48 protein-coding genes and 1 tRNA gene (1 of these 49 running past the window's edge) are annotated in these 57,671 nt (G+C 65.9%); 25 read left to right on the top strand and 24 right to left on the bottom strand.

Annotation, left to right across the window (positions count from 1 at the left end; genetic code table 11):
* From CKO40_RS19210 to CKO40_RS19145, 14 genes are all read left to right on the top strand, one after another.
* A protein-coding gene (locus CKO40_RS19210) for an ABC transporter ATP-binding protein (protein WP_200348061.1) crosses the window boundary here: on the top strand, positions 1-717 show its 3' portion. It extends 168 nt beyond the left edge of the window; the window shows 717 of its 885 coding nt (coding positions 169-885); its start codon lies beyond the left edge, outside the window; its stop codon occupies positions 715-717.
* A gap of 15 nt (positions 718-732) precedes the next feature.
* The gene (locus CKO40_RS19205; RefSeq protein WP_200348060.1) at positions 733-1,398 is read left to right on the top strand and encodes a hypothetical protein; all 666 of its coding nucleotides are present in this window, start codon (positions 733-735) and stop codon (positions 1,396-1,398) included.
* Between the two features lie 6 nt (positions 1,399-1,404).
* Positions 1,405-2,730: a DUF4857 domain-containing protein gene (locus CKO40_RS19200; RefSeq protein ID WP_200348059.1), complete on the top strand. Its 1,326-nt coding sequence runs from the start codon at positions 1,405-1,407 to the stop codon at positions 2,728-2,730.
* Positions 2,731-2,753: 23 nt separating this feature from the next.
* Positions 2,754-3,434, top strand: a complete 681-nt coding sequence (locus tag CKO40_RS19195) for a hypothetical protein (protein ID WP_200348058.1) — start codon at positions 2,754-2,756, stop codon at positions 3,432-3,434.
* 566 nt (positions 3,435-4,000) lie between these two features.
* Positions 4,001-4,327, top strand: coding sequence for an ATP dependent RNA helicase (locus CKO40_RS19190; RefSeq protein WP_200348057.1), 327 nt, complete (start codon positions 4,001-4,003; stop codon positions 4,325-4,327).
* The gene (locus CKO40_RS19185; protein WP_200348056.1) at positions 4,327-5,406 is read left to right on the top strand and encodes a hypothetical protein; all 1,080 of its coding nucleotides are present in this window, start codon (positions 4,327-4,329) and stop codon (positions 5,404-5,406) included. The genes CKO40_RS19190 and CKO40_RS19185 overlap by 1 nt, the downstream gene beginning before the upstream one ends.
* A gap of 11 nt (positions 5,407-5,417) precedes the next feature.
* Positions 5,418-6,845 (top strand): DUF2325 domain-containing protein, encoded by a 1,428-nt coding sequence (locus tag CKO40_RS19180; protein ID WP_200348055.1) that lies wholly within the window; start codon positions 5,418-5,420, stop codon positions 6,843-6,845.
* 63 nt (positions 6,846-6,908) lie between these two features.
* Positions 6,909-7,160, top strand: coding sequence for a hypothetical protein (locus CKO40_RS19175; RefSeq protein ID WP_200348053.1), 252 nt, complete (start codon positions 6,909-6,911; stop codon positions 7,158-7,160).
* A gap of 97 nt (positions 7,161-7,257) precedes the next feature.
* Complete coding sequence (locus CKO40_RS19170; protein WP_200348051.1) at positions 7,258-8,439, top strand: hypothetical protein; 1,182 nt, start codon at positions 7,258-7,260, stop codon at positions 8,437-8,439.
* Between the two features lie 11 nt (positions 8,440-8,450).
* Positions 8,451-8,933, top strand: a complete 483-nt coding sequence (locus tag CKO40_RS19165; RefSeq protein WP_242477181.1) for a magnetosome protein MamC family protein — start codon at positions 8,451-8,453, stop codon at positions 8,931-8,933.
* Positions 8,930-9,163: a hypothetical protein gene (locus CKO40_RS19160; protein WP_200348050.1), complete on the top strand. Its 234-nt coding sequence runs from the start codon at positions 8,930-8,932 to the stop codon at positions 9,161-9,163. The genes CKO40_RS19165 and CKO40_RS19160 overlap by 4 nt, the downstream gene beginning before the upstream one ends.
* 47 nt (positions 9,164-9,210) lie before the next feature.
* The gene (locus CKO40_RS19155) at positions 9,211-9,624 is read left to right on the top strand and encodes a magnetosome protein MamC family protein (RefSeq protein WP_200348049.1); all 414 of its coding nucleotides are present in this window, start codon (positions 9,211-9,213) and stop codon (positions 9,622-9,624) included.
* Complete coding sequence (locus tag CKO40_RS24560; RefSeq protein WP_242477180.1) at positions 9,617-10,132, top strand: YtxH domain-containing protein; 516 nt, start codon at positions 9,617-9,619, stop codon at positions 10,130-10,132. Before CKO40_RS19155 ends, CKO40_RS24560 begins: the two co-directional genes overlap by 8 nt.
* A gap of 9 nt (positions 10,133-10,141) precedes the next feature.
* The gene (locus CKO40_RS19145; protein ID WP_338074223.1) at positions 10,142-12,298 is read left to right on the top strand and encodes a heavy metal translocating P-type ATPase; all 2,157 of its coding nucleotides are present in this window, start codon (positions 10,142-10,144) and stop codon (positions 12,296-12,298) included.
* Positions 12,299-12,316: 18 nt separating this feature from the next.
* Here CKO40_RS19145 and CKO40_RS19140 read toward each other — a convergent pair whose 3' ends face one another.
* Positions 12,317-12,670: a cupin domain-containing protein gene (locus tag CKO40_RS19140; protein WP_200348048.1), complete on the bottom strand. Its 354-nt coding sequence runs from the start codon at positions 12,668-12,670 to the stop codon at positions 12,317-12,319.
* 171 nt (positions 12,671-12,841) lie between these two features.
* On the opposite strand from CKO40_RS19140, the gene CKO40_RS19135 reads away from it, so the two are divergent.
* From CKO40_RS19135 to CKO40_RS19125, 3 genes are all read left to right on the top strand, one after another.
* On the top strand, positions 12,842-13,195 hold the full coding sequence (locus CKO40_RS19135; RefSeq protein WP_200348047.1) for an HMA2 domain-containing protein: 354 nt from the start codon (positions 12,842-12,844) through the stop codon (positions 13,193-13,195).
* A 301-nt stretch (positions 13,196-13,496) separates the two neighbouring features.
* Positions 13,497-14,240, top strand: coding sequence for an MBL fold metallo-hydrolase (locus CKO40_RS19130; protein WP_200348046.1), 744 nt, complete (start codon positions 13,497-13,499; stop codon positions 14,238-14,240).
* Positions 14,241-14,327: 87 nt separating this feature from the next.
* Positions 14,328-14,753, top strand: a complete 426-nt coding sequence (locus tag CKO40_RS19125; protein WP_200348045.1) for an OsmC family protein — start codon at positions 14,328-14,330, stop codon at positions 14,751-14,753.
* 94 nt (positions 14,754-14,847) lie between these two features.
* Here CKO40_RS19125 and CKO40_RS19120 read toward each other — a convergent pair whose 3' ends face one another.
* The 6 genes from CKO40_RS19120 to CKO40_RS19095 all read right to left on the bottom strand — a co-directional run bounded on the left by CKO40_RS19120 (position 14,848) and on the right by CKO40_RS19095 (position 21,375).
* Positions 14,848-16,353 (bottom strand): protein adenylyltransferase SelO, encoded by a 1,506-nt coding sequence (locus CKO40_RS19120; RefSeq protein WP_200348044.1) that lies wholly within the window; start codon positions 16,351-16,353, stop codon positions 14,848-14,850.
* 303 nt (positions 16,354-16,656) lie between these two features.
* Complete coding sequence (locus CKO40_RS19115) at positions 16,657-17,340, bottom strand: DUF2076 domain-containing protein (RefSeq protein ID WP_200348043.1); 684 nt, start codon at positions 17,338-17,340, stop codon at positions 16,657-16,659.
* 281 nt (positions 17,341-17,621) lie between these two features.
* Complete coding sequence (locus CKO40_RS19110; protein ID WP_200348042.1) at positions 17,622-18,497, bottom strand: TauD/TfdA family dioxygenase; 876 nt, start codon at positions 18,495-18,497, stop codon at positions 17,622-17,624.
* 78 nt (positions 18,498-18,575) lie between these two features.
* Positions 18,576-19,133: a gamma-glutamylcyclotransferase gene (locus tag CKO40_RS19105; protein ID WP_200348041.1), complete on the bottom strand. Its 558-nt coding sequence runs from the start codon at positions 19,131-19,133 to the stop codon at positions 18,576-18,578.
* Positions 19,130-20,374, bottom strand: coding sequence for an META domain-containing protein (locus CKO40_RS19100; protein ID WP_200348040.1), 1,245 nt, complete (start codon positions 20,372-20,374; stop codon positions 19,130-19,132). Before CKO40_RS19100 ends, CKO40_RS19105 begins: the two co-directional genes overlap by 4 nt.
* A 38-nt stretch (positions 20,375-20,412) precedes the next feature.
* Positions 20,413-21,375 carry a YihY/virulence factor BrkB family protein gene (locus tag CKO40_RS19095; RefSeq protein WP_200348039.1) on the bottom strand — a complete coding sequence of 321 codons (963 nt, stop codon included), beginning with the start codon at positions 21,373-21,375 and terminating at the stop codon, positions 20,413-20,415.
* A 284-nt stretch (positions 21,376-21,659) separates the two neighbouring features.
* Here CKO40_RS19095 and CKO40_RS19090 point away from each other — a divergent pair, with 284 nt between their 5' ends.
* Positions 21,660-22,574 (top strand): aldo/keto reductase, encoded by a 915-nt coding sequence (locus CKO40_RS19090; protein WP_200348038.1) that lies wholly within the window; start codon positions 21,660-21,662, stop codon positions 22,572-22,574.
* 48 nt (positions 22,575-22,622) lie between these two features.
* Positions 22,623-23,318, top strand: a complete 696-nt coding sequence (locus tag CKO40_RS19085; protein ID WP_200348037.1) for a DUF6064 family protein — start codon at positions 22,623-22,625, stop codon at positions 23,316-23,318.
* Positions 23,319-23,411: 93 nt separating this feature from the next.
* Here CKO40_RS19085 and CKO40_RS19080 read toward each other — a convergent pair whose 3' ends face one another.
* From CKO40_RS19080 to CKO40_RS19060, 5 genes are read right to left on the bottom strand one after another with little or no spacing between them, the layout of a single operon-like run.
* Positions 23,412-24,497, bottom strand: coding sequence for an energy transducer TonB (locus tag CKO40_RS19080; protein ID WP_200348036.1), 1,086 nt, complete (start codon positions 24,495-24,497; stop codon positions 23,412-23,414).
* 13 nt (positions 24,498-24,510) lie between these two features.
* Positions 24,511-24,984, bottom strand: a complete 474-nt coding sequence (locus CKO40_RS19075) for an ExbD/TolR family protein (protein ID WP_200348035.1) — start codon at positions 24,982-24,984, stop codon at positions 24,511-24,513.
* Positions 24,985-25,018: 34 nt separating this feature from the next.
* Entirely contained in the window at positions 25,019-25,405 is a 387-nt protein-coding gene (locus CKO40_RS19070; protein ID WP_200348034.1) for an ExbD/TolR family protein, read from the bottom strand.
* Positions 25,395-26,405 carry a MotA/TolQ/ExbB proton channel family protein gene (locus tag CKO40_RS19065; RefSeq protein WP_200348033.1) on the bottom strand — a complete coding sequence of 337 codons (1,011 nt, stop codon included), beginning with the start codon at positions 26,403-26,405 and terminating at the stop codon, positions 25,395-25,397. Before CKO40_RS19065 ends, CKO40_RS19070 begins: the two co-directional genes overlap by 11 nt.
* Positions 26,402-27,034, bottom strand: a complete 633-nt coding sequence (locus CKO40_RS19060; protein WP_200348032.1) for a hypothetical protein — start codon at positions 27,032-27,034, stop codon at positions 26,402-26,404. Before CKO40_RS19060 ends, CKO40_RS19065 begins: the two co-directional genes overlap by 4 nt.
* A 164-nt stretch (positions 27,035-27,198) precedes the next feature.
* On the opposite strand from CKO40_RS19060, the gene CKO40_RS25465 reads away from it, so the two are divergent.
* Both CKO40_RS25465 and CKO40_RS19040 read left to right on the top strand, forming a co-directional pair.
* Complete coding sequence (locus CKO40_RS25465) at positions 27,199-33,525, top strand: Lhr family helicase (RefSeq protein ID WP_420827398.1); 6,327 nt, start codon at positions 27,199-27,201, stop codon at positions 33,523-33,525.
* A 301-nt stretch (positions 33,526-33,826) separates the two neighbouring features.
* Positions 33,827-34,477, top strand: a complete 651-nt coding sequence (locus CKO40_RS19040) for a response regulator (protein WP_242477179.1) — start codon at positions 33,827-33,829, stop codon at positions 34,475-34,477.
* A 127-nt stretch (positions 34,478-34,604) separates the two neighbouring features.
* Here the strand turns inward: CKO40_RS19040 and CKO40_RS19035 are convergent, their stop codons facing one another.
* Positions 34,605-37,583: an ATP-binding protein gene (locus tag CKO40_RS19035; RefSeq protein WP_200348030.1), complete on the bottom strand. Its 2,979-nt coding sequence runs from the start codon at positions 37,581-37,583 to the stop codon at positions 34,605-34,607.
* Between the two features lie 714 nt (positions 37,584-38,297).
* On the opposite strand from CKO40_RS19035, the gene CKO40_RS19030 reads away from it, so the two are divergent.
* The gene (locus CKO40_RS19030) at positions 38,298-40,472 is read left to right on the top strand and encodes a PhoX family protein (protein WP_200348070.1); all 2,175 of its coding nucleotides are present in this window, start codon (positions 38,298-38,300) and stop codon (positions 40,470-40,472) included.
* Positions 40,473-40,693: 221 nt separating this feature from the next.
* Here the strand turns inward: CKO40_RS19030 and tnpC are convergent, their stop codons facing one another.
* On the bottom strand, positions 40,694-42,103 hold the full coding sequence (gene tnpC, locus CKO40_RS19025; RefSeq protein ID WP_200348029.1) for an IS66 family transposase: 1,410 nt from the start codon (positions 42,101-42,103) through the stop codon (positions 40,694-40,696).
* A gap of 686 nt (positions 42,104-42,789) precedes the next feature.
* Between tnpC and CKO40_RS25220 the strand changes: the two genes are divergently transcribed.
* Positions 42,790-43,557, top strand: coding sequence for a PEP-CTERM sorting domain-containing protein (locus tag CKO40_RS25220; protein ID WP_200348028.1), 768 nt, complete (start codon positions 42,790-42,792; stop codon positions 43,555-43,557).
* 682 nt (positions 43,558-44,239) lie between these two features.
* Here CKO40_RS25220 and CKO40_RS19015 read toward each other — a convergent pair.
* From CKO40_RS19015 to CKO40_RS18975, 9 genes are all read right to left on the bottom strand, one after another.
* Positions 44,240-45,538: a serine hydrolase domain-containing protein gene (locus tag CKO40_RS19015; protein WP_200348027.1), complete on the bottom strand. Its 1,299-nt coding sequence runs from the start codon at positions 45,536-45,538 to the stop codon at positions 44,240-44,242.
* Positions 45,539-45,753: 215 nt separating this feature from the next.
* Positions 45,754-45,844, bottom strand: a tRNA-Ser gene (locus CKO40_RS19010).
* A gap of 307 nt (positions 45,845-46,151) precedes the next feature.
* Complete coding sequence (csrA, locus tag CKO40_RS19005) at positions 46,152-46,385, bottom strand: carbon storage regulator CsrA (protein ID WP_200348026.1); 234 nt, start codon at positions 46,383-46,385, stop codon at positions 46,152-46,154.
* Positions 46,386-46,574: 189 nt separating this feature from the next.
* Positions 46,575-47,810 carry an aspartate kinase gene (locus CKO40_RS19000; protein WP_200348025.1) on the bottom strand — a complete coding sequence of 412 codons (1,236 nt, stop codon included), beginning with the start codon at positions 47,808-47,810 and terminating at the stop codon, positions 46,575-46,577.
* A gap of 7 nt (positions 47,811-47,817) precedes the next feature.
* Positions 47,818-50,424, bottom strand: coding sequence for an alanine--tRNA ligase (gene alaS / locus CKO40_RS18995; protein WP_200348069.1), 2,607 nt, complete (start codon positions 50,422-50,424; stop codon positions 47,818-47,820).
* A 105-nt stretch (positions 50,425-50,529) separates the two neighbouring features.
* Positions 50,530-51,099 (bottom strand): regulatory protein RecX, encoded by a 570-nt coding sequence (locus CKO40_RS18990; protein ID WP_200348024.1) that lies wholly within the window; start codon positions 51,097-51,099, stop codon positions 50,530-50,532.
* Positions 51,092-52,150, bottom strand: a complete 1,059-nt coding sequence (recA, locus tag CKO40_RS18985; protein WP_200348023.1) for a recombinase RecA — start codon at positions 52,148-52,150, stop codon at positions 51,092-51,094. Before recA ends, CKO40_RS18990 begins: the two co-directional genes overlap by 8 nt.
* Before the next feature lie 270 nt (positions 52,151-52,420).
* Positions 52,421-53,077, bottom strand: a complete 657-nt coding sequence (gene thpR, locus CKO40_RS18980; RefSeq protein ID WP_200348022.1) for an RNA 2',3'-cyclic phosphodiesterase — start codon at positions 53,075-53,077, stop codon at positions 52,421-52,423.
* A 342-nt stretch (positions 53,078-53,419) separates the two neighbouring features.
* Positions 53,420-53,932: a CinA family protein gene (locus CKO40_RS18975; RefSeq protein ID WP_200348021.1), complete on the bottom strand. Its 513-nt coding sequence runs from the start codon at positions 53,930-53,932 to the stop codon at positions 53,420-53,422.
* A 484-nt stretch (positions 53,933-54,416) separates the two neighbouring features.
* Here CKO40_RS18975 and CKO40_RS18970 point away from each other — a divergent pair, with 484 nt between their 5' ends.
* Positions 54,417-54,698: a cupin domain-containing protein gene (locus CKO40_RS18970; RefSeq protein WP_200348020.1), complete on the top strand. Its 282-nt coding sequence runs from the start codon at positions 54,417-54,419 to the stop codon at positions 54,696-54,698.
* A 570-nt stretch (positions 54,699-55,268) separates the two neighbouring features.
* Here CKO40_RS18970 and larE read toward each other — a convergent pair.
* On the bottom strand, positions 55,269-56,051 hold the full coding sequence (gene larE / locus CKO40_RS18965; protein WP_200348019.1) for an ATP-dependent sacrificial sulfur transferase LarE: 783 nt from the start codon (positions 56,049-56,051) through the stop codon (positions 55,269-55,271).
* Between the two features lie 498 nt (positions 56,052-56,549).
* On the opposite strand from larE, the gene CKO40_RS18960 reads away from it, so the two are divergent.
* Complete coding sequence (locus CKO40_RS18960; protein WP_200348018.1) at positions 56,550-57,047, top strand: DUF302 domain-containing protein; 498 nt, start codon at positions 56,550-56,552, stop codon at positions 57,045-57,047.
* The last annotated feature ends 624 nt before the right edge of the window (positions 57,048-57,671 follow it).

The raw sequence follows: 57,671 nt of genomic DNA, 5'->3' as shown, positions 1-57,671 counted from the left end.
AGCGCCGGGCAGTGTCAGGTTCTCGGTGAGCCGTCGCATGCGCTCTCACCGAGGACGCGGGCGCGCATCGGGCTGCTGTTCGAGGGCCATCTGGCCTACGATTTCATGACCATCGCGCAGATCGAGCGGTTCTATCGGCCGTTCTATCGGCGCTGGCGGCGCGAGCTGTATTACGACCTGGTCGATCGTCTCGGGCTCTCCCCTGATCACAAGATCGGCGACATGTCCTGCGGACAGCGCTCGCAGGTGGTGCTCGGGCTGATCTTCGCCCAGGACCCGGACCTGATGATCCTCGACGACTATTCGATGGGGCTGGATGCGGGCTATCGGCGGCTGTTCCTGGATTATCTGCGGCGCTTCCTGGACGAAGGCGGCAAGACCGTGTTCGTCACCTCGCATGTCGTCCAGGACATGGAGTCGCTGGTCGATGAGGTGATCTTCCTGCAGCGGGGCGGGGCGGTGAAGCAATTGCCGCTGGCCGACTTCCGCCGTCAGTTCCGTTGCTTCGGTTTCCAGGTCGAGGGTGACGCACCGCCGCAGGCGGACGGTCTGATCGAGAACGTCGACCTGCACGGCCGCGAGCCCGTCCTCTACAGCTTCGCCGCTCCCGAGCGGCTCGCGGCCCATCTCGCGACCCATTGGCCACAGGTGCGCCTCGGCGACGAGCAAGCGCTGACGCTGGAGGATGCGTTCATCGGCCTGACCGGGAAATACTGAGAGGAGGTAGCGGTCATGCTGGCGGCGGTCTGTCTGAAGGAGTGGCTCAAGGTCCGTTGGGTCTGGCTCGGTCTGCTTGCGCTGCATCTCGGCATGCTGTTGTACCTGTTCATCGCCATCCGGCACCAGTTTCGGGTCGAGCACTCCGAGATGATCTGGTACTGGGCGTTCGAGCTGCGCCGGTTGTTGTATGAGCCGATCCAATACCTGCCGCTGGTCACCGGCGTGCTGATCGCCGCCGCGCAGTTCGGCCCGGAGATGCTCGGCGGGCGCTTCCGCTTGTCCCTGCACCTGCCCCTGCGCGGTGATCTGCTGGTCTGGAGCTGGGTCGCGTTCGGCGCCCTGATGGGCGCGGTGCTGGCGCTGCTGGACGCGCTGGCGCTGTATTGGATCATCGGCCGCTGGTTCCCGCATGAGGCCGCCGTCAGCGCCGTGCGCACGGCCTTGCCCTGGCTGCTGGGCGGTTGGGTCGGCTACTTCGGCGCAACCCTGGCGCTGCTGGAGCCGGCGGCGCCGCGCCGATTGGTCTATCTTGGCCTCAGCGCGGCCTTGCTCGCGTTGCTGTTCCAGCACCGCGGTTATCAGGAGTACGACCAGGTGCTGCCCGTCCTGGTGGGCATCGCGCTGCTGTTCATCCCGGCGGTGATCCTGCCGGCGCACCGCTATCGCCACCGGAGCTGAATCGCCGTGACCGCTCGTCTCGCCCGCTGGTCGCTGTTGCTGCTGACCGTCTTCCTGCTCGCCGTCTGGTGGCCGCTGCTCAAGGACCTGCTGTTCGAGTACCGCTACGGCAAGACCGATCTGTTCTACAGCCCGGTGCTCGAGCGCTTCGTCTACAAGGAGTTGCTCGGCGAGGGGCATCAGTTCATCTATCGTGATCAGGATGGCACCGATTACGACCGCGAGACCTTCGAGACCCTGATCCCGTTCATCTACTACAAGAACATGGAGCTGTGGGGACGATTGCCGCTCAGCCTCGCGGGCCGCAGCTTCGACAAGGCGCAGATCCAGGCCGAGCGTCAGGTGCTGGAGCTCGATCCGGTCGAGCTGCCAGGTCATGCCCCGCGCATCCCGTTGTTCCCGTTGTTCGAGGCCAACCCCGGCCGCGCCCGGCTGCGCTTCCCGGAGGACATCATGCGTCCCGGCGAGCGGCTCGCCTTCATCAACAGCGACGCAAACCGCCTCGACCCCGAGCTGACAAGGCGCTTCACCGCGGCGCTGACCGAGGCCGGGTTCGCTTGGCCGGTGCAGGACACCTTCGGTCGGGTCTCGATCCTCAAGGCGTTCGATGCCGGGTATTTCCTCCTTGATCACGCCGGCGACCTGTTCCAGCTGCGCCGCGTCGATGGGGTGCCGGAGGTTACGCCGGTGCCGCTGCCCGAGGGGCTCGCGGTGCGCCATGTGAAGGTGGCCGAGAACAAGCGCGGCGAATATCTCGGCCTGGTGCTGAGCCGGGATGATCGGCTGTTCCTGCTCGCACAGGATGAGGCGCGGCGGAGCGCAGCCGGGCTGATTCCGCTCGCCCTGCCTGGCTATGAGCCGGATAGGATGGCGCTGAAGATCCTGTTCAATCCGCTCTATCGCACCGCGATCTACTCCGACCAGCGCGAGATCAAGGCCGTTGCGATGGACAAAGGATTCGAGCCCATCGCCAGCTATGACCGCACCATGGCCATGGCCGAGCCGCGCCTCGTCGATCGGGTCTGGGAGGCGCTGGTGCCGTTCAGCCTCGATCTGCGCGACCCGAACGGGCGCTATCTCCGGCTCAGTCTGGATGTCCACGGCCCCTTGGCATTGCCAGGCATCGGGCTCGCGCTGGTCCTTGCTTGGTTGTTGCTGCGCCAGCGTGGCCTGCACCTACCGAGCATGCTGCCGACCTTGCTGCTGGTCGGGCTCACCGGCCTCTATGGGCTGATCGCTGTCGCGTTGATTCCGCCCGAAGCGCCGCACGGCGCGGCCGGCGCTGATCGGCGTCTTGGACGGGCGCCGGTGCCGGGTGCGGCCAACGCCTGATCCAGCGCTCCCGAGGGTTGCTCATGGCCGCGCTGTTCCGTCGCCCCCGCCTGTTCGGGCAGCCCGAGGCGCGGGATGCGCAGGGGCGGCCACCGGTCTTGCTCGTGATCGGCGCGCACCGGGAAGAGTTGGCGTTCGGTGAGGCCGTCGCCGAACAGCTCGATCGCCGGCGCATCGATCTGCTGCGCATCCCGGCCGGGATCTCGGGCCAGCGTCCCGGCCCGGACCAGCTCGCCAGCTATCGCCGGCGCCATGCCGAGCTCTATCGTCAGATCCTTGAGCACCTGCAGCCCGAGCAGCGGGTCCTGATCGATCTGCACACCGGCTTCGATGAGCGCCTGTGCTCGGCCGATGTCCTCTGTGCTGAGCCAATGCTGCTGCAGTGCGTCGAGCAGGCCGGGGCCCGGCTCGACACGCCCGTTCCGGGGCAGGTGCGAGGCGTCCGCTTGGTCGGGGGCCAGGACGAGGAAGGGTTAGTGGGCCTGGAGGGTGCCACCTGGCCCGCGGTGCGACCCGAGCTGCCGGAGGCGGTCTGGTGCGGGACCAGTCCGCTCTATGTCGGTGTCGAGGTCTATCTGCGTCAGCTTCATGCCGGCTCCCCGGCCGAGGTCCGTTTTGCCGCGGCCGTGATCGAGGCGATTAGCGCCTGTGCGTTGGCGATCATCGAGACCGCACGCTCGTCGAGTCCGCGCCGGTGCGATTGAACCTCTCTATCGCCTTCCGTGCGCATGGCATCGTCAGGACGGATGAGCTCGATCCGCTGCGCGCGGTCTAGCTCAATCCTGCTCGAGCTCTCGTCTCAGCTCGCGTAGCAGCGCCCAGCGCTGGCCTCGCCGTGATGGTGCGCCGCCGAGCACTTCGCGGCAGAGCCAGCGGCTGAACCGCGCACGCCGAGAGGGCTGTCGAGATGGATCGCCGGCCCCTGCATCGGCCATTCCTGCATCGGCCCTAGCTGGGCCTGCCTCGTTGTTACCGATTTGTTGCTGGAGGTCGTTTCGGTTTGGCATCGGGTCGTTCTCGGGCAAATCGGGGTAGCCCGGACGCTAGCATAGTTGAGGACAAATGCAAATTACTCGCAGAGCGCTTACGACCCAAAGTACGACGCACGATCGCGATCGGGGGTTGACGGACTGCAGAAGCCTGTTAATCTAATTGAGAATGGTTCTCAATTTAGAGCCAACCGCCAGCCAGCCCTTCGGTCGAGACCGATGGCCAGCCGGATGTTTCCAACCCAAGCCGGGCCCCGTGCCCCAACCTCGGAGACACAGGCATGTCCACTCCCTGCGTGAACGCGACGACCGACCCGAGCCCTGCTCTCGAGATCCTGCCCCTCGACCTGCCGCCCGACCTGCCGCCCGATCTGCTTAGGGCGCGGTTGGCGGACCTGATCCGCGCTGCGGTCAACCAAGGGACTGCGGCAGTGGCCGAGACCATCGTGCGCTATTTCCAGGCGCTCTCGCTGCATCCAGAGCTTGCGGCCAACCTCGATGAGCGTGCGGCCTATTGCCGGGGTGCGCACCATTGGCGCGGACTCGCTGCACTCGCTAGCGGCCGTCTCGACGACAACGCTGGGCAGGTTCCAGCCGGAGTCCTCTGATGGCGAACCCCTATCTGAACGACTTCAGCGCAGGCATGGCGAACGGCCGCCCATCCGTCTCCCCGGCTCAGCCCTCACCGAGGCCGATGTCGGCGCATTCGGCGCACGGGGATGCCGGACAGGTGCGCTACCTCGGTCACTGGCCTGAGCTGTTGGGCGACCTTGGGCTCTTGGGCAGCGTCTGGATCGAGACCGAGTCGCCTGGTCTACGGGTCGTCCAGCGCCAGCGGCTCACCGGCCTGCGTGTGCGGGGGCTCGTCGGTTATCTGGATACCCCCGAGTATCAGGTGCGGCTCCTGCTCGATGCCTGCCATGCGCTGCGGGCCCTCGACGACGCGCAGGGATTGCTGGTCGAAGAGCTCGGTGGCCAGCCGCTCGTGAGCCTGCGCTTGGATGCCCGCAGTCATCCGCTGCCATTGCGCGTGCTCCTGTCCAGTCTCGGCGCCCAGGACCGATCGGTGGTGCCGGCCCCGCATCCCCGCCAGGAGGCGCCGATCGCTGCGCTGGAGCAGCATGCCGTCGGCCGTTTGCAGCGCGATTGCCAGACGCTCGGGCCGGATTTGGGATTCCGCGAGGTCGCCGAGCTGAGCGGGCGCCTGAGCCTGCAGCCCGAGCAGCTGCGCCAGATGACAGCGGAGGCGGGTGCCGAGGCGGTCGCGGTCGATCCATCCCTGGTGCCCTGCGCGCTCGAGACGCTGGCCGATCAGGTGTATCCGCTGGCGCTGAGCAGCGGGAGCCGGGGCTGGGTCAGCCGTGCGGTCCAATCGGTCTATGGTCACGCCTATGTCGACGGCCAGCTCGCCTTACGCGGCGATGCCGCGCGGCTCGAGCTCGATGTGCGCGCGATCGATAGCGCCTGGGTCGTCGGTCGGCGCTCTGGCGAGCGCGATGAGCGCTCGCTGCGGCTCTACGACGCCGATGGCCGGGCCATCGCGGTGATCGCCTCCGGCGCTGATCCATGGAGCTGCGGTCGGCGGGATGACGGTGGCGCGAGGGTTTCGGCTGGTCGGCCGCACGGCCAGTGGCGTCCCGATGCCGTTCGGCTCTGGACAACGCTGATGAACGCCTTGACCAGCTGAGGGCCGCCGCGATGTGTCAATCATTCAATCGAGTATCGAATACAGGGCTGCGCGAGTCGGTGCCAACGCCTGCACTCCCAGTCGGCGAGGCTGGGCCGGCTGCCGAGCGCGCAAGCCCGACCGATAGGGAGGCGACCGGTGCGCAGCACGGCGTCAACCGCCGGCGCCGGTTGTGGGAGCTCTGGCACAAGTATCACTGCCCCATCATCGGGACCTGCCTCGAGGTCGACGATCTGCGCCGCTTGGCGCGCAAGATCGGCAGCCCGGCCCTCAGGGATGCGAAGAGCGACTTCGAGGTTCATGTCAGCTTCGTGGCCGCGGCCGATGAGAAGAACCTGCTCTCGATCGCGGTGCAGAAGGAGCTCGAGCGGCGCTATGCACGCACCGTGAAGCGCTTCGCGAGCGCGAAGTCGCCTGATGCGCTCCGGACGCTCTGGCAACGCGCGCTGGCCGATGGTGAGGTGCAAGGGGCGTTCTGGGCGCTGATGACGCATGCGTGCGCGGACGTCGAGCTGCGCTCTCAGGCGTTCGAGGATGTGCACATGCTTTCGCACCAGATCGGCGCCGGACTGCGTGCAGACCTGGCCGCCTTGGCCGAGGCGCGCAAAGCGCTCGCGCACCTGCGCAAGGAGGCCGAGTCCGAGCGCAAACGCCAGGCCAGCCGTCTCCAGAAGAAGCACACTGAGGTCGAGCAGCTGCGCGAGCGGGTCATGGGCCTGGAAGGCATCGAGCAGGCCTATGAGGCGACGCGCGAGCGGCTGCGCGCGCTCGAGGACGGCCGCGAGCTGCGGACATTGCGTGCCCGGGTCGCGCAGCTCGAGCAGGAGAACGATCGCCAGGGCCGGCGCCTGGCCGATGCCGAGCTGCGCGCTGAGGCCTTGGAGCAAGGGCTGGAGGCCGCCGAAGCCGAGGTGATGGGTCTGGCCGCCCGGCTCCAGGAGCAGACCAATGCCTGCGAGGCGCTCGAGCGACTGATCGGGATGGGCGATGCCACTGATGCCTGCGCCGGCGATGACTGCGACGGCTGCAGCGGGCATCACGACCGCGCCTTCGACCTGGATCTCGCTGGGCAGCGCATCCTCTGTGTCGGTGGGCGCAGTGACCTCGCGCCGCGCTATCGCGATCTGGTGCAGCGCTGCAACGGTGAGCTGATTCGTCACGATGGCGGGCTCGAGGACAGCCGCCAGCGGCTCGAGGCGGTGCTGGCGAGCGCCGATGCGGTGATCTGTCCGGCCGATGCGGTCAGCCATAACGCCTATGCGCTGACCAAGCGCTTCTGTAAGCGGATGGCAAAACCCTGTGTGCTGGTCTCGCGCTCGAGCGTCGGCGCCTTCGCGGAAGCGCTGTCGGCATTGGCCGATGCGCCGGACTCACAGGCCGCCCCCGGGCCGATCAGCCTGGGCATCGAACGCGCGCCGCGAGCGACCCGGGCTGCCTGAGGTGACATTGCAGGGCGTGGTGGATCGCACTTGAAAACCTTGATGAGACGGTGGAGACTCGCGATGCGATATGTGAAGAAAGGTCCGCAATCCGAATCGTCTGGCAGGAACCGGCACCGCCGGCGGCTTGCCAGGGTGCTGCTGCGCGGGACGGCTCTGCGCGCCGGTTCGGTCGGGTTGATGCCGGCGGTGCTCATCGTCGCATTGGCACTGGCGACGATGCTCTGGGTTGTACCGCCACAGGATGCGGGCGCCCAGTCGGCTTTGCAGGCGGTTGAACCGCCATCGTGGCTGACCTCGGTGATGGATCGCTGAGCGAGTCGAGCGCGCGGCCTGGTTGGCGTGAGCGAATGGGAGCAGTTATCATAACGATTCAAGTCAGTCAGGCCGTGAGCCGATCAGGAGAAGCGAGATGAGCGAAGCCGAGCGTGACCCGAAAGGGTCGGGTGAAGCGCCGCAGGCGGGTGGTGGACCAGCGTCCGGCGGCGTCAGGGCGCAGCAAGCAGGGTACGGACCGGCCGACCAGGCGTCGGCACGCTCGAACGTGCAACATGATCCTTCGCATGGGTCCTCGCCCGGGGGAGCGAGCGCTCAGTCAGCTTGGGCGGAGCAGGCGCACGCGGCCCAGTCTCAGCAGGCCCAGTCGCAGCAGCCGACGCACGGGACGGCATCGCCGCACCCTTCGCAGCGCGGCGATGATCACGCGCATCCCGCCTTTGGGCCCTCTCCCTATGGCGCGCCCTCGAGCATGGGCGGTGCGCCGCCGGCTGGCGTCGCGGCCCCTGGCGGGGTGCCCGGTCAGTACCAAGGGCAGCCGCCGGTCTATCCGCCGCCGCCCCCGGCCGGTTATCCGCTGCATGCTCAGCCTCCGTTTCAGCAGCCGTATCAGCCCCATTACCAGCAGCCCGACTACCCGCCGCATTATCCATCACCGCACCCGGGGGCGGGCGCTGGCGGCTACGGCCAGCCGACCGCGCCGGCATACCCAGGCGCGGCTGGTTTCGAGGCCGGCTACGGGGGCTATCCGGGCGGGCATCCCGGTGCCTATGCTGGTCCTTATCCGGGCGCCTATGCCGGCGCTGCCGGCCAGCCGCCGCACGCGTTCCAAGCGCAGCCGCCTGGGATGATGGCGAATGGCGCGGCTATCCCTGGTCATGGCGGCGGACCTGTCGGCGGCCATGCCGCGGCGGGCCTCGGGGCGGCGCCGGGCGCTCCGGGCGCAGGTGCCGCGGCCGGAGCGGGAGCTGGTGCCGCTGCGATGGGTGCCGCTGCGATGGGCGCTGGTGCCGGGGCTGGCGCTGGTGCCGGGGCTGGCCCCGGACCTGGGCCCCAGGCGGGGATGCAGCAGCTGTTCGAGGAGATCGCCGAGGGCGGTAATGGGCTCAGTGCCTTGTCACAGATGCTCAGTCTCGACGATACCGAGTTCTGGAAAGGCGCCCTCGTCGGTGCGGCCGCCGTGCTGTTGCTGACCAACGATCAGGTCCAGGATGCGCTGTTCAAGTCCGGCGCCAAGGCCAAGGGCGCAGTCAAGAGCGGCGCCGACAAGCTCAAGGAGCGCGTCTCGGGCACCGCGGATAGCGAGAACGGCTCCTGAGGGGCGCGATGATGTCGATGCTGCCCCCTTATGATCCAGCGGCCCCTTATCATCCGGCTGTCCCTGATGATTCGGCCCTTGCGGCTTGGCCAGGCGCCCCCTATGAGCCGGTCCTTGTTGGCTCGCCCGTTGCGGCGTATGCGCCGGCCTTTCCCTATCCGCCGCCTCCGCCGCCGGCGACCCAACCCGCGCCCCAGGCTGCGGATGGCTGCGCGTCCCTTGCGCAGCTCGCGCTCCTCGGGGCCGTGATCGGTGGCTCGGCCGCCGCTGGCGCCAATCTCCGCCGGCTGCAGCGCCAGGAGGTCGAGACCCTTGGTGCCTTTGCCGACACCGGCCGGGCGGCGCTGGCGACCGCGACCGCGACCGCGGTGGCCGGCGCGGCCGCAAGCGCCGTCAGCGGGCAGGGGCTGGTGCGGCTCGGCGTGCTCTTCGCGAGCGGGACCGCGGTGATGTACGGGATTCAGCGTTACCTCGAGCGAGGTCTTGAGCCATGAGCCGCACCGAGCACGGGATGCAGCGCCAGCGCCACGGTGTTGCCAAGAACCTGGCCGAGGGGGTCGGCGGCGTGATCGTCGGCGCGGCCCTGGTGGTCGTCGTCGGCCAATGGCTCAAACGCCGTCAGCAGCGGACCTTGGCGACCGATCGTTCGCAGGCCGAGGCCTTGCTCCTTGATCGGTCCACGTCCGCATCCGAGTCCGCACCCTCCAGTCCGTCGGGACGCTGATCCCTCCGAATCCAATACCCGGAAGCCCATCCCTGGAAGCCAATCCCATGAGCCAATACGAGCATCCATACTGGTATCCGCCTGCCGCCAACGCTGATCTCTCCCCCAGTGGCAGCCCCAGTGGCAGCCCCGCTGTCCGCACGGTCGCGCCCAGTCATCCCAACGCCTTGTTCGAGATGGCCAAGCTCGGCACCGTCATCGGCCTCACCGGCGCCGGCGCCGCCAATCTGCATCGGCTGCAGCAGGGTGAGGTCGAGGCCGGCGATGCCGCGCTCAGCACGGTGCGCACCGGGGTCGCCTCCGGGCTCGCGACCGCTGCCGCGACGCTGGTCGCGAGTCAGTTCCGCAGCCCGACCCTGGCGTTGGCCGCGACCCTGGTCACAGGCACTGCGGCGATGTATGCATTGAATCCGGCCGCCAAGTCCAAGCAATCTATCCTCCGAGCACGCGATCATGAGTGATGACATCTATCCCCGTGCGGCCATGCAGCCTGGCCAGCCCTATGCGTCCCCTGGCTATCCCGCTCATCCCTATGCGCCGGAGCCATACCAGACCGCATCCCCGCTGCAGGGCGGTGCTCAGATGGCGCACCCACAGGCGGGGATGATGCAGGCGGCCGGTTATCAGCCTGGCTATCAGGCCGGTTACAATCCGGCCGGTTACCATCCGGCCTATCCGCAGGCGCCGATGGCCGCGCCAGCGCCTGCTGCGGCGATGCAAGGCGGCGGCTATCCGACGCCGGCCGCGCAATCGTCGTTCTTCAATCTCGGCAATGATCGCTTCCTCAAGGGGCTCCTGATCGGCGCCGCGGCCGCCTATCTGCTCACCAACGAGAGCGTGCAGCGGACCGCGATCAAGGGCGCGGTCAAGCTCTGGGGCGGCCTTCAGGGCGGTGTCGAGGAGATCAAGGAGCGCTTTCACGACGCGGAGGCCGAGCTGCAAGCCTCAGAGTCGCACAAGGACGCGTGACCGCTTGCCGTGGCGCTGAGCAACTATCGCATCGTCCATGAGGTGCCGGGGCGCCTGCGCCTGCGGATTCCGGCCCTCGGTGAGCCGGGCTGCGAGGCCGGGGCGCTCGAGGATTGGATGGATGCGGCAGCGCCGGTGCAGGAGGTGCGCGCCAATCGCTCGGCGCGGACCCTGATCATCCGCTATCGCGGCGGCGACGACGCCCGCGCGGCGCTGCTGCGGCGGCTCGAGCGCTTCTCGAGCGAGCCGATCCCCGGCTACAGCGAGGACGGGGTGCGCGAGGCCGAGGTGGCGCCGATGATCACCACCCTGTTCACGCTCGCGATGCTGCCGTTGTTAACCCCGCCGCTGCGGGTGGTGCTGACCTTCGCCAACGTCGGCTCGACCTTGGCCAAGGGTGCCGATACCCTGGTCCACGAAGGGATCAAGGTCGAGGTGCTGGATGCGCTCGCGGTCGGTCTCGCGGCGGCGAATGGCAAGCTGTTCACGGCCAATGTGACCGATCTGCTGCTCGACTTCGGTGAGTTCCTGGAGCGGCGCACCCAGCGCCAGTCGGACCGGTTGCTGCGCCGGCTGCTGCGGCCCGATCCGGCGATGGCCTGGGTCGAGCGCGACGGCGAGCTGGTGCAGATCTCCGGCGATGAGGTGCGCCTCGGCGAGACCGTGGTGGTCGGTGTCGGCGAGACCGTGCCGGTCGATGGCCATGTGCTCGACGGCCTGGCGCTGGTCAATCAGGCGAGCGTCACCGGCGAGGATGTGCCGGTGCGCAAGGAGGCGCCGGCGCGGGTGATCGCCGGCTCGGTGCTGGTCGAGGGGCGGCTGCGGCTGGAGGCGACGCGCGTCGGTGAGGACACCACCACGGCGCGGGTCTCGCGCTTCATCCAGGCCTCGCTGGCCGAGCAGGCGGCGACCCAGCGCGTCGCCGATGAGCTCGCCGACAAGCGCGTCTACCTCACGCTCGGCACCGGCGCCGTGGTCTATGCGCTCACGCGCGATCTGGCGCGGCTGCAGTCGGTGTTCCTGGTCGATTACTCCTGCGCGCTGAAGCTGGGCACACCGGTGGCGTTCAAGTCGGGGATGGCGCGCGCGGCCGAGCACGGCGTGCTGATGAAGGGCGGGGAGGCGATCGAGGCGCTGGCCGAGGTCGATACCCTGGTGTTCGACAAGACCGGCACGCTGACGCACAGCGATCTGCTGGTCACCGATGTGGTCGTGCTGCCGGCCGGCTGTGAGTGCTCCGAGACCGAATTACTGGCGATGGTGGCCTCGGTCGAGGAGCATGCCAGCCATCCGGTCGCCCAGGCCGTGGTCGAGGCCGCCCGCGAGCGCGATCTGGCGCATATCTCTCACGGTGAGGTGGACTACATGGTCGCGCACGGCCTGCAGGCCGAGGTCGATGGCGGGCGCATCGTGGTCGGCAGCCGGCACTACCTCGAAGAGCACATGGCGATCGGCTTCGAGGCGCATCAGGCGCGCATCGATGCGCTCGAGGCCGAGGGCAAGACGCTGCTGTTCGTCGGTAACGCCGAGGGCGCGGTCGGGCTAATCGCGTTGCGCGACACCCTGCGTGAGGAGGCGCCGGCAGCGCTGGCGCGCTTGCGCGCGCTCGGCATCGAGCGGCTGATCATGATCACTGGCGACCGACGCGAGAAGGCCGAGGCCCTCGCCGCCGAGCTCGGGCTCGATGCGGTCCATGCCGAGATGGCCCCGGAGGACAAGGCCGGCGTGATCGAGTCGTTGCAGCAGGCCGGTCGCAAGGTCGCGTTCGTCGGCGATGGCGTCAATGATGGGCCGGCGTTGAGCGTCGCCAATCTCGGCATCGCGATGCCGCGGGGTGCCGATATCGCCCGTGCGACGGCCGATGTGGTGCTGATGGATGATCGGCTGCTCGCGGTCGCCGACGCCCGCGAGCTCGCCGCCAAGACCATGCGCCTGATCCAGCACAATTTCCATGCCGCGGTCGGGGTCAACACCGGCGTGCTCGCCGGCGCCGTGCTCGGCTGGCTATCGCCGGTGGCCAGCGCGGTGCTGCACAACGGCTCGACCATCGGCATCCTGGTCAACGCGCTCAAGGGCGTGTCACTGGATGCCGAACCCGATGCGCCGGTGCGCGCCCAGATGCGCGCCCAGGTGCGCGCGCTCGAGCAGGTGATCGAGGCCGATTGAGACCGGCCCAGCGCCCGCTCAATCGCCGAGCCCGGCGAGCTGACGGACTGGGGTGCCGAAGAACGCGAGCACGGTCAGGTCTTCCTCGATATCGAAGAAGGCGTGATCGCAGGCGGTATGAACGTACATCATCGTGCCTTTCTCGACCCGATGGTCCTCCTCCTCGACGCGCAGCCGGGCGCGGCCTTCGAGCACCAGATAGAGCTCGTCCTCCTCGTGCGCGCTCTGCATCTCCTTCGAGCCGGCCGGGATGTGATAGATCGAGCAGCTCAACGAGGGCGTGCGCAGGATCTCCTGGAACCGGGTGGCACCGGGGTCGAGCTTGGCCATGATCTCGGGGAGCTGGAAGACCAGCCAGTTGGGTTCGCTCATCGGGGGGTCCTCGGGTCGGGTGGCTAGAACCAGGATGACTCAATACTGCTACAGTTTATAGGGGCAAAATGCGATGCGAATGATTTGCATCAGCTAGATTTGCCTGTATAATGCAAACCGTTCACATTGACAATCTTCATTGCTGTCCTGCTGTTCGGAGCTTCCACCAAGATGAGCCAGTACATTCATCACATCCCGGGTCGAATCCGCGTGCGGTCGAAGGCATTCCGTTGTCATGGCGAGCGTGCGCTCAACGCGCAAGCCCAGCTGATGGCGATGGACGGTGTTCGTGACGTACAGGTCAACCCGCGTGCCTCGAGTATCGTGGTCCAGTACGACCCAGAGCGCCTGTCTCGGGTGGAACTGTTCGCAACCCTTGAAGAATTGGGCTGCATGGCCCCGGTGCGCCGCGATTCCGAGCATGCGAGCCGTCTCGGCGAGACCTTCGGCAAGGCGCTCGTGGGTGCGGCGGTGCAGAAGGCGGTCGAGCAGTCGGCGCGCACCCTGGTCGGCGCCTTGGTCTAATCTGGACGGTCGATCGCCATTCGCCCTAACCGCGGGACAGGGCGAGCACGCAAGCTCTGAAAGTCTTGGCGCGTCTTGCCTGGCAACCGGTTGCCTGGCCACCGGCTTGACCGGCTTGACCGGCTCACCGTTCGAGCCGGCTACTGTCTTCAAGGCCCTCTGCACTTGAGGGTTGATGGTCGTTAAGGCCCCGCTATGCCTTGCTCGGAGATGATGCGTCGATTCGGCGGCGTGCCGGTTCGCCCGAAAGGGCCCTGCGCGTCTTGCTCTAATCTGCGTTCAACGAGCGAGAACGGCATTGATGAAGGCCCCGCGACTGACCATCTGCTTCGATAACGTCCCTGGTCCAAGCGTTGTTCAGGGTTCCGATCTTGCTGGACTCACGACCCTCTGGGGCTTCTCGGCCGTCATCGAGCTCGCCGGCGAGGTTCTGCTCTTCGACACCGGCAGCAATGGCCGGGTTCTGCTGCGCAACCTGAAAGCGCTCGGTTGGCATCCCGGTCGGCTCGACCGGGTCTTCCTCTCGCATCCGCACTGGGACCATATTGGCGGTCTGGACTCGATCCTGGAGCTGAATCCCCGGCTCGAGGTGGTACTCCATGCCGGGTTCTCCAAGCATCTGATCGCCGACCTCGAGCGGTTGTGCGCCAAGGTGACCATCGTCGAGTCGGCACCGACGGCCATCGGGCAGGGGCTCTGGTCGACCGGCCAGCTCGACAGCGAGCCGCCCGAGCACGCGTTACTGATCGACCAGGGCGCGGTGACCGCGGCGGTGAGCGGCTGCGACCATCCGGGCATGGAGCAGATCGTCGCGCGCGGGACGGAGATCCTCGGCAAGCGTATCGATTGGGCCGTCGGCGGCTTCCATCTGATGTATGCGGACCAGCCCGCGATCGAGCGCGCGATCGTTGCGTTGCACGCGCTCGAGGTCCGGAAGGTCGTACCGACCCATTGCACTGGTGAGCAGGCGCGCACGGCGTTCGCCAAGGCCTGGGGCGAGCACTGCGTCGACGGTGGTGTTGGGCGCGTCATCGAGCTTGTGTAGCGGCATTGGCGGCGGCCTTGGCTGATCGTTAAACTGCGGTTTCGCCCGATGCCTCCCGATCCCAATGAATCCGATGAGGAGATGCCGATGAGCGCGATCCCACTGCAGTACAAGACCGCCTACCGTTGGACCGGTGAGGGCGAGGCCGGTGAGACGACCATCGAGGGTGCGCCGTTGCTTGCGGTGGGGTCGCCGCACAGCACCGAGCGCTATAGCCCGGAGCATCTATTGGTGGTCGCGGCCGAGACCTGTCTTGCGAACTATGTGCTGGTGATCGCACAGATGTCGCAGCTCGAGCTCAAGGGCTACCGCTCGAGCGCCGAGGGCGAGCTGGTGCAAGAGGGCGAGGTCGAATACCGCTTCGAACGGGTGATGATTCGGCCCGAGGTCAGGGTCGAGGCCGGCAAGGAGGAGCAGGCGCGGCGCATCCTGGAGAAGGCGCATCAGCTCTGTCTGGTCGCACGCTCGCTGAGCTGCCCGGTCGAGATGGAGCCGACCGTGTTGGCCGGGTAACCCCGGCGAAAAGCGGCGTCGACGGCCCGCTCGCGGAGAAGCCGAACAGATGCGGGCTCCGTAGAGAGGCGCCCCGCCTGTGGTCCTGAGCGCTTCAGGTTCCGCAGAAGGTGCGCTCGACGACCTCGTGCGGCTGCGGCGGGCGGCGGTACTCGAGGTGGTCAGGGTGCTCGTCGAACGGTGTCGAGACCACCTCTAGCAGCCGGTCGAGCGCGGCCAGATCGCCTTGCTCGGCCGCCGCATCGATCGCCTCCTGTACCCGATGGTTGCGCGGGATGTAGGCTGGGTTGACCGCCCGCATTGCCGCCTGGCGCTCGGCTTCGGGTTGGGTCTGCGCCGCGAGCCGCTCGCGCCACTGCTGGGCCCAGTCGTCGAATGCGCTCGGATTGTCGAACAGCTCGCGCACTGGCTGGTCGGCCGATGGATCATCAGCGCTGAGCGCGCAGAGCCCGCGGAAGGTGTTGGTGAAGTCGGCCTGCTGCTGCGCCATGCGCCCGAGCAGGTCGAGCGCGAGGTCGTCGTCGCCGGCGCGGGCATCGGCGAGCCCGATCTTCGCCCGCAGGCCGCCGTAGTAGGCCTGCTCGAAGGCGCCACCATAGGTATCGAGCGCGGCGCGGGCTGATTTCTGGGCCGCTTCTTCGGTGTCGCCGAGCAGTGGCAGCAGGCAGTTGGCGAGCTGTGTTAGGTTCCAGAGCCCGATGTTGGGCTGCTGATCCCAGGCATAGCGGCCGAAGCGATCGATCGAGCTGTAGACCGCCTTCGGATCGAAGGCATCGATGAAGGCGCAGGGGCCATAGTCGATGGTCTCGCCGGAGATGGCCGTGTTGTCGGTGTTCATCACCCCATGGATGAAGCCGACCAGCATCCAACGCGCGATCAGGTCGGCCTGGCGTTGGACGACCTGCTCGAGCAGTGCACGATAGGGCCGATCGGCGTCACGGCAGGCCGGATAGTGGCGGTCGATCACGTAATCGGCGAGGTGGCGGACCGCCTCGCGATCGCCACGGCGCGCGAAGTACTCGAAGGTGCCGACCCGCGTATGGCCGGCCGCGACGCGCACCAGGATCGCGCCGGGCTCGATGCGCTCGCGATAGACCTCCTCGCCGGTCGCAACCATCGCCAAGGCCCGAGTGGTCGGGATGCCGAGTCCCTGCATCGCCTCGCCGAGCACGTATTCGCGCAGCACCGGCCCGAGCACCGCGCGGCCGTCGCCCATCCGCGAGAACGGCGTTCGCCCGGACCCCTTGAGGTGGAGATCGCGACGGACGCCGTCGCGGTCGATCAGCTCGCCGAGCAGGATGGCGCGGCCATCGCCGAGACTCGGCACGAATTGGCCGTACTGATGGCCGGCATAGGCCATCGCCAGCGGCTCGGCGCCGGGGGGGATCAGGTTGCCGGCTAGGATCTGGGCGCCGGTCTCGGTCGCGAGCAGCTCGACATCGAGGCCGAGCTGCGAGGCGAGCGAGTGATTCAGCCGCAGTAGAGTCGGCTGCGCGACGGGCGTTGGCTCCACACGCGCATAGAAGACCTCGGGGAGCCGAGCGTAGCTGTTATCGAATGCGAAGCGAGGCGTGACGGGCTGGGAGAGGGCTTGATTCATCGCGTGATGCTGTCCTGAGGCTGCCGGGCCGTCGCTACGATCGGGCCTACGCCGCAGCGCAGAATCCCGAGTGCAGGACTAGGTTATTACGCGGAGCATGCGGGCGGCGCCAACCGGTCTCAACACCGACCTCGGTGCAAGCACCCTTCAAGTGCATTGGAACTTGGCTGGGTCAAGCGCGAGCACAGGTGCGTGCCCGCGCTCCCGTTCCACGCAGGCGCGTTCCTGTCGGGAACTGCGGACCGACAGGCCCCAAAGCAGGAACGTCGGAAAGCAGGAACGCCGGATGAGTCCAGGTTGCGTCTAGAACTCTTCGTCGCCCCCGAAGAAGTCGCCGAAGAAACCGCTGTCTTCCTCCGGCGGTGCCTCCATCGGCTCATCAACCATCGGTTCATCGGCGGGCGGCTCCAGGCCCTCGTCGGCGGGCGCTGCGGTCTCGGCGGCCTCGCTGTCGTCGGCGAACATCCCGGTGACGGCATTGGCGAGCAGCACACCACCGGCGACCCCCATCGCGGTCTGCATCGCGCCAGCCATGAAGCCGCCGCCGCGGCCAGCCGATGCGGCCTGGCCAGATGTCCCTGGTGCCATCCCTGAGCGGGCGACGGCCGGATCGGTGGGGTTGGTCCAGCCTGAGCGCTTGGATTGGGCTGCGGCCGTCGCGGATGGTTTCGCACCGGGCGGAGGCGGGGGCGCCGTCGGCTTCGCCTGCGGGGCACCGCCGAACAGCCCGCCGAGGAAACCGCCCGCTGAGGTCTGTGGCCGCTCGGCCCGCTCCTTCTCGAGCTGCTCGACCCGGTCTTGCAGGTTGCGCAGGCCTTGCTCCTGTACCAGCACGACCTGGGCGAGCAGATAGGAGGCCGAAGGTTGCTTGGCGATGTGCTCCTGGATCAATGCCTCGGCCTCCGGATCGCGCGCTTCGCCTTGCTGCTCGGCTTGGCGCAAGCGGTCGAACAGGCCATCGATCATCTCACGTTCTTGTTGGTTCAACGCTTCGTTACCTCAGTCTGGTGACAACGCTGTTTTGCTCTGCCCCGAAAGCGTTAGGGCACTGGCGCTCGCATGCAAGTGGCGCCAGGTGCCTGCTCGCTGTTTCCGGCTTCGGGTGCGATAGCTTGTCTTGCGCGCCGGCGGTGCCGGGCTCGACCTCGAGACCGCGGTGGATCAGAGCGGATCGATCAGCAGTCGCTCGCAAGCGCGTCTGTTGGCCGCGGGTGATCGGCTCTCGGGGTTCGGGGTTCTGGGTTCGGGGTTCTGGGTTCGGTGCAGGTTCAGCCGAGTGCCATCTCGTCGTAATAGCGCGCGCGGTAGAGTAGCCTCGGCGTGGCGCCATCGGTGAAGCCACTTCGGGTATGCAGGACGTTGGTGGAGATCAGACCCCAGCCGGATTCCAGCCGACCGCTCAGGTGCCAGGGCGTGTCGCGATGGAGCACATCCTTGAGATAGGCCACGGCCTCGGTGGTGAGTGGATCGTTGCGCCAGACGACGTTGCGCGGGCGATTGGTGTAGCGCATGTGCAACCTTCCGCTCGGGCTGACCGAGAAGACCGGGCCGGTCCGATCCGGGCGTACTTGCTCACCGTCGCGGTAGCTGGCTGGAATGGTCATGCAGTCGGGGTGCATCAGCGCACGGATGTAATCTGGGGACTGATCTCGGACCAGGATGTAGGCGATCTCGTGGTCCAGCAGATCGTTGGCGCCGCCGTCCGCGGCTGGGTGCACGCAGTGCAATAACAGACCGCGGATCTGCTGCTCCGGCGCATTGTAGTAGCCATCGGTATGCCAGGCGATGGGCCGGTTGGAGTAGGGGATGAAGTCGCGGTGATCGGTATCGGTCTGTACCGTCAACGAGGTAATCGCATCCTCGTCGGCGCCGCGATTATGGTCGAGCCGATGCAGGCCGAAGGCCGAGCCGAGGGCGGTCGGGATCGCCTTGTCGGGATCATCGCCGGTCTTGCCGACGTAGATGGCCATGTTTGCGCGTTGGCAACGCTCCAGGATTGCATCGTGCTGGGCAGGTGTGAGTCGGCGCGGATCTTCGACCTCGACGACGAGCGCGCTCAGCTCAGTGGGTGCTGCGGCCAGCTTGGCATCGCGCCAGCGCCGGTAGGCGGTATCGGCCGCCAGATCGAACGGGGAATCGGACACGGAATGCGCTCGTCAAAGACTGCTTTCGGTGAAAACGAGGCGCGATTCTCGCACAATCGTTACGGCTTTTCCCGTTCATCAGCGCGTCTGAAGCCCCGCAGCGAGCCCGGGGTTGCGCGCGATGAAGGTGCGTAGCGCGGCCAGAGCCCGCCGGCGTGACGGACGCATGCGTAGCGGATCGCTTGCGCAGGGCTGGCAGCGGACATGCTCGAGGTAGGCGGCATCTGCGCCATGCTCGAGCAGGCCGGCTAAGATCAGTTCGTGGTACCAGTCGTAGGGCTTGAGCATCGCGTCGATCGCGTCTTCGATGGCGCGATAGGTCAGGCACCGGGTCGCTGTGCCGTCGAGGTCGACCTCGATCTCGGTGCGGCGATAGCCCGGGCCTTCGAACCGGTCCAGGGTCGGCAATTGTGCCTCGGCGAGGCGATAGACGACGCCGAACACCCGATCGGATGCCGTCGCCGGTACGATATCGCCCTTGCCGGATGCGTCCGCGCCGCGCTTATGGAACGCGAGTCGCCAGCCCCGCAGCTCCGTCGTGCCGAGCACCTGCGCCGAATCGGTGCGCGCCTGCAGGCGGGTGCTCAACATATTGGAGCCGAAGGCGAGGTAATGAACTGTCGCTTCTCGGTTCAACGCTCGGCGGTAATCTGCTGGCCGGTGTTGGCTTCAAGGGCGAGCCGCCCACCCGCATCGATCCCACCCGCATCGATCTCGAAGCGGGCGACCTGCTGCAGCAGCTCGAGGAACTGCTGCTCGACCTCCATCTGCGGCTCCGGGCAGGCCATCATGGTGCCGGCGAGGGTGCCGAAGGCTATCCCTTCACCGGTCAGCTCATAGCCTCCCATGAAGCGATTACAGCCGCTGCTGCCGGCCACGCGGTCGTTCTCGAGGAACTGCAGCGTTACAGTGACCTCATCTGGAACCGCTTCGCCACCGATGGTCTTCACCGTCCATTCGGCCCCTTCGATTAGGTCGCGAGGGTCTCCTCCGCACCCCTGCAGGCGTCGCTCATCGGTCTCGACGACGACGCTGGCCGGATGCGGCATGCCGGTCATATCGTCGCGACAGAGCTGTTCGCGCACCGTGACGGTTATGCCTGCGTCAGGCAAGACATAGCGGGTCGCGCCGTTGTCCTGCTGCGGGGGCGGCAGTGCGGTCTCGATCTCGCGCGTCCCATAGTCGAGGCTGAGCCGGATCTGTCCGCCGTTGAGCTGCAGCGTCCAGCCGGGCTCGTTGCCGCTGGCCGAGAAGGGGTCAGGCTCCGCGGGTACTGCCGGGACGCATTCGGGCAGCAGCTCGCCTTGCAGGCCGACCAGGGCCGTATTGCCCTTCGACCAGAAGAAGGTACCCGGGTCACCCTTCGCTTCAAAGCGGGCGCCGGAGGCCGCTACCGCCGGGTGCAGATCGATGGTCTCACCGTCGACGCGCAGGCGCGCGTGGTCGTCGATGAATCCGATCTCGACCTCGGTCTCGCCGCAGACCATGCGGGAGCCAAAGCCAATGGGCTTGAACTGATGCAAGCGCATCTCGCCGACATCCCTCGGCTCGGTGCCGGCAGCGACGGCCAGCGGATCGCTCAGCCAGGTTGGGCGGCCATGGCTCCAGATTGCGCCGCGTAGCTGACCGCTGGTATCGATTGGCACCCGCAGAGCGAAGGGCAGTGGGATCTGGCGCCCCTCGGTCGGGAAGCGGGAATCGGCGCGGACGCGGCCCTGCTCGTCGCGAAATTCCACCACGGCGACACTGTCTGGCGTCAGTGCGATCCGCTGCAGATAGAAGAGCTCACCGGTCAGGGTCCGCATCCCATCATCGCCTTGAGCCATGCCACTGGCGGCGAGCAGGATGAGGCTGAGCAGGAAGACAGGCAGGTACATCAGGGTCGGCTCCGAGGTTTGGCTAGCTCGAGCCGATGCTAATCGCTCGCATCACGGCTGAACAGTGCCGGCGTGCAGTCAGAACTGAGCTTTGGCTCTGCGTCCGAGTCCGGGTCTTGATGCCAGTGCAGGCCCGCCTCGGCACTGCGCTCGAGCTCGGCGATCACCTGCGCGCCGAGTAGCAAGATGGCCGCGGCGGCCTCTAGATAGAGCAGCAGGATGACCACGGTGCCGAGCGAGCCGTAGACGAGGTTGACCATCGAGACCTTGGCGAACCACCAGACCAACGCAAGCCGGATGAGCTCCGAGAGCGCTGCCGCGACCAATCCGCCGACCAAGGCGCGACCGGTATGGATCGGCACCACCGGCAGGATCTTGTAGACCGAGGCGCAGAGCACCGCGACGCCCAAGAAGCTCGACGCCCAGAGCCCGAATACGGCCGCGGCCGAGAGCGGCAAATGCACGCCCAGCAGACTGAGATCGAGCCTGTCCATCGCATTGAAGAGTGCGACCAAGCCGGTCAGCCCGAACAGCGCGACGCCGAGCGCGGCAACGTAGAGGTAGGGCAGGAGCACAGCGACCCAGAAACGCCGCGACCTGGAGCGCCGATGGCGATGGAAGATGATCGCGAAGGCATCATCGAGCATCCGGAATGCAAGGGAGCTGAAGAACAGCATGACGCCGAAGCCGACCCAGCCGATCATCTGGCGTTGGGCGAGGAGCGAGCGCAGGGATTCCATGAGCAGCTCTGAGCGCCCCGGCGTCAACAAGCGCGCCTGCAGGGCGATCACCTCGAGCAGCCGCTCTTCGCTGACCACGTGCGAGAGGGTGACCGCCAGCACTGCGAACAGCGGGATGATCGACAACAGGATGTTGTAGCCGACACCGCCCGCGAGCAGCAGGCCCCGATTACGGCTGAAGTGCTGCAGGACACGCCGGACGAAGCACAGCAGGCAATTGATCAGCGCGATGGTCGAGCGTGCATCAGTCTGCGGCATCATGAGGTTCGCTTTCCCATCGCTGGTCGGCTGCGGGCGCCGCTGCCATCTGAACCGGCTTGGAGCTTTGCATCGGTGTGTCGTCCTCTCCGCAGTGGGGGTCCGGGCTTGTGCGAGTGTGCAACGGCTTGTGTTGGCAAAGGAAGCATGATGATCGGATCGCTGGGCGGGAGGGCCCACAGCCAACGGCTTTCGACGCGAATGGCGAACAGTATTCGCAACTCGGGCGCGTCTGGCCTGTCGGATGCCTGAACGACGGCAACTGTGAGGGTCGATCATTGGCGAAGATGAAGCTCACCCGCCGACGCTTTCTGCAACTTGCCACCGCCGCGTTGGCGGCGAACGGCTATCCAGTCTCGGCCTCGTCCGCTGCACTTGCGCTGACCAAGCCGATCCCGAGCAGCGGCGAGCGGGTGCCGGTCGTCGGCATGGGCACCTGGATCACCTTCAATGTCGGCGATGATCCGGATGCCTTGGCAGTCCGAACCGAGATCCTCCGCGCCTTCTTCGCAGCCGGCGGCGGCATGATCGATTCCTCGCCGATGTACGGCTCGGCGGAGGCGGTGCTCGGCCATGTGCTGCCGCGGCTCGACCAGACCCAGGGCCTGTTCTCGGCGACCAAGGTGTGGACCAGTTCCGGTCGGGCCGGACCGAGCGAGATCGCCGAATCACAAGACCTCTGGGGCGTGGATCGGTTTGATCTGCTCCAGGTCCATAATCTGCTCGCTTGGTCCGCGCATCTGGAGACGCTGAAGCAGATGAAGGCCGAGGGACGGGTACGCTACATCGGGGTGACGACCTCGCACGGGCGGCGGCATGCCGAGCTCGAGCAGGTGATGCGCGATGAGCCAGTCGATTTCGTTCAGCTGACCTACAATATCGTCGACCGTGAGGCCGAGCAAAGGTTGCTTCCGCTGGCCCAGGAGCGCGGGATTGCCGTCATCGCCAACCGGCCGTTCCGGCGCAAGGCGCTCATCCATCGAGCCGAAGGCCATCCTCTACCGAGCTGGGCCGCCGCGATCGGCTGCAAGACCTGGGCACAGGCCCTGCTGAAGTTCATCGTTTCTCATCCGGCCGTGACCTGCGCGATCCCGGCGACCAGCCAGGTCGCGCACATGCGGGAGAATATGGCCGCTGCCACGGAGCCTCTGCCCGATGCGGCGCTGCGCCGCCGGATGGCCGCCGACTTCGCAGCGCTCTGAAAGACGGCCGAAATCTGGCTTGCCGAGTCACCAAGCGGGCGTTGAGCAATGGCTGACTGGCTGAGCTACTCGATCACCGACTTTCTGCCGTTCACGCAGGAGACCTTCCTGCGCCTGGCCGAGCGCTACAACCTGCGCTTTGGTCTCGCCGTGATCGTTGGCGGTTTCAGTGGCATCCTGTCGCTGTGGCTGCTGTGGCAGCCTAGACGCTGGCGCCAGCGGGTCGTGCTCGCCGCCTTCGGAGCGAGCTGGCTCTGGATCAGTTGGGCCTACCAGATCGAGATGCTGGCGCCACTGCTCTGGGCGGCCGAGCTCTTCGCGCTCGCCTTCGCGTTACAGAGCGGGTTGCTGCTGGCCGCTGCAGCCTTGATGTATCCGGAGCCAGCGCCGCGCTTGGTGACGGATCGGCTCGGTCCGGGCCGATGGCTTGGCTACGGCATGCTGACATTCGCGGTGCTGGTGCTGCCGCTCGTCGAACTGGCAGCTGGCCGAGCGTGGTCCATGGTTGCGCTGTTTGGCACCGCCCCGGATACGACGGCGATCGGGACGCTCGGCCTCGCCGCGCTGATGGCCCCAAGGCTGCGGCTGCTGTTGATGCCGGTGCCGATCCTCTGGTGCCTGATATCGGCCGTCTTGCGGCTGGGACTGATTGATCCGCTGTGGTTGGTGCCAGGGCTGGCCGCGGTGGTCGGCATCATCGTGATTGGTCTTGACGCTTGGACCAGACGAACTCATCGGCAATGACAGCGTTGGCTGAGCCTGTCCAGCTTGCGGCGGGATGGGCGCGCGAGCGACAGACTGCCGTTCATGCCATTCAGTGGGGATCCTTCGAGATCCTCACCGCAGCGCGAATGCCACCGGCAAGCTGATGGTCAGGCTGTCACGGCCTAGGCTCGCCGGAATCCTCGGCAGCGGGGAAGCGCGATCCAACATCGCTTGGGCTTCAGAATCCAGCAACGGATGACCAGAGCTCTGAGTGATGTGCTTGGCCAGCACCCGCCCGCTGCGTGAGACGGTGAAGGTCACCTTAACAGTCCCTTCCTGGCCGAGACGGCGTGCCTGCAACGGGTAGCGTTTGTGCCGTGCGAGCCAGGTCGCGAGCCGACCGTAGTAGTTGCGGGCGTCGGCTTTGCTGCTGCCGCCTCCGCTGGGACGGTTTCCACTTCCACCTTTGCCTCGGCCGCCGTCGCTGCCATCCGCTCGGCCGCGGCTCCCTTCATGCTGACCGTCTGCGCCGCCGTGCCCGGCTTCTGGCAGGGTCGAAGCAGGGGTGGAGCTGGTGGTCCTGCCTGACTGCGGCGCAGTGTTGGCTGACGTGCTGCGCAAGGTGCTCCGGCGACCGGCGACCTCGGTGCGGGCCGTCGCTATGGCCTCCTCGCGATGGTCATCGCTTGTCGTGCTGCGCCGCAGCGGCTCGGTACTCAGCTCGCGTTGGTGCGGCCTCTGCTGATGTGCAGATGCCGCTGGCGGTTCGCCCACCTGTCGGGTCGGCGCTGGCTTCTCAGATAGCTCGGGTCTTGGCGCTCGCATCGGCTTGGATGCTGGCCTGGGAACAGGCCTGTTGGGGGCCGCCTTAGCAACGAGCTGCTCGTTCGGGGGTCGGGTCTCGACTCGGTCCTCAGTAAGGCGCTCAACGGGGTGGTCCGAATCCAGCTCGGCGCTCAGCGCCTCAGCGCCCAGCGGCTCAAGGGCCTGAGTAATCTCGTTGCCGTGCTCGGCCGGCACCGGCCGCAGCGCACCGCCGCCCTGCTCAGCATCCGACCCGCGCGGCGCTGGGTGGTCGCCCGTACCGAGCTCGAGCCGGATGCCGTTCGGCGCCGCAGCGATCGGCATCGTTGCCTGCACCAGCGCATAGGCGAGCGCTGCATGCGCAAGGCCAGCAATCAATAGAGCGACCAGCCATTGTCGGGGGGTGATCTCCATGCTGATACCCCGTTCAGCGCGCAGCGGGCTGTGACAGCAGCTGCACCTGCTCGACCCCGGCCGCGCGCAGCTGATCGAGCAGCTGGCGCAGCTGCCGATGGCGTACCTGGGCATCCGCTTTCAGGGTGACGGTTGGCGCGGTGGAAGCCGCGTCAGTGGAGACTGTTTCCGGCGCGCTGGAGCCGCCTGCCTGTTGCTGGGTTGCGCGCCAGGCGGCGAGGCGCTGACTGATCCGTTCAGCGAGCACCTCATCGGCGAGCACCTCGCCGTCTAAAGCCACTCGGCCGGACGCGTCGAGCAGGACCAGGATTGCGCCGGTACTGTCCGACTGGCCTTGGTCCGAGCGGGGTGGCTCGATACGGAGGGCGTCCGGCGCGCGCACCTGTCCGGCAAGCATGAAGAAGATCAGCATCAGGAACACGACATTGATCAACGGGATCAAGGTGTCTTCGAGGTCGCGTGGCTGATGAGGTTCGTTGAATCGCATAACGCTGGTATCAATCGACGATTGAGTGTAGCGGCTACTGCAGCCGCAGGATCGTCACGCCGGCGGCAGCGACCCTGTCGAACACACCTAGGGTCGTCTGCAATGGCACCTGATCGGCTGGTTGCAACAGCACGCGCAATGTTGGTGCGCGCTCCAGCCAGCCGCTGAGCGCTGGCTCGAGCTCGCCTGCGGGGATCGGCTCGCCGTTCAGATCGAGCTGCCCATCGGCATGGATGCGCAGGAGCAACGCTGGGGTCGGGGTCGCCGCCTGGGCACGCGCGGGCGCATCGACCGGAATGGCGTCGAGCTGAGTCAGGCGTGAGGCGAGCATGAAGAACAGCAGTAGGATGAAGACCACGTCGATCAGTGGGGTGAGGGTGATCAGGCGCCGGCGCGGTGGCCGCGGCAGTTCAAAGTGCATGACGGATGCCGGCGGTGGTGGGCTCCTTCGGGATGGCCTCTTTCGGGGCGAGGCCTGGGCTCCTGATGGAGTTGGCAGAATCCGGCCTGCGAGGCTCGACAATGCCGCGGGTAAAGACCCGCGTCAGCGCATCCTCCATCTGATGACCGCAGCGCTCGACCCGCCGTTCGAGCCAGCTATGCAGCAGGACGACCGGGATCGCGACGCCGAGACCGGCCGCGGTCGTTAGCAGGGCCTGCCAGATCCCCCCCGACAAAAGGGCAGGATTCACCTGGCTGCCGGCCAGCTCCAACTGGCGGAACGCCTCGATCATCCCGAGCACGGTGCCGAGCAGCCCGAGCAGCGGACTCAGGGCCGCAATCACCTCGAGCGCCCTGAGCCAGGCACGCAATTGCTCGAGCTGAGCGGTGGCGAAGCGGGTCAGCTCCTCGCGCAGCAATTGGATATCGACGCTGGGCAAGGCCAGTCCGCGGAAGGCCTGTTCCAGTAACCGTGCGGTCGGCTGCGTGCTGCCCTCGACTGCGGCGAGCGCCTTGCTCGGGGCGTACTGGTACCAAAACCGCAGCGCGCGATCGGCTGGCTCGCTGGCATTCAGGCGCAGGCGCGCGAACTGCCACAGCTTGACCAGCAGGATCGACAGGGCGGCGACCGACAGCAACGCGAGCACGAGCAGCACGGGCCCGCCATTCCCCAAGGTTTCACCGAGCATGCCTGCTTCCGGTGAGCCTGTAGAGGCTCCGATTCCGTCGGCGAGCTCGGTGGCGACGGTTCCGGACCCGGCCGGCGAAGGCGACGCCTCGGGGGAGGAGGCCGGGATGCTTGCACCACTATCGATCGCCTGTGCAGAAGGATTCAGCGCATCTGCTGGCGCCGAATCTGCTGCGCGCTGGGCGGTGGGTATCGCCGGATCGGTGTTGATCTCGGGCTCCGTTCCGGGTGGGGCCGGACTGCTCGTTGCCGTCGCCTGGCTCGCTGATGGTGTCCCAGCGCTGTCTGTCATTTGAACAGCTCGACCTCGAGCTTCGTCGATAGCTCGAGCTGAGAGACCTCATTGGGTAATTCACCCTCGGGGCCGGCGAGCTCGAGCAGGTCATTGACGAGGATGCGACCCATCTCGTCGCACTGGGTGTCAGCCAGATCGAACAGCTTGACGCTGGTCTTGTCGGCGGCGATTGGCGCCGCATCCAGCGTCAACCGGCGTTGGATAAAGCCCTGGTCATCGAATAGCACCAGCTCGAGCTGCAACGCCTCCAGGGGGGTGCCGAGACCGTTCTGAAAGACCAGGTAGACGCGGCAGGAGCCGTCGAGTTGTTCGAGCCGATTCAGCTCGACGCCGAGGCGGCCGGGCTCGTCAGACGCGCTCGCCTCCTGGGCTGGGCCGGCTTCGTCCGGCTCAGCCGACTGTTCGGGTGCGGCGTCTTGCTTGGACGTGGCGCTCTCTTCTGATGGGCTGCTCTGTTCGGCCCCGCCGCCATTGTCGTTGGGGGCATCTTCAGCGAGGCTGACGAGCGGGAACATGAGGATCAGACCGGCGATCAGACCGGCGATGAGACCGGCCGGGCCGCTAAAGGGACTGCGGTGATGTTCGGCCGGACGCGGATTCGGTTCTAGAGGATTCGGAGTCGACATGATTGGATTCCGTCATCTTGAGGTTGAGGTCAAACCGAGCCGGAGCGGCCCGGCCCGGGCGGGTTCAATGGCCGTCCTATCGCTGCCATTATCGCGCGGGCGTTCGTTTGCGGTACAACCGGTGCGGGGATTTGAGCGCGCGCCCCCACACAAGGGGCATGAAGATGTTTAGCACCGCGACGCGGCTCTGGTTCCAACGCCACTTCGACGCCCCGACCGAGGCGCAGTCGCTCGGCTGGCCGATCATCGCCGCCGGGCAGCATGTCCTGATCACGGCGCCGACCGGCAGCGGCAAGACACTGGCGGCCTTCCTGTGGGCCATCGACCGGCTGATGGCGGCGCCAGACCGCAGCGCTGAGGGATCAGGCCGTGCTGCCACGGCCTCGTGCGGCAATGCCCCCGACGCTCCGGACCGGTCCCGCTGTGATCCGGCCGACGCCACCTCGCAAGACGGCGCCCCTGGTACCCGCGTGCTCTACCTGTCGCCGCTGAAGGCGCTGGTCGTCGATATCGAGCGCAACCTGCGCGCACCGCTGGCCGGGATCGCGCGGACCGCAGCGGCGGAAGGGCTCGCGGCGCCCGAGCACTCAGCCGGCCCCTCGGTCGCGATCCGCACCGGGGATACGCCTGCGCTAGAGCGACAACGCCAGCTGCGCGAGCCGGCCGAGATCCTGGTCACGACGCCTGAGAGCCTGTATCTGCTGCTCGGCTCGCGGGCCGCCGAGACCCTGAAGACGGTCGAGACCGTCATCGTCGACGAGGTCCACGCGCTGGCGGCGACCAAGCGCGGCGCCCATCTGGCCTTGTCGCTGGAGCGGCTCAGCGCGCTGGTGGCCGCCTCTGGCCGCCGCGATCCGCAGCGGATCGGGCTGTCGGCGACGGTGCAGCCGCTGGCCGAGGCGGCACGCTGGCTTGGCGGCGATCGACCGGTCGCGATCGTCGATGCTGCGAGCACACCCAGGCTCGACCTACGCGTTAGCGTACCGGTGCCGGACATGGAGCGTCCAGTCCCGTTAGCCCCAGTTCAACTCGCCTCCGAGTCCTTCGAGGAGCCTTCGCGCGAGCTTCAGCTGGAGCCCGACCCCGATCCCGAGGGCGGGCCGATCCTCGGCGAGCTCTACCGGCGAGAGCAGCAGCACCCGAGTGAGAACCGGCTCGCCGAGAAGGGGCTCTGGTCGGCGCTCTATCCGGCATTGCTTGCCGAGATCCTGGCGCATCGCTCGACGATCATCTTCGTCAACAGTCGCGGGCTCTGCGAGCGTCTGGCGCAGCGTCTTAACGAGCTGGCGGCCGAGATGGACGCGCTCGGCGACCGCCCCCCTGGGCTCGAGGATGCGGCAGCGCTGCGCGACCCGACCGAGCGAGCGGCCAATGATCAGGGCGGCGCCCCACCCCGGAGAATCCCACCCGCGCAGCCGGTGCTTCAAGGTAACAGCGCGGCGGATGAGCGCCCTGTCCCGGAGCTGGTGCGTGCCCATCACGGCAGCGTCAGCCATCAGCAACGTGCTGAGATCGAGGATGCACTGAAGCAAGGGCGTCTGCGGGCGATCGTCGCGACCAGCTCGCTCGAGATGGGTATCGACATGGGCGCCGTCGATCAGGTGCTGCTGGTCGAGTCGCCGGGCTCGGTTGCGCGCGGATTGCAGCGGGTTGGGCGCGCCGGCCATGGCGTCGGCGAGGTCAGCACTGGGCGCCTCTTTCCGAAGTATCGCGGCGATCTGCTTGAGTGCGCGGTGATCGCCGGCCGGATGCGCGAGGGCGTGCTCGAGCCGCTGCAGATTCCGTGCAATGCGCTCGATGTCCTGGCGCAGCAGCTCGTCGCCCATTGCGTCAGTGCCCCACGGCAGGTCGACGAGCTGCAGGGCCTGGTCAATCGCGCCGGTCCCTATCGGGCGCTGAGCAGGGAGGCGTTGGTGGCGGTGCTCGAGATGCTCGCCGGCAGCTATCCGGCGAGCGACTTCGCCGATCTGCGTCCGTTGCTGAGCTGGGATCGCGCTGCCGATGTCCTCAGCCCCCGCAAAGGGGCGCCGATGGTCTCGCGGCTGAACGCCGGCACCATCCCGGATCGCGGTCTCTACGGGGTGCATCTGGGGCTGGAAGGGCCGCGCATCGGCGAGCTCGACGAGGAGATGGTGTTCGAGACCCGCGCCGGCGAGTGCATCCTGCTCGGCGCGAGCAGCTGGCGAGTCGAGGAGATCAGCCGCGATCGGGTCATCGTCTCGCCGGCCCCGGGCGAGCCGGGCAAGTTACCATTCTGGCGCGGCGACGGACCCGGCCGACCGGTCGCGCTCGGGCGGGCGGTTGGGGCCTTCTGCCGCGAGCTCAGCGCGTTGGCGAGCAGCGCCGGAGCGACAGCGCAGAGGACAGCTCAGGCGACGGCGCAGGCGACAGGTTACGCAACGGCCCAAACGACAACTCAGACGGCGGTGCAGGCGACAGGTCGGGCAACGGCCCAAACGACGGCGCAGACGCCAGTTCAGACGCAGGCAGCAGAATGGATTCGCCAACGGACGCCGCTGGACCCGATGGCCGCCGATAATCTGGCCGCCTACATCCAAGACCAGCGCGAGGCGACCGGCGAGGTGCCGAGCGATCGCACCATCGTGGTCGAGCGTTTCCGCGACGAGCTCGGCGATTGGCGCGTCTGCATCCTGACGCCGTTCGGTGCGCCGGTGCATGGCCCCTGGGCGATGGCATTGCAGTGGCAGCTCGAGCGCCGGGAGGGCTTCGAGGTCCAGGTCATGTACACCGATGATGGGATCGTGCTGCGTCTGGCCGATGGCGATGCGCTGCCAGAGCTCGCCGAGCTGCTGCCGGACCCGGATGAGATCGAGGATCGGGTCACCGAGCAGCTCGCCGACACCGCGCTGTTCGCGAGCCTGTTCCGGGAGAACGCCGGCCGCGCCTTGCTCCTGCCGCGGCGCTCGGCCAAGGGTCGGCAGCCGCTTTGGGCGCAGCGACTCAAGGCGCAGAACCTGCTCGCGGTGGTGCGGCGCTATCCGGCGTTTCCGATCCTGCTCGAGACCTACCGCCAGGCCCTGAGCGACCGGTTCGATCTGCCCGGCCTGAGGGAGGTCCTGAGCGCTGTGCGCTCGCGCACGATCCGTGTGCACGAGGTCGAGACCCGCAATGCCTCGCCGTTCGCGCGCTCGTTGGTCTTCGCCTATGTCGCCGCCTACATCTATGAGCAGGATGCGCCGCTGGCCGAGCGCCGTGCGCAGGCGTTGACGCTCGATCGCGGCCTGCTCGCCGAGCTGCTCGGCGAGGCCGAGCTGCGCGCGCTGATCGATCCGGAGGTGTTGGAGGCGCTCGAGCGCGAACTGCAGCACTTAGGGCCTCTAGAGCCTGATACTGAGGCGTGGACCGATCGAACCAGTGGCAAGGCCGGGGAGGGGGCTTGCGGGCAGGAACCGGATGCGGCTGACGAGGCAGCAGCGGACAGCGAATCAACGATTGCGGCTCGGCCGGATTGGCCCGCGAGCACGGCGGGCACGCGCCGCAAGCGAGCGGCCGGCCGGATCGAGGTGCCGGATCGCCGCGCGCGCGATGCAGATGAACTGCACGATCTACTGCGGCGACTCGGCGATCTCACCGCAATGGAAGTGATTGACCGGTGCAACTCTGGACGCTTGGCTGGGCGACGGAGCGGTCGGCTTGCTGATGGTCCCGGCCGAGCCGAATCGTATCCGGATGAGGCGCGCCGTCCAGGGCAGAGCGCGGTCCTCGCGTCGCTCGCAATAGAGGACAACGGCTGCTGCGCAGCGAAGATTGCAGGGACGGTGGACGATGCTTCGGTTGCCAATGCCAATGCCAATGCCAATGCCAATGCCAGTGCTGATGTACTTCCAAGTGCCGATGTAGCTGCCGAGGCTTTGGCTTGGCTCGAGTCGTTGCAACGGCAGCGCCGCTCGGTTCAGGTGCGCATCGCCGGCGAGGCGCGCTGGATCGCGGCCGAGGATGCCGGACTCTACCGCGATGCGCTCGGCTGCGTGCCGCCGCCGGGTCTCCCGGATGCGTTCATCATGCCGGCCGAGGCGCCGCTCGAGCAGCTCCTACGCCGATACGCGCGCACCCGCGGTCCGTTCACCAGTGCCGAGGCCGCGCGTCGCTTCGGGCTGAGGCCCGCTCAGCTCGAGCCGGTGCTGCGGCTGCTGGAAGGGCAGGGCACGCTGGCGCAGGGCGAGATCCGGCCGAGCGGCTCGGGTCCGGAATGGTGCGACGCCGAGGTCCTGCGTCAGCTGCGCCGCCGCACCTTGGCCCGTGCGCGCGACCAGGTGGCGCCGGTCGACGGCGCGACGCTGGGGCGCTTCCTGCCCGCCTGGCAAGGGATCGGAGACCAGCGGCGCGGGCCGGATCGACTGCTCGAGGCGTTGATCCAGCTCGAAGGGCTGACGGTGACCTGGAGCCAGCTCGACCGGGTCCTGCTGCCGGCACGGGTGCCCGGTTATCGCAGTGAAGACCTCGATCTGCTCGCCGCGAGCGGGCAGATCCTCTGGGTCGGGCGCGGCGCGGCCGGCCCAAAGGACGGCCGGATCGCGCTCTACCGGCCGGAGACCGCGGCGGTGATGCTCGGTGGACCGGGGGTCGAGGCAGCGATCCCCGGCCCCACGGACGCAGACGCCCCAGAAGCAGGCGTCTCGGAAGCAGGCGTCTCGGAAGCAGGCGTCTCGGAAGCAGGCCAGCAGGCAGCAGGTATCCGGTCATCGGACGCTGACCGAGGCACGAGCGCAATAGGGGCTGATGTTGCGTCGAGCGGTTCGGCGTCCGACCCAAACCACGAATCCGAGCACGCGGGGGCGATGAGCGCGCGGATCGTCGCGCATCTGCGCCGGCGCGGGGCCTGCTTCCTGTTCGAGCTGCAGCAGGTCGTCGAACGCAGCCTGGGCCTCTCGGGCCAGGGCCGGGAGCGCGCGACCTTCGAAGAGGCGCTCTGGGACCTGGTCTGGGCCGGGCGCATCACGAATGATACCTTCGCGCCGCTGCGCAGCCTGGGCGCTGGTGCTCGGGGACAGCGCGCGCCAGGTCGCACCAGTCGGCGGCGTCCAAGCTTCGGCTCGGGCAGGCGCGGCGCTGGTGGCAGCGCTGGTGGCAGTGCTGGTGGCAGTACTGGGGGCAGCGCTTGGGGCAGCGGCCGGGCGGGAACCGGCGCGGGCGTGGGCGCGGCCGGTCTGGCCGGCGGGCGTTGGTCGCTGGTCGCCGACTTGGCCGGCATTGGCATCGCACCGTTGCCAGGTTTCGAGCCCGAGGCTGAGGTGCCCGATGTGGACTCGGGCGTCCAATTCGGGCTCGGCGCTAGCGCCGGAGCCGACGCCGAGATCATGGGGCCGGGCACCAGCCGGGGCCGGATGGCGCCCGGCGGGGGCGTCGATCGCCAGGACGGCGATCGCCGAGCCTACAAGGACCGTATTCACGGCGTCCCCCGCCGGGCGCCATCCGGCCCCGGCTCGACTTCCAGAGCAGAGGCCTCAACCGAAACCGACAATCGAGGCTTCGGCGCCTCAGTGGTCTCGACCGGTTCGAGCCTCGGCTTAGGGGTGGACGACGGCACCGATGCCGATCCTGACGCCAGCCCAAGGGCGTTGGCTGAAGGCGCAGTGCGATCGCGGGCGAGCACGGAGCGCGAGCAGGCCGAGACGCGCGCGCTGACCACCGAGCGGTTGCTGCTGCAGGTGCAGATGCTGCTCGAGCGCTACGGCCTGGTCAGTCGCGAGGTGGTCGCCGCCGAAGGGCTCAGCGGCGGCTTTGGCCCTTACTACAAGGTATTGAAGCAACTCGAAGAGGCGGGCCGGGTCCGGCGCGGCTATTTCGTCGAAGGGCTCGCCGGGGCGCAATTCGCGCTCCCCGCCGCGGTCGAGCGCTTGCGCGCAGCGCGGCTCGATGAGACGCCCGTCGAGGGCTTCGGCGATGCCGATGTGCTTATCCTGAGTGCGGTCGATCCGGCCAACCCTTACGGGACACTGCTGAGCTGGCCAGAGTCGGGCGGTCGGATGCCGGAGCCGTCGGCCAGACGCAGCCGAGATGGCGGAGCTCGGCAGCTTGGCGCTGCAACCCAGCAGCGCACCGCTGGACTCGATCGGCCGCGGAGCACCGAAAAGGAGGACACCGGCGCTGATGCGGGGACGGTGGCAACCGGCGTGGCGATGGGCACGGTGCCCAAGCGGATCGCGGGCGCCTGGGTGATCCTGGTCGCCGGCAAGCCGGTGCTCTATCTGACCGCTAGCGGCAGGCAGCTGCTGACCTTTCCAGACAGCATCACCGATGGCGGCCACGAGCTGGTTCCGGCCCTCGCGGCGCTGCCGCGCGTCCCCTCGTCGGGGCGCAAGCGGCGCCTGATTCAGCATATCGACGGCATCCCGGCGCTGGAATCGCCGCTGCGTGAGGCGTTGCTCGCAGCGGGATTCGAGGTCGATCACGATGCGCTGGTGCCGGCCCATTTTGCGCCCGATGCAGCGAGCGCACGACGCACCCAAGGCCGCGATAGGCGGCATTGAGAAGGCATAAGCGACGTCCTGTACCAGAGCGGGTACCCAGTTTGTGATCAACCGCGCGTCAGCGCAGCCGCGCGACGATCATACTAGCGCCAGATGCCAATCACTATGCCCGACATCTCGGTGGCCGATACCCGGTACCCTGCCCGGTCCTCGTTGCATTTCAGGGAAAACCTGATGGCCTCATCAGGGCCATCACAAGCATCTTCCTCGCGCGGGCTTGTAGCTGATACTCAGCCGCGCTTGCCAGCGCGCAGTATCGGCCAGGAGTCGTGACGGTGGGTGACGATTGATGAAGTCAGCGATGGATCAGCCAGTTAGAATTTTGGTTGTCGACGACCATCCGGTCGTGCGGGAAGGGCTCAAGGTTCTGATCAACGGTGAGCCCGAACTCATGGTCTGCTGCGAAACGGGGAGTTTTCGCGAGGCCCAACTGCTGGCGCGTGAACATCAACCGGATGTGGTCATCGTCGACCTGTATCTGGACGACGGCAATGGACTGGATCTGATCCGACGGCTCAAGCACCAGTACCCGGCGATGCAGTTCCTGGTCTGCTCGGTTGGCGAAGAATCGCTGTTCGCCGAGCGCGCGATCAAGACCGGCGCCAAGGGTTTCATCAACAAGAAGGAGATCAGCGAGCACATCGTCCAGGCGATTCGGCAGGTTCTCGACGGCAAGATCTATGTCAGCTCGACGATGGTGCAGTCTCTGCTGAGCGACTCTGCCGAGCGCGCTTCATCGGATGGCGTTGCAATCGAAGACCTGACCCCGCGCGAATTGGATGTCTTCTTGCTGATCGGCAAAGGGGCCTCCACGGCACAAATTGCGAACCAACTGAGCGTCAGCGTCAAGACGGTCGAAACGCACCGAGAGAAGATCAAGCGCAAGCTCGGCCTGACCTCCGGGAGCGAGCTGGTGCGCTGCGCTCTGTTGTGGAACCTCGAGCAGCACTGACCAGACGTTCCGGATGACGGGGCTCGCCAGTCACCGCCGGACGCCCGACAGTCTGCTAAGAGGCCCTATCAAAACGGATGCCTGACTCGCGCAAGCCCCTGATTTGAGCGCCACAGGGGCCACTCTGCTAGGGCTTTTGAGCACCCAGATCCGCGAGGGCCTTGCCGAGCCTGGCGATCCCCTCGGCGAGGTCGGTCTCACCGAGCGCGATCGCGGTCTCCAGGTTCCCGCTCAGCTCGATCAGCTCCTGCGCACCGATCATGCACGCTGCGCCTCTGAGCTTATGCAAGCGCTGGACGGCCCCCTTCCGATCGCCGGCAGCGAGCTCCTGTCGCAAGGATTCCTGCACCCCTTCGCTTTCGGCGCGAAACAGCTTCAGCAGTCGTTCGCGCATCGCCTGCCGATTCGACGTCTCCTCGCTCGGGTGGTGGACCGAGCCGCCTCCCGTTGGTCCTTGTTCGCCGGTCGGATCGGCCTCCTCGTCGCCGGCTTCCGACCTCGGGTGCCGCACCTGCGCGATCGCCGGACCCACGCGGTCAGTGTCCACTTGCCGATCGCCGTTTGGGACCTTTTTGGTCCGGGTATAGCGCAGGATAGTGACGACGAGCTCATCGAAGAGAACGGGCTTGGCGAGCACCGCATTCATACCTGCAGACAACGCAGCCTCTTCTTCATCCGCGAGAGCGCCCGCACTGATGCCGATCACTGGGAGCTGATGCCGGCCGAAGGTCCTCCGTATCTCGCGTGTCGCCGACAAGCCGTCCAACCCCGGCATCCGCACATCCATCAGCACCGCCTGAAACGCGTCGGGTGATTGCTGGAGTGCGTGGAGCGCCTGATGGCCATCGCCGACCAACGTCGCGCGCGCGCCGTATTGCTGCAACCCCTGCATCATCACCTGCCGGCTGAGTGCGCTGTCGTCCACCACGAGCAGGTGCCAATCCTTCAAGTCCTGGCGGTCCGCGAGGCGGACCGAAATGGGCTCGGTCGGCCGGCCGCGAACGGCTTCGAGCCCGTCTGCCAAGGGCAGCTCGAACCAAAAGCGGCTGCCCTGGCCAGGCTGGCTCCAGACCCCGATCTGGCCGTCCATCAGCTCGACCAGGCGCTTGCTGATCACAAGGCCGAGCCCGGCGCCGTCAGAGCAGCGGTCGTTGCGCGGCCCGCATTGATTAAAGGGCTGAAACAGTCGCTCGATCGCATGCGGCTCGATGCCGATCCCGCTGTCCTGTACGACGAAACGCAAGCTTCCGTCTTGTGCGCCCGTCTTGCGGCTCTCGACATCGATAACAATTCCGCCCGACTCGGTGAACTTGATCGCGTTACCGATCAGGTTCGTGAGCACCTGCTGAATGCGCAACGGGTCGCCGAGGACGCCCAAGCCGGGGTTATCCGGATAGTGGATATGGAATGATAGACCCTTGTCGTGCGCCGCCGACAGCGACTGGCTCTCGATGCGCTTGAGCAGTTCGATGACGTTCACGGGCTGCGTGGTGATCGACACCTTCCCGGCCTCGATCTTGGAAAAGTCCAGAATGTCCGTGAGCAGCCCGAGCAGGGTCTCGCCGGCGTCCTCGATCTGTCCGAGCTGTTGCCGTTGCGGGGCGTTCAGTTGCCGGTCCTTGGCCAGGATCTGCGCCGAACCGAGGATGATGTGCAGCGGCGTGCGGATCTCGTGGCTCATCTGCGCCAGGAATTCGCTCTTCGCGTTGTTCGCTGCAACGGCCTCTGCGGTGCGGCGCGCGACCCGGCGCTCGAGATCCTGGTTGAGGGCGCGGATCTCGTCTTCTTTCAAACGCCGCTCGGTGATGTCGATCAGGATACTGTGGGTTCGCAAAGGGAGATTGGTGGCGTCCAGCTGACGGCGGAATGCCGCAAGGACCGTCAGCGGGCTGCCGTCTCGCTTCCTCAAGCACAGCTCGAAATCCACTTGGCCAGCCTGATGGAATCTCGCGAGATTGCGGTCGTAATGTTCCGCGTTGAAATCCCAGTAGTCGAGAAAGCTCAGCCCGAGCATCTCGACAGGACTGTCGAAGCCGAGCAGCTCCGCCATCTCCAGGTTGGCATCGATCCAACGTCCCTGGTTGTCGGTGGCGTGGTAAGCGATGGGTAGATTCTCGAACAGCTCCCGGAAGCGGCGCTCACTGACGCGCAAGCGATCCTCCGCCCGTTTCGATTCGGTGACATCCCGGGTGACACCCGCGTAGCTCAAGACGCGGCCGGCGGGGTCGAACCGTGGGAGCGCCAGCTCCTGGACCGTGCGCTCGGTGCCGTCCGGTTGCAGGATGCGGTGCTCCAGGTCGAGTGCGGTACCGGTCGCGACCGCCTGGTGCAGCGCCTTGATCATCCGCATCGCTTCTTCGAGCGGGAGGTAGCGTCGCATGACCTCGCGGTAGTTGGGCAGGGGCTGATCCTTGGCGATCCCGTAGATGCGTCGCAGCCCGTCCGACCAGGTTATTTCGCCGGTCGCGGTGGTGTATTCCCAGGACCCCAACTGTGCGATCCGCTCGCCCTCGCGCATCAGCAGGTTGAGCCGCTCGAGCTCCTGCTTGGCGATCTCCGCGGGCGTGACGTTGGTCGCAAGGCCGAGCCATTCGCTAATCTCTCCATGCTCATCGAGCAGCGGAACCACCCGCGTGCGCACATGGCCGCGACTGCCATCCTTGAGTACAACCTTGTGCTCCAACTCGAAGGCGCTCTTGTCGCGGATCGCCCTTCGAAGGGTCAGCGCGACGTGGTGCCGTTCGCTTGGAGGGATGAACCGCTCCAGCCAGCTTGCCGTCGGCTGGTGGACATCGCTGATGACATCGCGACCGATCAGGTGATACAGCCGCGAAAAATCGGGACTCATCCGAAACAGGACATCCGAGCTCGCATCCAACAAGGCGCGCAGCTGCTTTCGGCTGAAGAGCATCGCCTCTTCAGCAACCGAGCGTCGAGCGGTCTCGGTCTCCAGGGCTTCCGTCTTCTGAGCTAGCTCCCGCTCCAGCGATGCAGTCTGCACCTGCATGCTGACCAGGCGCCGTTCGAGCTGCGCACAGGTCGCTCGGAGACGCTCGTTCTCGGTCTTCAGATCACCGGTCTCGAGCGAGGCCTTCGATTCAGCCATGGTTAACTCGTCTTCGGCCGCTAGTGAACCATTCCGAGCTGAGACGCGCTGCGAGCGGGCTCGGTCCTCCGCGACTTCGCTGATCTGCAACGCTTTGCCCTGCGAGACAGATTCACTTTGCTTCTGCTGAGCTCGAGACTGTTGTTGGGCCATTGCCTCTCACCCGGTACCCGTTGGACGTGCAATAGCGGGTTGCGACCTGTCGCTGCCCCTTCTGCATGGTTCAAGTATAGGTTGGTGACGGGCTCGGCTCCGGGCAGCCGCTCACAGCGATGACGTCACCCTGGATCGGTCCTAGCGAAACCGAGTCCGAGGCCGCTGACCCAGATCCAGCTCACACCCCTTCCGGCGTTGTGCGGGATGCTGTTCGCCGCCTTTCGGTTGGGAACGGCATAGATGCTTGGGTGCCAGGACCGGATGCGGGTGGGGCGCCCCCCGCACCTGTTCGCGCTTAGATCACCTTGTTCGCGCTCAACAGGTACACGTCCTGTACGGCATGAAGCAGGCTCACGTCTTAGTGCATGGGCTTCTGTAAGGATAAACCATGTTTGCGCGCCGACAGGCATTGCCATGGATCGGAGCCCACAACGAAATCGTCATTCCGTCGTCACGCTCCACTAATAGTTGACCTATACCATCGGGTTTTGGATGCCGCAATGGGTCCGGAGCAGTCAGAGTTTTCTGTACGTTCAACACTCAAAAGGTGGAGTTGTGATGGATACCAAGACGAAGACGTTAACGGTCGACGAGGTGCTGTGGCCCGATGATGGTGAGGCGGACGCGCTGCCGGGCACGTCGGCCCGACCGAGTGCTGCAGAACCGTTTCATCGCGTTCTGAATCGCGCTGTCTCCCGCCGCGTGATGCTGAGAGGGATGGGGGCCACCGCCGCAACCATGGCGCTTGCGCCAACCTTGTTCCTGAAAGCGGAAAAGGCTCAAGCGAGGCCGGCGTTCGTTACCGCCGGTGGCCCCGGGTCGCGCTTGACCTTTGAGACCGTTCTACCCGGAAACGAATCTGACGTCGTCGTGCCGTCGAACTATGAGGTCGACATCCTCTTGCGCTGGGGCGACCCGTTAACGCCTGAGGCGCCGGAATTCGATGTGAGCAATCAGACCGGGGCCAGTCAGGCCCAGCAGTTCGGTTTCAACGCCGACTTGGTGCTTTGGTATCCGCTGCCGGAGTGGGTGGTGAGGCGAGTCATGATGCTGGGAGGCCAGCTCGACGACCGCGCGAGCCGCGTGCTTGGTTTGGTCTACCCGCGGGCAAAGGACAACTTCAGTCAGCGCGCCTTGGTGATTGTCAACCACGAGTACACGAGCGGCGACGACATGTTCCCTGGGTACGACGCGAGCAATCCGACCCAGGATCAGGTCGAGGCTGAGATCGAAGCCCATGGATTCTCGATCGTCGAACTCGAACTCGACAATGGCGGGAGGTGGCAGTTCAACCGCAACTCGCAGTTCAACCGCCGGTCGACCGGGTCTACAGCCATGGAGATCACCGGACCGCTGCGAGGCGATCTCTTAATGCAGACAGCAGCCGATCCGACGGGAATGGAGGTCTTCGGCTCGCTCAACAACTGTGCTGGCGGCAAGACCCCCTGGGGCACCATCCTGACCTGCGAGGAGAACTTCGACCAGTACTTCGCGAACTTCCCGCAGGCTGACCAGGCATACGAGCTCAGCAAGCGCATTGCCGCTCCGAGCGGTGAGAGCGGCCGGAAATGGGAGCGCTATGACTCGCGCTTCGATCTTTCACAGGACCCGCAGGAGTACCATCGCTTCGGCTACATCGTCGAGATCGATCCCTACAATCCGCGCGACAAGCCGAAAAAGCGCACGGCGCTCGGACGCTGTAAGCACGAGGGTGCCGCCGCCTCGATTGCGCCTGATGGTCGGGTCGCGATCTACTCCGGCGATGACGCCCGATTCGAGTACGTCTACAAATTCGTCACCAAGCACCCCTATGACCGCCGGAACCGTCAGGCCAATCTCAGCCTGCTCGACGAGGGGAAACTCTACGTCGCGCGCTTCGATGCTGGCGACGCGGAAGATGATGACATGGGCACCGGTGAGTGGCTGCTCGTGCATGACACCGATTTCCCTGACGCCGCGGCGCTGATCGATACCCGCGGCACCGCCGATGCCCTCGGCGCGACGCCGATGGACCGTCCCGAGGACATCGAGGTAAGCCCCAAGACCGGTCACGTGTTTATCGCACTGACGAACAATTCGCGGCGCGATGGTGATCCGGGCGATACCCGTGTCGTCAACGGCCGCGTGGTCAGCTCCGCGCCGGACGAGGCGAACCCGCGTAACGACACCTACAACGACGGCAACCCCGACAGCAACACCGGCAACCAGCACGGGCACATCGTCGAGCTGATCGAAGACGGCGACGATCCGAATTCACTGACATTCCGGTGGAACATCCTGGTCAAATGCGGCGACCCCGCTGTTCCAGCGCACCGTACCAGCTTCGGAGACATCGTCGACCCGGTCGCCGCCGGAGTGAGCCCGATCTCGGATCCCGACAACCTGGTCCACGACGATGACGGAAACCTCTGGATTGCCACCGATGGACAGTTCTTTAGTGGCGGCCCAGTTGGCTTCGGGCAAAACGACGGCATCTTCGCAGTGCCGGTTGAAGGGGAGGACCGCGGACTACTGCGTCAATTCTTGAGCGGTGTCCCCCGCGCGGAGGTTTGCGGCCCCGAGTTTTCGGGCGACAACAGGAGTTTCTTCTGCGCAATTCAGCATCCGTGGGACGGCCAGGCGTTTACGAACTTCTGGCCGCTTGACGAGGAATCTGGCAGCAGGGTCAGCAAACCGAGTCTAATCGCCGTGCGGGAGAAGGACGGGCAGAAGATCGGCAAGGGGCCAGCTTAAGACTGGAGATCCTAACGGCCGCATAGGTCGATGACGTAGCGACGGTGCATTGGGCAACTGCCCAATGCACCAGTCAAGATCGACTTCGGTTGAAGGATGGCGGATGGGACGCGGCGTTTGCGCTTTTGATTTCTCGTATGAGTGCGCTCTCGCAGCAGTTCCGCACGACACGGAACGGAGCTGTCGATTTGATACCGCTTAAGAAGAGTTTGCGTAACTACTCAGGCTGTCAGCGCCTGACGCAGAACCTCAAAGGGATTCTGCCCCTTGAGCTTGCTGGTCTCCCAGACTGAGCGCAGGACGCAGAACGCTTCCGCGCCACCGACCGCACGTAAGCCACCACTGACCTTGAGCTTCACCTTGACGGGGCGTACCAGACGCTCAGCGGCGTTGTTATCGAAGGGCACCTGCCAATCGGTGAGGAAACGCCAGACCTCGGTCTTGAAGTCACGCAAGCGCACCAGGAGGTTGGTGGCGGGGTGCTGCTTGCGCCGGCGTTTGTCATGAGGGTCGGGCGGCACGACGGGGAATGCCGCCAGCCCCCAGGCGAGGTGTTCGTCATAGCGCTTAAGCAGGGTCTCGACCTGCGTGGGGTCGACGGCATCACGCCCCTCGGCTTGGGCAGCGGCCACCGCCTCCTTGCCTTCGACCAGCAAGCGCCTGAGGGCGATCGGCCACCAATGCCCCGTGCGCTCCTCGAAGTAGCGCAGCTCACGCAGGTGATGGGCATTGCACAGGGCGTGGGAGACCCCCTCATAGGCCAAGTAGGGTTTCCAGTGATCATGCACGGCGCACCCTTTGAAGTTGGGCAGAATGCCGGCGGCCTCCATGGCCTCCTGGCCGCGCTTCTCATGGGTGCTGTAGTGAACGGCCGTCTCGCTGGCGGCCACATGCAACCAGCGCAGCTTGCCAGCGACGCGCATCCCGCTTTCATCGAAGTGACCGACCTCGGCCGCTTGGATGCTGTTCCCTGCCGCGGTGTAGGCCTCCATCAGACGCTCGCTGGCCTGCGCGATCCAACGCTGTAAGCTGCCCTCAGAGGGGCACACACCGTATTGATCCTGGAGGATCTCGGCGGTGCGCTGCAGCCCAACGAAGTGGCCGTCGATCAGGCCCACCGCATAGGCCTTGATGCGCGGACCAAAGCTGACGTTCGGTGTGATCCCAGCGGGAAACTCCCCACAGTGCACTTGACCGCAGGGGCACTCGACTTGGTGTTGGCGGTACTCGGTGATAAGGATCTGCGGCGGTGGAATATCCCACTGCTGGCGTCGCTCCTTGAGCGTGCCCGGCAAGTCCGCGAGCGCCTGTCCACAGGCACAGTGCCCGTGCGGCTTCAGGTCGACCACGGTATTCGCCTGCTCGGCCATACGGCGCGTCTGACCCTGGTGTCCCGGCTGGCCTCCGTTCGGTTTCTCACCGCGTTTGCGCGGCTGCGCCGGGCCTTTCTTCAGCCCGTCTGAGGACGGCGGTTTACTGGAGTTGCGGCTGGTCTTCTTGCGCTGGCCTTCGAGTTCTTCAACGCGTCGCTGCAGGTCGCCAAACCCGTCGAAGAGCGTCATGATCAACGCATCCTTCTCCGCATGGCTCATGCGGTCGAGTTCGGCTTGGGTGGGACGGTGCAGCGTCATGGCCTCAGCTTAGCGCGATTTGGGGGAGCCTGAGTAGTAACACCATTTTTTGCTAAACGCCGGGCCGAACGACTGGTAAGCACAGGCCAGATGCGGTGGCTCGCGCCATATTAGTGCGCAGGGCGGAAGCAGTCATCGACACCTGTCGCGAGCGCGGGTGCTCACCTTGGGACCTCTTCACTGAGGTCGTCACTGCACGCCGTCGCGGTCAGTCCGCGCCCTAGCTGCCGGCTCCCGCTTAACCGATCGGGACTGTCTCGCCTTCAAGCTGGCAGGAGCTGGGGAGGACCCATCAATGACTGTCACATTTCTTTACAACGCATCACGGCGTGTCATGCAAGTATCGAGCCTAACACTTCCGCGTCAAGGCGTTGCGAGAATGGAACACTTTTTGCGTAAACCGCAAGTGGCAGCTGATGCGCTGCCGAAGCGGGGCTCTGACCAAACAGGTCAGACGGGCCTGGAAACCTGGTTAAGATACTGCGCTCTCGTCGTGCAGCCGCATTCAGTTAGCGCAGCTTAGGGCTCGGCGCCCAGCACTTGCAAAGCGTCCATCCGCCGCGGCAGGGCAATGCCCATCTGCGCATACAGCGCTGTTGATGAGCTGGCGGTGAGCACAGGCGTCGCGCAGCCTTTGTCGGCCACGGCCGGCGAAAAAATGTCGGATAATCTTACGACTGGACTCAGTGACCGATCTTCTGATTTTTAAGCCGTTGTATTTTCTCTTTTTTACTTTTGGCACGGATTGTGCAAAGTTAAACGCATTAACGCCTACCGACAAGGAGCAGTACGTGACTCATCGATTCTGTTTGGCAGCAGCGCTAGCGGCGCTTGGCGCCTGGCCGCTGCACGCTTTCGCGAGCCCCATCGTTTTTGAAGACCTAATTGACTACTGGAGTGCGGATGGCTCGTACTACGGTGAGCATCAAGCGCCGAACCACCAGTGGGATTCCGTTTCCATTACCGGGGAAAGCGTCATCTTCCGGAATGCTCCTTTAGCCTATACGCACGATATCAATGATGATGTCGATTTGACATCAGGGTACAGGGTGACTGAAGCGTTTCTAGAACTCGATTTCACCAACGACACCAACGATGATTATATTTCCTTTTTTGGCATAATCTTATGGGACAATCGAGAGTTTACCAGAGTCGGCTTCGATGGAAGCAATTGGCGCGATGTCGGTGAGGTTGACACCGGAGACTATACGCTCGTGCTTGACATCGATTGGCTGAACGACGACGGTCTTCTTGATGTCGCAATCGAAGCTTACAACTACGGATGGCTTGGGAAGGCTACAGCCTGGCTGGACCACTCGCGACTATCCGGTACGGCTGTCCTCCGAGCTTCGCCGGGTTTGGCGACCACCAGCATTCCCGAGCCTGGGACGTTGGCATTGCTTGGTGCTGGTCTCCTTGGCATCGGCGCCTACTACCGGCGGCATCGAGTCTGACCTCAGCATCGATACTTTTTGCCAGCCCGTGGAAAGCTTACCGGTACGACGATGCGCGTTAACGGCGCATCCTTTTGACTTCTATGCGCTATCGATAACCGCGGAGCTCTTTCCCGAGATCGAAGCCCTCCAGCGCCTGCGCGCTATTGAAGAGCGGCTCCAAGACGAGCTGCGGCAGCTGCGCGAAGCAGATCCGCAGCCGCCGTCGACGCAAAGCTCACAGGCTGCCGTCTGCCTGCCGCCGCATGGCGCTTCGGCTCTGCGATGCTTCGCATCGGGTTGCTATGTCGCAGGCGACGTATCGGTCCGCCCTGGTGAATCCTCGGCACTCTAAAAGGCCACGAACCCTGGTTTAGGACGGGATTTAACAATGCCGGTTGCAGCGTGCTTGCAGCCCCCATTTCTTAGAGGCCATATCAAAATGCCCGCCTAGCCTACGCAACTTGCTGAGTTTTTGGCTTTAGAGGGCATTCTGTTAGTGCTTCTTTAGGCGATTGCCGGAAAAGCTCGTACCGAATTGCGCAGGATCTTCGTTTGCCTTCGAGGAGCGTCGCCGGGAGCATAGCCGGGCTATGTGACCGGCGGCGCGACGAAGAAGGCGAGCGAAAAGACCAGCAAGGCGGTATGAGCTTTGACAGAAATCGCCTTAGATGTTGCTTTCCGATGCTGCAGCTGCGCCCTGCTAGGACGGCTTAGGGCTCGGCGCGGGGCACCCTGCCGGTGCTGGCTCGCCGATCCCATCGAGCCAAGTGCAGAGCACCGCGACCCGCATCTGCCGGCCGCCGGCGGCGTTGGTCATCAGGACCAGCCCGAGGCGCCGCTCGGGGATCGCGGCGATGAGGTTATGCCAGTTGGGCAGGTTGTCGCCCGGATGATGGGCCAGGAGATGGCCGCTGGGCAGGGTCTTGAGCGCGATGCCGAGGCCGTAACGGGAGCTGGGCAATACTAGGGCGTTGGCACTGTTCGGTTGCGGGGTCAGCATGGCCTGCACCGATTCGGGGCTGATCACACCGCGGCCCGGAGGCTCGCCGCAGGGTCCGGGCATCAGTGCGGCGGTGAAGCGCGCGAGATCGCCCGCGGTCGTCTGCAGACCTGCCGCGGCGAGTGCCGTGAACCGGCGCGCCGGGGCGCGCTTGCCGTCGTCGTCGAAGGTCCAGGCCAGCGGCGGCGACGGTGCCGGCTGAGTCGGGAAGCTGCTGACGCGCATACCGAGCGGCTGCAGGACGCGCCGGCCGACCAGCTCGGCGAAGGGCTCACCGCTCTGCCTGCGCAGCATCAGCTGCGCGAGCGTGAAACCGCCGCCCGAGTAGACAAAGCCCTGGCCCGGCGGATGGACGATCGCGACCGGCGTTCCGCCGGCATCGGCCGCGCCGGCCAAGGATTCCAGCAGCGTCTGCGTCGGCTGCCCGGGCGGGAAGCCGCCATAGCCGGATACCGAGAGCCCGGCTGTGTGGCTCAGCACCCGGCGCACCGTGACCTGGTCCGGGCTCCAGCGCGACGGCGGCAGGCGCCAACCCTCGAGACCGATCTCGATCGGATCGTCCAGATCCACGCGTCCGCGCTCGGCCAGCTGGAGCACCGCGAAGGCGGTGACGGGCTTGGAGTCCGACGCCGCCTGGAATAAGGTGCTCGGCGTCACCGGCACATCCACGCCGGGTTGCGCCATGCCGAAGCCGCGCAGGTAGCGCACCCGCCCCTGCTCGATCAGCGCGAGCGCAGCGCCCGGCACCTCGAAGCGCTCCATCAGCCGCGACAGGGCGGCATCCATCCGCGCATGCAGTGCCGCCGATGACCCAGCGGTAAACTCAGGCCGCGCGCAGCGCCCATCGTCCGTCGCGGACAACCCCGCGACAGGCGACAAGAGCGCCAAGAACAGGAACAGCGACAGTGAACGCAGCAGGCGACAGCGCGGAGGCCGAAGAAGAACCATCACCAGCAAAGAGGCTGCGCCGATGCCGTCATCGCAAAGGTGGACGGGCATTCGGCAGCAGACCATTGCGCCCGTCGAGATGGAGGATGCACAACCAGAATGCCCTTTACAGGCTTAGAAGCCCTAACAGAATGACGCCTGCGGATTGCGGGATCAGGAACCTGCGCAAGTCAAGCGGCCGCTTTGACAGGGCCTCTTAAGAAACCAGCAGCTCGGTCAGGCCGGTCAGACGTTTTAATAGGAGCTCTCAACGTCGTCAGAATGATTGGCGGAGAGAGAGGGATTCGAACCCTCGATGGGCTATTAACCCATACTCCCTTAGCAGGGGAGCGCCTTCAGCCACTCGGCCATCTCTCCAACGGACCTTCATTGTAACAGACTCAGAACAGGGGACGTCTAGCCCGGGATGCCCATCCCGCCTGGTCGTATCGTCACCCGTCCCGGAGGTATCCCCACAATTTGGCCGACGCTGGGGCGCCGGCACGATGATAACGCGGGGGGAATGGTGGGGGGTTGCCGAAACCGGCCTGTCGCCCGCAAGCGGGCGACGCGGCGAGTGATTCCTGTGATGAGGCCCATACAAGCCAGCCGCCTCTGCAGCGGCTTCGGTCATCCTGTCGGGCCTCTTGAACGCCCTGACAAATGCCCTCTATGCCCTTCGAAATCAGTCGCCGAGCCCGCGATCATCGGCAACGGGCTGCTCTGGGTGCCCTTGCTCCGGCATCCCCTGCGCCTGCTCGCGCTTGATCCGCTCGTAGATCTCTTCGCGGTGCACAGCGACCTCGCGCGGTGCATTGACGCCGATGCGAACCTGGTTTCCTTTAACGCCGAGCACCGTGACGGTGACTTCATCGCCAATCATCAGTGTTTCGCCGACGCGACGGGTAAGTATAAGCATGATGAGTAATCCCTCGCTTTCCTTCTTGAACTGAACCGCGGTTCCTTCGGCACCTCAGATCCCGCAGCCCTTACGACGCAGTCTGAGGCCGATATTGCCGCAGACGCAAGCCCTTACCGGCGCTTTTCGCGTATCGCAGAAGTTTATCAGCAAGCATCACTGCAGTGCAGCAATGATTACGATTTGATTTCAGCCCTCTGCAGACGCCTCTTCCGCCAGGCCGAAGGCGTCGTGCAGGGCCCTGACGCCGAGCTCGAGGTATTTCTCGTCGATGACCACCGAGATCTTGATCTCCGAGGTCGAGATCATCCGGATATTGATCCCTTCCCGAGCTAGCGCCTCGAACATCCGGCTGGCGATGCCGGCATGCGAGCGCATGCCGACGCCGACCAGGCTGAGCTTGACGATCGCCGGATCACCGGCCACCTCACGCGCTGCGAGTTGTTGCGCGGTCTCCTGCAGCACGCGCAGCGCGGTCTGGTAATCGCTGCGGTTGACGGTGAAGGTGAAGTCGGTTGTGGCGCCATCGGCGCCGACGTTCTGCACGATCATGTCCACCTCGATGTTCGAGGCGGAGATGGGGCCGAGAATCTTGTGTGCAATCCCCGGCTGATCCGGAACGCCGAGGACAGTGAGCTTCGCTTCGTCCTTGGCGAAGGCGATGCCGGCGATCTTGGCGTCTTCCACGTTCTCCTCCTCGAAACTGATCAGGGTGCCCTCGCCGTCGCGAAAGCTCGAGAGCACACGCAATGGGACCCGGTACTTGCCGGCGAACTCGACGGCGCGAATCTGCAGGACCTTCGAGCCCAGACTGGCCATCTCCAGCATCTCCTCGAAGGTGATGCGCTCAAGCTTGCGCGCCCGCGGCTCGATGCGCGGATCGGTGGTGTAGACGCCATCGACATCGGTGTAGATCTGGCACTCGTCAGCCTTCAGCGCCGCGGCGATCGCGACCGCCGAGGTGTCCGAGCCGCCGCGCCCGAGGGTGGTGATATTGCCCGCCTCGTCGGTGCCTTGGAAGCCGGCGACCACGACGACGCGCCCGGCGTCGAGGTCCTCGCAGATCCGGGCGCCGTCGATATCGCGAATCCGCGCCTTATTGTGCGCGCTGTCGGTTCGGATCTGCACCTGCGAGCCGGTGTAGGAACGCGCCGGACAGCCGGCAGCCTCCAATGCCATCGACAGGAGCGCGATGGTGACCTGTTCGCCGGTCGCGATCAGGACGTCCAGCTCCCGCGGCACGGGCTGCGGCTGGATCGCCTTGGCCAGGCCGATCAGCCGATCGGTCTCGCCGGACATCGCCGAGACCACGACGACCACCTTGTGACCCTGGTCACGGGAGCGCTTGACCCGCTCCGCGACCGCCTGAATGCGCTCGACGGTGCCGACCGAGGTTCCGCCATACTTCTGCACGATGAGAGACATAAGGTGTTCAGGCCGCGGAGGCCCGCTCCTTGACCCAGTCGCCGGCCAGATCGAGCGCGGCCGGGATGCCGGCCGGATCACTGCCGCCGGCCTGCGCCATATCCGGCCGCCCGCCGCCGCGCCCGCCGACCTTCTCGGCGGCCGCCTTGACCAGATCGCCGGCCTTGAAGCGCCCGACCAGGTCCTTGGTGACGCCGGCGATCAGGTTGACCTTGCCGTCGCTCTCGGTCGCCAGCAGGACCACCCCCGAGCCGAGCTTGTTCTTGAGCTGATCCAGCGTCTCACGCAAGGACTTGGGATCGACCCCGTCGAGCCGCGCAGCCAGCACCTTGACGCCGTCGATCTCGACCGCGGAGTCGGTCAGCTCGCTGCCGGCGGCACTGGCCAGCTTGGCCTTGAGCTGTTCGAGCTCCTTCTCCAGCCGTCGCGAGCGCTCGACCAGGTTCGCGACCTTCTCGTCGGCGTCGTTCGCGGCGCCCTTGACCAATGCGGCGATCCGGGCAAGCCGGGCCTCCTCCTCCTCGACCCAGCTCAGCGCGACGTCCCCGGCGACGGCCTCGACCCGCCGCACCCCGGCGCTGATCCCGGCCTCGGCGACGATCTTGAACAGACCGATATCGCCGACCGCGCGCACATGGGTACCGCCGCAGAGCTCGACCGAGAAGTCACCCATACGCAGCACCCGAACCTGATCGGCATACTTCTCGCCGAACAGGGCCATCGCGCCGGACGCCTTAGCATCCTCGAGCCCCATGATCCGGGTCTCGACGGTGTGGTTCTCGCGGATCTCGCGGTTGACGAGCCGCTCGATCTCGCGCAGCTGCTCGCGCGAGACCGGCTCGAAATGGGTGAAGTCGAAGCGCAGCCGGTCCGGGCCCACCAGCGAGCCGCGCTGCTGGACATGATCCCCAAGCACCTGGCGCAAGGCCGCATGCAGCAGATGGGTCGCCGAGTGGTGCAAGGCGGTCGCGCGCCGGCGGTCGCAGTCGACGCGCGCATCGACGCGATCGCCGACCGAGAGCTCACCGTCGGTCAGCCGGCCGATGTGACAGATCACCCCACCCTGCTGCTGGGTGTCCTGGACCTCGAAGCGGGCGGTCTCGCTGGTCAGGGTGCCGCGGTCGCCGACCTGACCGCCGGCCTCGGCGTAGAACGGGGTCACGTCCAGCACCAGCAGGCCCTGCTCGCCGGCAGCCAGGCGATCCTGCGGCTCGCCGTCGCGGTAACAGGCGACGACGGTGGCCTGATCGACCAGCCCTTCGTAGCCGGTGAAGTCGGTCTCGCCGTCGACATCGAGTTCGATCACATCGGCGGCGCTGAAATGGCTCGCGGCCCGCGCCCGCTCCTTCTGTGCCGCCATCGCGTGCTCGAAGCCGGCCAGATCCAGCGTCAGGCCGCGTTCGCGGGCGATATCGGCGGTCAGATCGGCCGGGAAGCCGTAGGTATCGTAGAGACGAAACACCTCGTGGCCCGGGACCTCGGTGCCGCTGAGGTCGGCGACGATCTCGTCGAAGATGCGCAGGCCCTGCTCGAGGGTGTCGGCGAAGCGCTCCTCCTCGGTGCGCAGGACCCGCTCGACATGCTCACGCCGCTCGCGCAGCTCCGGATAGGCGTCGCCCATCTCGGCTGCGAGCGGCTCGACCAGCCGCCAGAAGAACGGCTCGGTCTGCCCGAGCTGGTAGCCGTGTCGGATCGCCCGCCGGATGATCCGGCGCTGCACATAGCCGCGGCCCTCGTTGCCGGGCGTGACCCCGTCGATGATCAGGAAGGCCGCCGAGCGGATGTGGTCGGCGATCACGCGCAGTGATTTGCTGGTGAGATCGGCGCAGCCGGTGACCTCGGCCGCGGCCCGGATCAGGGCCTGGAACAGGTCGATCTCGTAGTTGCTGTGCACGCCCTGCATCACCGCGGCGAGGCGCTCGAGCCCCATCCCGGTGTCGACCGATGGCCGCGGCAGCGGATGGAGCGCACCCTTGGCGTCGCGGTCGTACTGCATGAAGACCAGGTTCCAGATCTCGACGTAGCGGTCGCCATCCTCATCGGCCGAGCCGGGCGGCCCGCCCGGGATGGCGGGGCCATGGTCGTAGAAGATCTCGGAGCAGGGACCGCAGGGGCCGGTCTCGCCCATCGACCAGAAGTTGTCCTTCTCGCCGCAGCGCGAGAAGCGGCTCGGGTCGACGCCGAGCTCGTCGAGCCAGATGCGTGCGGCCTCATCGTCGTCCTGATAGACGGTGATCCAGAGTCTCTCGGCGGGCATCTGCAGCCGCTCGGTCAGGAACGCCCAGGCGAAGCCGATCGCCTCGCGCTTGAAGTAGTCACCGAAGCTGAAGTTGCCGAGCATCTCGAAGAAGGTGTGATGCCGGGCGGTGTAGCCGACGTTCTCGAGATCATTGTGCTTGCCGCCGGCGCGCACGCAGCGCTGCGAGGTGACCGCACGCGTGTACGGGCGCTGCTCGCGGCCAAGGAAGACGTCCTTGAACTGGACCATGCCGGCGTTGGTGAACAGCAGGGTCGGGTCGTTGCCAGGGACCAGCGGGCTGCTCTCGACGGCTGTATGACCCTGCTCAGCAAAGTAGTCGAGGAAGGCCTGGCGAAGCTCGGCGCTACTCTTTATCACAACGGGTCAACTCCGGGGACAGAACAGGGCAGGTTAAGGATTGGGACATAAGTGGCCGAGCCGAATGGGCGCTCATCGGCGGCCGATACCGCGCCCGCGCCGTCAGTCTTCACGACGTTCGGCACGCTCGGCATCGAGGAAACGGGCGATCAACCCTGGCGGAAAGCCGCGGTACTCGAGGAACCGGGAGCGTTTCAGATGCTCACGCTGATCGCCGATGGCCCGTTCCCCGTAGCGTTTGCGGTAGACCGCCTCGAGACACTGGGTCAGCGCCTCGTCCTCCAGAGTCAGGTAGGGCTCGATCTGCTCATCCGAAAGCCCCTTCTCGCGCAGCTCGAAGCGGATGCGCAGCGGGCCGAAGCCCTTGTCGAGGCGCTCGGCCACATAGGCGGCGATCAGACGCTCTTCGCTGAGCAGGTCATCGGCGATCAGGGCATCGAGCACGGTCTCGACATCTTCGGCCGCGTAGCCGCGCCGCCGCAGCTTGCGGGACAGCTCGAGCCGGCTGTGCTCACGCGTCGTCAGCAGCTTCAGCGCTCGGCTGCGGATCTCGTCCAGCGGGGGCTCGTCCAGTGGCGGCCCATCAGGGCTAGCGGTTTGCTCGGAGCTCACGTCCTCCCTCTTACGGTCGACCCGCTCGCGGTCGCGCTTCTCAACGAGGCCCTCACCCATCGGCGGCGAGCGGTGCCTCGGCCCCACCCTCCGGCTCGCCGGCCTCGCTTTCTGGCTTGGGCTTCGGCAGCAAGGCCTCACGCACCTTGGCATCGATCTCGGCGGCCAGGTCCGGGTTCTCCTTCAGGAAGTTGCGGACATTGTCCTTGCCCTGGCCGATCCGATTGCCATCGTAGCTGTACCAGGCCCCGGACTTCTCGATGATGCCGGCATTGACCCCGAGATCGACCATCTCGCCCTCGCGCGAGATGCCCTCGCCATAGAGGATGTCGAAGGTAACCTCGCGGAACGGCGGCGCCATCTTGTTCTTGACCACCTTGACGCGGGTCTCGTTCCCGACGACCTCGGCGCCGCGCTTGATCGAGCCGATCCGGCGGATGTCGAGCCGGACCGACGAGTAGAACTTGAGCGCATTGCCGCCGGTCGTGGTCTCCGGCGAGCCGAACATCACGCCGATCTTCATCCGGATCTGGTTGATGAAGATCACGATGGCATTGGAGCGCTTGATGTTGGCGGTGAGCTTGCGCAGCGCCTGCGACATCAGCCGCGCCTGCAGGCCGACATGCGAGTCGCCCATCTCGCCCTCGATCTCGGCCTTGGGGGTCAAGGCCGCGACTGAGTCGATGACCACCAGGTCGACCGCGCCGGAACGGACCAGCATATCGGTGATCTCGAGCGCCTGCTCGCCGGTATCGGGCTGCGAGACGAGCAGATCGTCCATATTGACGCCGAGCTTCTCGGCGTAGGTCGGGTCGAGCGCGTGCTCGGCATCGACGAAGGCCGCGGTGCCGCCGGCGCGCTGCGCCTCGGCGACCGCGTGCAGGGTCAGCGTGGTCTTACCGGACGACTCCGGGCCGTAGACCTCGACCACCCGCCCGCGCGGCAGACCGCCGATGCCGAGCGCCACATCGAGCCCCAGCGAGCCGGTCGAGACCGACTCGACATTCGGGATCGCGCCGGCATCGCCCATCCGCATCACGGAGCCCTTGCCGAACTGCTTCTCGATCTGGCTCAGTGCGGCCGCCAGCGCCTTCTTGCGATTCTCGTCCATTGCCAGCCCTCAAGCGCCGTCGGACAGGACAGCGCGATCGAAATCAGGTGAAAGATGGATTATCCCACAGCTGCCCCGCGCCGACACAAGGCCGAGCACAGGCTAACGCTGATGGCACGCCACAAGGCCGAGCACAGGCTAGCGCTGATCACACGCCGCCATCCCGGACGACAAATCCCAGGAGATTCACGGTAGCGCGTCGCGTCAGCAATACCGTGACCCTAGCGAGAACGATCCTGTCACGATCGCCATCCGCAGGCGCCAAATCGATCAATCGAATGGCCAGCGCCGGATGATCCGATAGGAAGGGCGGCGCCCAGAACCGCTTGCCGCAAGCACGAATTCGCTCACCGGCCAGCGCAGTTCAACGGGCTCGGGCTCGATCGGCGGCGCCCTCCGTGCCAGCGTGAGATGGGGACGGTAGCGACGCTTCTCAGGTTCGAGACCGCACACCAGCAGGTTCTGCTGTAGCTGACTGACCAGCGCGAAGAGCGCGTTCGGCACCTGCCGGGGCTGCGCCACCCAGAGCCGCTGCTTCGTCCAGCTGCCGACCTGCTCGAGCACCAGTTCGAACCCGCCGCAGGCGATATCATCTCCGGCCGCCTCGATGCAGGCGCGCAGGTGTGGCTCGACGGCCCCGACGAAGACCAGCGTCAGATGCAGATCGTCCGGATGGGTGAGCCGCGGCCGCGCCCTTTCTGGGGGATGCGCTGCCGCTGTCGCCGGCGGCCTGGGCGATGTCGGGGTCGGGGTCGGCGTTGGGTTCGTACTTCGGCTCGCGCTCGGACTCGGGCTCGTACTTGGGCTCAGGCGCGGGCTCATACTTGAACTCGGTGTCGCGCTCGGATCGAGCCGCTCACGCCGTTCGACCAGCGCATCGCGCAGCGCCGCTGTCGGCCAGAGCGCAAAGAACAGCCGCTCGACCATCGCGTTATACCCATCTCAAATCAGTTTTCGGTTTTACTCGACCGCTCCGCGTCGCGTAACGGCGCTCGGGGGACGCCGTGAATCCATCCGTGGAGGCTTGACGACGGCATCCATGCCGTCGACACCCCCGCTCGCCGTCACCCGACCCTCCGCTCTGCCGTGCCGAAAACTGACGTGCTTTGGGTATAAAAAACACGGGGGTCATTGCCTCATTCTCCGGGGTGGCCGGCCGCCATGATCGTCACCGAGAACCACCCGGAGTTCGTCGTCCGGGATGGCACCGTAGCCGTTACCGCGAATCACGCGGGATCCATCGTTCGGGTTGGCACCGTGCCGTGAACATTAGCAGGCATCAGCGGGGGTATCAGCGGTGGCATCACAGCGGGTGATCAGGCCACCGAGTGCATGGCGGACCGATGCGCGCCGGACCTCGTCGCGGTTGCCGTCCAGATAGCAGGTCTCGGTCTCGACGCGATCAGGGAACGCGAAGCCGAAGCAGACCATGCCGACTGGCTTGGCCGGCGTTCCACCTCCGGGCCCGGCAACCCCGCTCACGGCAACGGCGATCTCGGCGCGGCTTCGCGCGACGGCGCCGAGCGCCATCTCCCGGACCACTGCCTCGCTGACTGCACCCTCGGCGGCGAGGGTCTCGGCCGCGACCCCGAGCATCTCCTGCTTGGCCTCGTTGCTGTAGGTCACGAAGCCGCGCTCCAGCCAGCCGCTGCTGCCCGGGATGTCGGTGATGCACTTGGCGATCCAGCCGCCGGTACAGGATTCGGCCGCGGCCAGCCGCCATCCCCTGGCCTCGAGCACGGCCCCTAACTGCGCTGCCAACCGCTGAAGGTCGTTGCTCATCAAACAGGTCGTCCTATCGAGATGGCCGAGCGTGCAACGATTCGAGATGGTCGAGCGTGCAAGTAAAGGGTCGCCCCGGGTTCAACTGAAATGGTGATCTCCAGTTGGGGTGATCTTCCGTTGGGGTAACCTCCCGCTGGGGTGATCTCCCGCTGGCGGGCACAGCAACCTGTGCCGGCTTGACACATCATATTCAACCGATTGGCGGACCAGCGCTAAGAAACTGTCCATCAACGTCTTCCCGATTCGAGGGGCACTGTTGAACGATCACCGGGAAGTAGAAAATGGACAGCCACTAAGCGAGCGAATACGAGTCGGGCATTTGTCAGTGCCGAGATCGCCACCATGCTTTAGTCTGATCAACGCAACCCCAAACTGAAACCAAACCCTTAGAAACTGTTCATCAACTGCTTCCCGATTTGAGCACCACTGTAGGGCGATGATCGGGAAGTAGAATTTAGATAGCTACTTAGCACGTCGAACCATGTCCGATCAAGCCATCCTGTGCGAGCACAATCCGCCACCCGCCAAGCTCGAGGTCCTCGGCGTCGAGGGCTGGCCGATCTGGAAGAAGGAGCCGTCACGCTTCGACTGGACCTATCACCAGAGCGAGACCTGCTACATCGTGCGGGGCGAGTTCAGCGTCACCCCGAGCGACGGCGAGCCCCAGCACTTCAAGCGCGGCGACCTGATCACCTTTCCAGCGGGCATGGCCTGTGTGTGGGAGATCACCAAGCCGGTCGAGAAGCATTACCGACTCGACTAGTAGACCGTTCCCGCTCATCTTGCCACGCTGTGCCGAACGCGAGCTAAGGCGATTGCCGGAAAAGCTCGTACCGAATTGCGCAGGATTTTCGTTTGCCTTCGAGGAGCGTCGCCGGGAGCATAGCCGGGCTATGTGACCGGCGGCGCGACGAAGAAGGCGAGCGAAAAGACCAGCAAGGCGGTATGAGCTTTGACAGAAATCGCCTAACGCCTTTGGCACTGGGTTCCAGCATCCTGCCGGAACGACGGCAACATAAGGTGGAAAGCGGTACTCGCCGCAGGCCGCTTAGCTAGTGCATCACGTCAGAAATGTCGAGCCCCTTTTCCTGCCATCTGGCTCTCAGGGCTGTAGGAGCCCGCTTGCGGGCGACCAAGCCCCGGGCGACCAGTCAGCGCTCGCGGCGGCGAAGATCGCCCGCAAGCGGGCTCCTACCCTACGACCATTGGCGGCAGCGACAATCGGTCTCGGAATTTCCGCTGTCTTGCACTAGTGGCTACTGGCTAACGCTCATGGCACGGCGCCACCCCGGACGATGAATTCCGTGTGATCCACAGTGGTGGTTCCTCGCTGCTAGTCGGCCATGCTACCCGACTGGTAACCCGCCAAGTCCATCGCGACATGCCGGAAGCCAAAGCGCTGAATCCCCTCGATCACGGCCCCGGCATCGGCCAGTAGCCGCTCGCGCTGAACCGGGGCGACCTCGATGCGCGCCAGATTGCCATGGCAGCGCACCCGCACCCAGGTGTAGCCGAGCTCGGTGAGGAAGCGTTCGGCCTCCTCGATACGCTGCAGCTGCTCCATCGAGAACCGCACATTGAACGCCAACCGCGTCAGCAGGCAGGCGTTGGTCGGCTTATGCCAGGTTGGCAGGTCCATGTCGCGCGCGATCGCCCGCACCGCGGCCTTGTCGATCCCGGCCTCGATGAAGGGACTCCTGATCCCGAGCTCACGGAGCGCGCGCAGCCCTGGGCGCTGCTCATCGCCATCGTCGGCGTTACTGCCATCGAGCAAGGTCTCGAAACCGAGCTCGGCCGCACTGTTGAGCAGCCGCGTGTACATCGCGCGCTTACAGCGAAAACAGCGGTCCGGCGGATTGACCTCCATCCCCTCCGGCATCGGCATCTCGACCAGTTCGTGGCGGACACCGAGCTTCGACGTCAGCCCGACGGCGTCGCCGATCTCCTGCCGCACCATATAGGGTGTCACCGCTGTCAGTGCGATGACCCGGTCGCTGCCGAGCCGCTCACGCACCAACGCCAGCAGCAAGGTACTATCGGCGCCGCCTGAGAAGGCGACCGCTGCCGTCTCCAGCCCCTCGAGACGGTCAATGATTGCACCATGGTCTCGCTCCATCGTGCCCCTCCTCTTCTATCCTGGGCGATTGGCCCAGGTGGTTGGTCTCCCAGGTGGTTGGTCCCCCAGGTGGTTGGTCCCCCAGGTGGTTGTCCCCCAGGTGGTTGACCCCCAGGTGGTTCAGCCCCAGGTCGTTGCCCCCCAGGTCGTTGCCCCCCCAGGTGATTGTGCCCCAGGTGGCTGACCCAAGGTCACTCGCCCCCAGCTGGTTGGGCTATCGCCCGAGCTCGTCGGCTCAGGCTCGTTCGCATTCGACCGGCGCCGGACGACCGGGCGGAGCGGGCCGCGCCCGAACCGAATCGCCCGTCTGCACGGGGCGCCGAGTATACGCCTGCCGCCAGAATCGTTCACATCCGCGTCATCATTTGGCAGACGGCAAGAGACCGGTCACAATGCGGGCGCCGCACCGTCGCAACCCGACTGCCGGCCCCGAGACTGGCCAGCCGCTTAGGCTGAGCCAAAACACCAGAATCAAGCTCGAGGGGAGTTCTCGTAACGATGCGTTCCAAAGCTCTGTTGTTCCTTCCGTTCTTCGCCCTTTTCCTGGCCTTTGCACCGCTCCAGGCCAGCGCCCAGGACATGGCGATCTCGGATACCGTCTTGAAGATGCCGTTGGCCGATGACGTGTCGATGGACGATGCCGTCGACTCGATGAAGCTCCGCGCCAATAGCCTGAACTTCAAGCTCGTCGCCCACCTGCCGCTCTACAAGGAGCTGGAGGCCATGGATGTCGAGTCCGGGCGCATCGAGATCTTCCAGTTCTGCGATGCCCGCATCGCGAACCAGATGCTTCAGTTCAATATCGACTTCGCCGCCTACCTGCCCTGCCGTATCGCCTTGATCGAGGACGAGGACGGTAAGCCCTGGCTCGTCACGCTCGATCTCGGCAAGATCATCCCGGGCGCCAACCTGCCGCCGGATCTACTCGAGAAGGCCGAGCTCGTGCGCGACAACATCGAGTCAATCATGACCGCCGGCGCCAACGGCGAGCTCTGAGATGCCTACCGTGAATCACACGGTATTCATCGTCCGAGGTGGCAGCATGCCATGAGCGTTACCGTGAATCAGGTGGCTTCATCGTCCTGGGTGGCACGTGGTGCCATGAGCGTTATACCTAAAGCACGTCAATTTTCGGCACGGCAGAGCGGAGGGTCGGGTGACGGCGAGCGGGGGTGTCGACGGCATGGATGCCGTCGTCAAGCCTCCACGGATGGATTCACGGCGTCCCCCCAAGACTGCGCCGGGCGCCGTGACGCGACGCGGAGCGGTCGAGTAAAACCGAAAACTGATTTGAGATGGGTATAGTCTTAGGCTGATCGCACGCTGACAGCGATCGTGCATCAGCGTCAACAATACCGAGACCCTTTGCCTGCCACCTGGCTCTCAGTGCCGTAGGAGCCCGCTTGCGGGCGACCAGGCCCCGGGCGACTAGGCCGCGCTCGCGGCTGCGAAGATCGCCCGCAAGCGGGCTCCTACCTCACGACCATTGCGGGCAGTGATCATTGCGGGCAGCGACAATCGGTCTCGGGATCTCCGCTATCTTGCACTCGGGCTTCGTCAGCCCCCAGGGCACCCCTAGGGCGCACCCCCTCAGGGCGCAATCCCCCCAGGGCGCAATCC

This window comes from Halochromatium glycolicum (assembly GCF_016584085.1).
Classification (GTDB): Bacteria; Pseudomonadota; Gammaproteobacteria; order Chromatiales; family Chromatiaceae; genus Lamprobacter; species Lamprobacter glycolicus.
This window is presented reverse-complemented; position numbering and strand designations above follow the sequence as displayed.

Excerpts from the sequence above, each read along its gene's own strand:
- CKO40_RS19205 (WP_200348060.1), top strand. The coding sequence starts at position 733 with ATGCTGGCGGCGGTCTGTCTGAAGGAGTGGCTCAAGGTCCGTTGGGTC.
- CKO40_RS19195 (WP_200348058.1), top strand. The coding sequence starts at position 2,754 with ATGGCCGCGCTGTTCCGTCGCCCCCGCCTGTTCGGGCAGCCCGAGGCG.
- CKO40_RS19190 (WP_200348057.1), top strand. The coding sequence starts at position 4,001 with ATGTCCACTCCCTGCGTGAACGCGACGACCGACCCGAGCCCTGCTCTC.
- CKO40_RS19185 (WP_200348056.1), top strand. The coding sequence starts at position 4,327 with ATGGCGAACCCCTATCTGAACGACTTCAGCGCAGGCATGGCGAACGGC.
- CKO40_RS19180 (WP_200348055.1), top strand. The coding sequence starts at position 5,418 with ATGTGTCAATCATTCAATCGAGTATCGAATACAGGGCTGCGCGAGTCG.
- CKO40_RS19175 (WP_200348053.1), top strand. The coding sequence starts at position 6,909 with ATGCGATATGTGAAGAAAGGTCCGCAATCCGAATCGTCTGGCAGGAAC.
- CKO40_RS19170 (WP_200348051.1), top strand. The coding sequence starts at position 7,258 with ATGAGCGAAGCCGAGCGTGACCCGAAAGGGTCGGGTGAAGCGCCGCAG.
- CKO40_RS19165 (WP_242477181.1), top strand. The coding sequence starts at position 8,451 with ATGTCGATGCTGCCCCCTTATGATCCAGCGGCCCCTTATCATCCGGCT.
- CKO40_RS19160 (WP_200348050.1), top strand. The coding sequence starts at position 8,930 with ATGAGCCGCACCGAGCACGGGATGCAGCGCCAGCGCCACGGTGTTGCC.
- CKO40_RS19155 (WP_200348049.1), top strand. The coding sequence starts at position 9,211 with ATGAGCCAATACGAGCATCCATACTGGTATCCGCCTGCCGCCAACGCT.
- CKO40_RS24560 (WP_242477180.1), top strand. The coding sequence starts at position 9,617 with ATGAGTGATGACATCTATCCCCGTGCGGCCATGCAGCCTGGCCAGCCC.
- CKO40_RS19140 (WP_200348048.1), bottom strand. The coding sequence starts at position 12,670 with ATGAGCGAACCCAACTGGCTGGTCTTCCAGCTCCCCGAGATCATGGCC.
- CKO40_RS19135 (WP_200348047.1), top strand. The coding sequence starts at position 12,842 with ATGAGCCAGTACATTCATCACATCCCGGGTCGAATCCGCGTGCGGTCG.
- CKO40_RS19130 (WP_200348046.1), top strand. The coding sequence starts at position 13,497 with ATGAAGGCCCCGCGACTGACCATCTGCTTCGATAACGTCCCTGGTCCA.
- CKO40_RS19125 (WP_200348045.1), top strand. The coding sequence starts at position 14,328 with ATGAGCGCGATCCCACTGCAGTACAAGACCGCCTACCGTTGGACCGGT.
- CKO40_RS19120 (WP_200348044.1), bottom strand. The coding sequence starts at position 16,353 with ATGAATCAAGCCCTCTCCCAGCCCGTCACGCCTCGCTTCGCATTCGAT.
- CKO40_RS19100 (WP_200348040.1), bottom strand. The coding sequence starts at position 20,374 with ATGTACCTGCCTGTCTTCCTGCTCAGCCTCATCCTGCTCGCCGCCAGT.
- CKO40_RS19095 (WP_200348039.1), bottom strand. The coding sequence starts at position 21,375 with ATGATGCCGCAGACTGATGCACGCTCGACCATCGCGCTGATCAATTGC.
- CKO40_RS19090 (WP_200348038.1), top strand. The coding sequence starts at position 21,660 with ATGAAGCTCACCCGCCGACGCTTTCTGCAACTTGCCACCGCCGCGTTG.
- CKO40_RS19085 (WP_200348037.1), top strand. The coding sequence starts at position 22,623 with ATGGCTGACTGGCTGAGCTACTCGATCACCGACTTTCTGCCGTTCACG.
- CKO40_RS19080 (WP_200348036.1), bottom strand. The coding sequence starts at position 24,497 with ATGGAGATCACCCCCCGACAATGGCTGGTCGCTCTATTGATTGCTGGC.
- CKO40_RS19075 (WP_200348035.1), bottom strand. The coding sequence starts at position 24,984 with ATGCGATTCAACGAACCTCATCAGCCACGCGACCTCGAAGACACCTTG.
- CKO40_RS19070 (WP_200348034.1), bottom strand. The coding sequence starts at position 25,405 with ATGCACTTTGAACTGCCGCGGCCACCGCGCCGGCGCCTGATCACCCTC.
- CKO40_RS19065 (WP_200348033.1), bottom strand. The coding sequence starts at position 26,405 with ATGACAGACAGCGCTGGGACACCATCAGCGAGCCAGGCGACGGCAACG.
- CKO40_RS19060 (WP_200348032.1), bottom strand. The coding sequence starts at position 27,034 with ATGTCGACTCCGAATCCTCTAGAACCGAATCCGCGTCCGGCCGAACAT.
- CKO40_RS25465 (WP_420827398.1), top strand. The coding sequence starts at position 27,199 with ATGTTTAGCACCGCGACGCGGCTCTGGTTCCAACGCCACTTCGACGCC.
- CKO40_RS19040 (WP_242477179.1), top strand. The coding sequence starts at position 33,827 with ATGGATCAGCCAGTTAGAATTTTGGTTGTCGACGACCATCCGGTCGTG.
- CKO40_RS19035 (WP_200348030.1), bottom strand. The coding sequence starts at position 37,583 with ATGGCTGAATCGAAGGCCTCGCTCGAGACCGGTGATCTGAAGACCGAG.
- CKO40_RS19030 (WP_200348070.1), top strand. The coding sequence starts at position 38,298 with ATGGATACCAAGACGAAGACGTTAACGGTCGACGAGGTGCTGTGGCCC.
- tnpC (WP_200348029.1), bottom strand. The coding sequence starts at position 42,103 with ATGACGCTGCACCGTCCCACCCAAGCCGAACTCGACCGCATGAGCCAT.
- CKO40_RS19015 (WP_200348027.1), bottom strand. The coding sequence starts at position 45,538 with ATGCCCGTCCACCTTTGCGATGACGGCATCGGCGCAGCCTCTTTGCTG.
- csrA (WP_200348026.1), bottom strand. The coding sequence starts at position 46,385 with ATGCTTATACTTACCCGTCGCGTCGGCGAAACACTGATGATTGGCGAT.
- CKO40_RS19000 (WP_200348025.1), bottom strand. The coding sequence starts at position 47,810 with ATGTCTCTCATCGTGCAGAAGTATGGCGGAACCTCGGTCGGCACCGTC.
- CKO40_RS18990 (WP_200348024.1), bottom strand. The coding sequence starts at position 51,099 with ATGGGTGAGGGCCTCGTTGAGAAGCGCGACCGCGAGCGGGTCGACCGT.
- recA (WP_200348023.1), bottom strand. The coding sequence starts at position 52,150 with ATGGACGAGAATCGCAAGAAGGCGCTGGCGGCCGCACTGAGCCAGATC.
- thpR (WP_200348022.1), bottom strand. The coding sequence starts at position 53,077 with ATGGTCGAGCGGCTGTTCTTTGCGCTCTGGCCGACAGCGGCGCTGCGC.
- CKO40_RS18975 (WP_200348021.1), bottom strand. The coding sequence starts at position 53,932 with ATGAGCAACGACCTTCAGCGGTTGGCAGCGCAGTTAGGGGCCGTGCTC.
- CKO40_RS18970 (WP_200348020.1), top strand. The coding sequence starts at position 54,417 with ATGTCCGATCAAGCCATCCTGTGCGAGCACAATCCGCCACCCGCCAAG.
- larE (WP_200348019.1), bottom strand. The coding sequence starts at position 56,051 with ATGGAGCGAGACCATGGTGCAATCATTGACCGTCTCGAGGGGCTGGAG.
- CKO40_RS18960 (WP_200348018.1), top strand. The coding sequence starts at position 56,550 with ATGCGTTCCAAAGCTCTGTTGTTCCTTCCGTTCTTCGCCCTTTTCCTG.